Source organism: Pseudomonas sp. ok266 (assembly GCF_900110195.1).
Classification (GTDB): Bacteria; Pseudomonadota; Gammaproteobacteria; order Pseudomonadales; family Pseudomonadaceae; genus Aquipseudomonas; species Aquipseudomonas neuropathica.
The window spans coordinates 1-55,846 of the sequence record NZ_FOCU01000018.1; the positions used below are offsets into that span (position 1 = coordinate 1).

Genomic DNA, 55,846 nt, shown 5'->3' on the forward strand with positions numbered 1-55,846 from the left:
ACGTTCTGCTCATCGGCTCTGCCCTCAATGCCACCGGCAACGAACTCAACAACCGCATGACCGGCAATGACGGCAACAACACACTTGATGGTAAAGCTGGCGCTGACACCATGCTCGGCGGTCTGGGTAACGATACCTATATCGTCGACAACGCCGGCGACACCATCATCGAAACCAGTACTCTGGCTGGCGAAATCGACACCGTACGTTCGTCGGTGAACTGGACGCTGGGAGACAACCTGGAAAATCTGGTACTGACCGGCAGCAGCAACCTGAATGGCATCGGCAACGCCCTGAACAACACGTTGTCTGGCAATGACGGCAACAATTTGCTCAACGGCGGAGCCGGTGCTGACACTCTCATCGGCGGTCAGGGCACCGATACGCTAACTGGGGGTTCAGGTGCAGACACGTTTGTATTCAATGCCTGGAGCGAAACGGGAATTGGCAATCTGCGCGACGTCATCTCCGACTTCAACAGTGCGCAAGGTGACAAGATTGATTTGACGAAGTTTGATGCCAACCTGTTAAGCGACGGCTTCAACGGCTTCTCTTTCATCGGTGCGGCCGACTTCACCGGTGCCGGTCAACTGCGCTTCATCGACCATGTACTGTCGGGGAATGTCAGCGGCAACGCCGGTGCGGACTTCGAAATCCAGCTGGTGGGTGTGAACAGCTTCAGCGCCAACGATCTGGTGGCCTGATGTAACCTCAGCTCCAACCTGCCCGCAGGTCGGACAACCAACAGAAACGCCCCGAGGATTCGGGGCGTTTCTGTTGGTGTCAATATTGCCGAGGACTAGGTCAAGACCCCCAATTCCTTCGCCCGCGCCACTGCCTGCGTACGCCGCTCCACCCCCAGCTTGCTGTTGATATGGCTGGCATGGGTTTTCACTGTATGCAACGAGATGAACAATTGTTCGCTGATTTGCTGATTCGAACAGCCTTGAGCGATCAGGCGTAACACCGACAACTCCCTGCTGCTGAGCTGCTCAGTGCCCCCATGATCGACGACTGGACGCGCCGCTACAGGCGGAAAATGCGCCAGCAATTGTTGCCCTGACAATGTCGCAGAGGCTTGCAAATGCCCACGCAACCAGTCCGCGTGTCCGTTCACCAAGCTATCGAACGGTTGCAATACCCCCCCCGCCGCCGCTTCCAGAGCCTGACCCAATGCCTTGCGGGCTTCTGTCTCTCGACCGCCTGCCAGCAATAGCGCCACCTTCTGCGTCAACGCCATCACACTAAGCAACTGCCGGCCGGTTTGCTGGCCGTTTTCATGCAAGACGTTCAAACGCCCTTCGGCGAGCATCGGTTGGCCCTGATTCAGGTCGAGCAAAGCCTGTTGCAGTTCCACATGCAGCGGCAGTTGTGGATGGAACTCCGGCGGCGCAGCGGCGCGTTCGCCGGTGTAGGTCTGGCCCAACCGCGCCAGCCATGCCTCGGCCAGATCGGTGCGACCCTGCGCCAGCCACAGTTCACATTTGACCAGAGTGATCATCGCCAGATAATAGATCGGCGGCACGTCCCAGATGTGCATCAGGCGTTCGGCTTCGGCGAGTTCGGCAAAAGCCTTGGCGAATTCGCCACTGCTGCCGTCCAGACGAGCGATGACACAATGGCCGATCAATACGCTGATATCGCGACAGGCTCGTGCCTCGCTGATCCCGGCCAACAACCGCACGCGTGCCGCCTGAGGCTGCAAGCGCATGGCCAACAGAAAACCCTCATACAACGTCAGCCGAGCGCGCACCGCGTACAGACGTTGTGGCGACAAACCACGCAGTCGCCCCAGGCCCTGATGGACTTCATCGAGTGCGCGCAGGATTTCGCCACGCGATTGCAACACCCGTGCACGGTCGTAATGGGCCAAAGCTTCGAACAACGGATTGCCGACCCGCTGCGCCAGCTCCAGGGATTCGCGGTTAAGACCGCGTGCGCGCCACAGATCGCCATCGGCAATGGCCAGATTGGACAAGGTCGATAGACACATCAGCCGTTGGCCATAACGTTTGGCCGGCAGGCTTTCCAGGGCCTCGGTGCAATATCTGATCGTCAGCTCACGATGCCCACGCCCTCGAGCGATGATCCCGCTCAACGCCAGCCATTGCGCCAGCATCGACTTTTGCGCAGTAGCGGAAGGCGCCGGCAGGAAGCGGCTCAGGTGACTGGACAACTCCTCGGCGGCATCCAGCTGACAGGCCAGCCCCAGCGCCCAGCTGTACAGCACGATCAAGCGCGGCGTGCTGATCAACAGGCTGTCTGGCAGGTCCATTTTCCAGCGCAGCAACATGCCGACGTTTTGCTCGGCCAGCAGTTGCTCCTCCGAGAGGTTCTGTACCAGATTTGCCGCGACATCCAGGTGACCGGCACGCAACGCCTGCTCCACGGCTTCATCCAGCAGCCCTTGTGCGTTGAACCAGCGACAGGCACGCAGGTGCAGCGTTGCAGTCGGCACCATCGCCTGAGCAATCGGCCGACTGCGCAACAAATCCGAAAATAAATGGTGATAACGATACCAGTGACCGTGCTCGTCCAGCGGCACCAGAAAGACCTGATGGGCCAACAGGAAACGCAGGATCTCGGCGCTGTCGTGGGCTTCGCGAACGGCGTCGCACAACTCGCTGCAAAAGCGTTCCTGGCGGGCGGTGTCGTACAGAAAGGCTTGCACCTCGGCCGGCAGGCAATCGATGACCTCTTCCAGCAGATAGTCGCGGATCAGCCCTTCCCCACCGTTCAACGCCTTCGGTAGCGCCGCATCGCTGCCGGCCTCAGACACCGCGAGCAGCCAGAACCGCAAACCGGCGACCCAGCCTTCGCTGCGCTGGATCAGGTTTTCCAGCGCTTCACCGCGCAGCGAACTGCTGTGGCGATCGAGCAAAGTCAGGGCTTCGTCGTGAGTCAGGCGCAGATCCGCTTCATGTAACTCCAGCAACTGCCGTGACAGACGCAAGCGCGCCAGATGCCAGTCCGGGCGCTGGCGACTGGTGACCATGACCAGCAAGCCATCGGGCAAATGGTTGAGGAAAAACTGCAGGCAGCGATCGAGCACCGGGCCTTGCGCAAGATGGTAATCGTCGAGCACCAACAGCAGTGGCGCGCCGGGATCGAGGTGCAGGGTCAGTTCATCGAGCAAGCCGTCGAGCCATTCTTCGAAGGCAAAGGGCTGATGGCGTTGGCGCATTTTCAGCAGGCCGAGTGCGCGACTGCCCAGTTGCGGAAAGTAGTCCTGCAAGCCTTCGAGCAGACGTTCGAGAAAGCGCCCCGGGTCGCTGTCGCGAGGACTCAGGCCCAGCCAAAGGCTTTGCCAGTGTGCCGGCAGACTCTGACAGAACTCCACCGCCAGCGAGCTCTTGCCAAACCCGGCGGGAGCACTGACCAGCAACAGACGCCCACCGAGCCCGGCCTGCAGGCGCTCGCAAAGGCGTGGTCGCAAGACGTAGCCGTCGGGCAGCGGCGGGCGGAAAAAACGCCCGTCCAGTGCCGCGATGGCAACGCTTGCGGGACCCGGAAGTGGGGACAGATCAGTCATGGCCGGCTCTTGTTCGAATTGCTGTTGGCGGCGTTGCAGATGTCCGCAGACTAGCCTTAAACGAACCGGTTATGAAGGTTGCTGCTACAAATGGCTACAAAAAGGCTACACGCAAAAAAACGCCCCGAACCAGTCGGGGCGTTTTCACGAGGATGCGGCCTCGGTTTTACAGCGGTTTAGCGAACACCATCCTGACGCAGTGCAGCCGGGGTGAAGTCGCTGGTGGTGGCGGTGAAACCGAAGTCATACGCACTCTTCTCTTCGTTCTTCATGCCCAGTGCAAGATAGCGGCCGGACTGCAGGTCGTAGAGGGTTTCCAGGGCATACCACGGCACTTGCTTGTCGTAGTAGTTCTCGGCATGCGCTTCGGCGACGCGCCACAGTTGGCCACGACCGTCGTAGTGATCGATCACGGCGGCTTGCCAGGTGTCTTCGTCGATGTAGAAGTCACGTTTGGCGTAGATGTGACGCTGACCTTCTTTCAGGGTGGCAACCACATGCCAGACGCGGCGCAGCTCGTAACGTGCCAGATCCTGGTTGATGTGACCGGCCTTGATGATGTCGGCGTACTTCAGTTTCGGATCGTCGAGCTTGTAGCTGTCGGAGGCGATGTACATCTCTTTCTTGCCTTCGAGCTTCCAGTCGTAGCGATCCGGAGCACCGTTGAACATGTCGAGGTTGTCGGAGGTACGCAGGCCATCCGCCGCAGTACCCGGACCGTCATAGGACACTTGTGGCGCACGACGCACACGACGCTGGCCGGCGTTATAGACCCACGCCGAACGTGGTTCTTTGACCTGATCGAGAGTTTCGTGCACCAGCAGCACACCACCGGCCAGACGTGCCGGCGCGGTCACTTTCTGCTTGAAGTAGAACAGGATGTTGCCCGGGTTTTTCGGGTCGTAGTCCTTCATCTTGTCGCGGAACACGAACTGATCCTGGAAGTACACCAGGCTGTACGAGCCGTTCGGTTGCGGCGTGGCCTGGGTCACCAGACGAGTCACGCTGCCACCGCGATAGCGGGTGATGTGGTTCCAGATGACTTCCACACCGCTCTTCGGAATCGGGAACGGCACGGCCGTTTCGAAGTTCTCCAGACCGTTGCCGCCGGACACCAGGTTGGTGGTGGTGGCGTTTTTCTTGATCGCGGCGAACACGTCATCTGGCACGGTCGCACCGCGATGGGACGGGTAAACCGGCATCTTGAAGGTGTCCGGATAACGCTTGAACATCGCGTATTGGCCCGGCGCCAGCTTGTCCTTGTACTTGTCGACATCCTTGGCGGTGATGGTAAACAGCGGTTGCTCACTGGCGTAAGGGTTGGACAGGAAGCCACGCGCGTCGACGCTGCCGGCATTCTTCGGCAGCGGCTTCCACGCCGGGATCGAACCGTCGGCGTTACCGGCCATTTCCGCGCCCATCGGCGTCAGACTCTTGCCCAGTTTGTCGGCTTCGGCAGCAGGCACGGCGGCCATGACGCCGGTCGCCAGCAGCGACAGGCCCAGAACACCGGCGTGGAACAGACTCTTTGTTATTTTCATAAATTCGTTCGTCCTGAAATGCAGTGCTTAGAAGTTCACGCCGAAGCTGAGCGCAACAAAGTCGCGGTCATCCACAGTGGTGTACTTGCCGTCGAAGAAGTTGGTGTACGCCAGGCTCGCGGTGTAGGTGTTCTGGTACTCGGCATCGACGCCCAGGCTGACCGCTTTGCGACCTTCCTCGAAGTTGCCGCCAGGGCCTGGCGAGTAACCGCTGACGTCGTGGGACCAGGCCACGTTCGGCTTGAGGTTCACACCGGCGAAGACGTCGTTGTATTCCCAGATGGCGCGACCGCGGTAGCCCCACGACATCGAGGTGGTAAAGCCGTCGTTGTCGCAATTGCGGCTGCGGTTGTTCTGCGGTGAACCCGGCCCGGCACCATTGATGGTGCTGGCGTTGAGAATATTGGCGCAGGTATTCACACCGCCAGTGGCCGGCAACTCACCCGGGCCGTATACCGGATCGCGGCCATAGCGCTTGTCGGAACGGCTTTCCAGCCCACCGACGTAGGTCGCGCCGACTTCGCCGACGAGGGTCAGACGGCTGGCGCCCATGACCTGATCGAAGAAGTGCGTGAACGTGGTCTGGATCTGGGTGATTTCCTTACGCTCGTAACCGTGCAGGTCCTGACCCGGCACGCCATTGAGGATCGAAGCGTTGGTCAGTGCCCCGCCGATCGGACGCACACCGGCGAACAGAATGTCGGTGGAGTTCAGTTGTACCGGCGCGTTCGGCCGGTAGCTGATCTCACCGCTCCACGCCGTACCGGTAGGCAGGGTGGTGGAGAAGCTCAGACCGTAGAGGCGAATGTCTTCAGGGTATTCAATGAAGTAGTTCGAGTTACCCGCGACCAGCAACGGTGCAAGTGCCGCAAACGGCCCCGGCAGCGCGCGCGCGGTGTTGTAGACCGATTGCGGAGCACCGGTGGCGCTGAAGATCGGCGCACGGCTGTGGTAGTTCATGAAGTAGGCGCCGAACTCGGTGTCCAGCGGTTCGTACATGTACTTGAAGGACGCACCCCACTGGCCGCTGTCACGGGCATCGCGGTCCGGACCACGGCGCACCAGAACGCCTTCTTCGTTGACGTTGACACCGTTGGCCGCCAACGGCCCCAGGGCGATGGCCGGGATTTGCGAACGCTTGTTCAGCACGCGCAGGTTGTCGTTGCAACCGTCGGCAACGATGTCTGGCTGCGAGAAGAACGTGCCGCAGTTATCGACGACGGTCTGGTCCCATTCCAGCTGATAGAACGCTTCGGCCGAAAGGTTTTCGGTGAGGCTCTGGGACACGTAGAACATGTTGACCGGGATCAGGCCTTCCTTGATCTCGGCGCCCGGACGACGGAACGCGGAAACGTCGATCGGGTTGATCGAGTTGATGCCGCCACCGATGAAGGTACTTTCACCCCAGCTCACCACCTGCTTGCCCAGACGCACGGAACCTGGCTGATCGGCGATCGCGTAGTTGTGGTAGACGAAGGCGTCGAGGATCTGCCCGCCGGACGACTTGGCGCCCTCTTTACGGCCCGAATCGCTGATGTCCTTGAACTCGCGGCTTTCGTCCTTGAGTTCGAAGTCGTACCAGTATTTGCCACGGACAAACACGCCGGTGTCGCCGTATTTCAGTTCAAGGTCATGGATGCCCTTGAAGATCTTCGAAAAGGTTTCGCCGCTCTTGAAGTTGGCGTGGCCATCGTCAGAAGTCTGCGACAGACCATGGCCGCCGTTGTTGACGCCGATGAGGTTCTTGTTCGGGCTCTGGGTAGACCAACTGGCACCGATCGACAGGGAAGAGTCGAACTGGCCCTCGATTTCACCGACGTTGAAACTGACGCCGAATGCGGGCCCGGCGAGCGAAGAGGCAAGACTGACCGCCAGAGGCAGTTTCGCCCGGCGCCAGAACTGGTTTACTGAGGTCATCGACGCTACTCCATGTGCATTATTGTTATGGCAGTGAGTACTTTTAAAAACGCCTGAAGGACCGGGTGCCAGAGACAACCCGAAATCACTCCAAAGATGCATCGCCCCGTTTTGTGCGTGTGCCCCGTTCTTAAAAATCCTTGAGCGGACTATAGCCAGCAGGTGGTACTGCTTGATCCCTCTAAAGTGTGATTTGCAGCTGCCAACCACTCTGGAACAGTCCTTTCGCCAGTCCGACGCATGTCGGCACGGCAAGGATGGCTGATTTTTTCGATTTCACAAGCCAAGCGCTTGCTTGGTGGGTCTGGCGCGCCGGTTTCGGCGCGCCAGCAGACACTCAAAGTGTCGAGAGGAAGGTGCTGTTGTTGGCCTGCCATTCGGTGATGTCGAGGCGGATGCGCTTCTTGTCGAGCTTGCCGACACTGGTCTTGGGAATTTCGGTAACAAGGGCGATCTGACTCGGAATCGCCCACTTGCTCAGGTGGCCCAATTCCACGAACGGTTTGAGGTGTTCCTTGAGTTCGCGTGCCCCGATCACGTGCCCTTCGCGGATCACCAGCAAGGCAAACGGGCGCTCGCCCCACTGCGGATCGGCGATGCCCACCACTGCTACTTCGCGTACCGCAACGTGACGGCTGATCAGGTCTTCGAGATCCAGCGAAGAGATCCACTCGCCGCCGGTCTTGATCACATCTTTGATGCGGTCGCGGATGTCGATCACGCCCATGCTGTCGAGCGTGGCGACGTCACCGGTATGCAACCAGCCGCCAGCCCAGAGCTCGGCGCCCTTCTGCGGTTCGTTGAAATAGCCTTCGGTGAGCCATGGCGCACGCAGCACCAGTTCGCCCTGGGTCTCGCCGTCGGCCGGGAGAAAGTGACCCTCGGCATCGACAATCGCCGCTTCCACCAGCGGCCCCGGCACACCGGCCTTGATCCGGTAGGTGGTGCGCTCGTCTTCAGTGCCGGCCATCAACTCATCATTGAGGTGCGCACAGGATACAAGCGGCCCGGTTTCCGACATGCCGTACGCAGCGGTGAGCTGAATGCCCCGCGCCTTGGCGGTTTCATACAAGGTGCGATTGAGCGCGCTGCCGCCGATGACAATTTTCCAGCCGCCGAAATCGGTGCCTTGCGCGCCTTTGGCGTTGAGCAGCATTTGCAGGATGGTCGGCACGCAGTGGGAGAAGGTAACCTTCTCCTTGCGCCACAACTCCACCAGAAACTCCGGATCGTAGCGCCCCGGATAAACCTGTTTGAGGCCAAGCATGGTCGCCACGTACGGCAGGCCCCAGGCGTGTACATGGAACATCGGTGTGATCGGCATGTACACGTCGTTGGTGCCGAGCAGGCGCACGCTGTCGATCGAACCCATGATCGTCGACACGCCCATGGTGTGCAGCACCAGTTGCCGATGGGTGAAATACACGCCTTTCGGATTGCCCGTGGTGCCGGTGGTGTAGAACGTGGTGGCGACCGAGTTTTCGTCGAAGTCCTGAAAGTCGTACTGCGGGCTCGCGGCGGCCAGCAGTTGTTCGTACTCGCCGACCAGATTCGGCAGGTCGGCGGTTTTTTCCGGCAAATCAGTCAGCAGCAGGGTTTTCTCGACCGTGCTCAGGTGCGGTGCGATTGCCTGGTAAAGACCGACGAACTCGCTGTTGACCAGCACAAAGCGGTCCTCGGCGTGGTTCATGGTGTAGAGGATCTGTTCCGGCGACAGGCGCACGTTGATGGTATGAATCACCGCGCCAATCATCGGAATCGCAAACATGCATTCCAGGTAACGATGGCTGTCCCAGTCCATCACCGCCACGGTGTCACCGGCCTTCACACCGGCGGCAGTCAGCACATTGGCCAACCGCGCCACGCGCTCGATCAAGGTCGGGTAGCTATAGCGCAACTGGTCACGGTAGATGATCTCGCGGGTTTTCTCGTAACGGGCGCCGGACATCAGCAGCCGTTTGATCAGCAATGGATACTGGTAGGCCCCATCGGCCGGGGGAATGACGCGAGTCTGCAACATAAGAATCCCTTTTCTGACTGCACGGTGTTGGCGTAGAGATTGGTACTCTAGAACCCTTATACGCCAGCCAAATCAGCCAAAGGAATGATTTGCAAAGCCGTACAAATGCTAGCTTTGCGCCAGCATTTGCCGGTTTTCGCTATTTATCAGGCTGTTTGCCCTACAGCCTCCTCGGAAGGCGTCCGTGGGAATACGACTGCTGCAAGGAAGGTCAAAGCGCCGAAACCCGCAAGAATCAAGTACAGGCCTACAAAACCATGGCGCGGTTCGACATAGGAAATCAGCGGAATCGCCGCCGCACTGGCACCGAACGATAAACAGTAACGCAGAGCGAACACCCGTGATTGCCATTGCGGGGCGACGAAGTTGGCGACCATCGCATCGTTGACGGTGACCTGACCAAACACCACGAACATGAACGCTGCGCCGAAGGCGATCACGGCCCAGCCGTCGGCATAGGCCAGCGCAAACAGCAGCGGTGCCTGGCACAGCGTCAGGACAATGAACGGCCATTTCAGGCTGAGTCGATGCAACACCCGACCAATGCTCAACTGCGCAACCGCACCAAAGGCATAGGCCAGACAGACCACCACTCCAAGGGTTTGCGGCGAGGCAAACAGCTCATGCAAACGCTCCTGAAACAGCTTCGGATAGGTCATGGTGGTGGCGTTGAACACCACGCCGCCAGTGGCCGTCGCCAGCGCCAGCACGCCGAACACCATGAGCATGGAAATACGCTGGCCAGCGGCCCCCTTGAGTGGCGTGTGCGCACGCTTCGGAATCGGCTCTTCACGCACGTGCAAGGCGAAGCCAACCCCCAGCACAATCGCCACTGCGCCCGGTATCAGAAACGCCGAGCGCCAGCCGAATTGCGCCACCAGCAAGCCCGTGATCAGCGCCGAAAACGCCACACCCAGATTGCCCCACATACCGTTGATGCCGATTTCCCGGCCGCGATTTTGAGCATAAGCGACCAACATCGCCGTGCCGACCGGGTGATAAATCGCCGCAAAAATACCGATCAGGGTCAGACCGATCACCAGCATGGCCGGGCTGCTGCTCAGGCCAGTGAAAATCGCTGAAGCGCCGATGCCGAAGAAAAACACCAGCATCATCTGCCGCCGACTCCAGTGATCGCCCAGCCAACCAGCGGGTAGCGAACACGCGCCGAAGGCAATGAAGCCGCCCAGTGACAGGCCGATCAGCGTGGCGTAGTCGAGACCGAAGGCCTGCGTCATACCGAGCACGGCGGCGGGAAATATCAGCATGAACATGTGATCGATCACATGGGCGGCGTTGATATAGCGAATGACGTTTCTGGATTGATTCATGGCGGCACGCTTTACGTTGTTGTGTGGCGCTATGCTAAGTTGGCCACAAAGCGCATTCCTGCCAGACAAGTCATCGAATCAGACATGTTGATCAGCCATTTCGAACACGGCCCGGTGAGCGCCTACCCCCGGGATTATCTGGATGGCGCGCACCAGCCGCTGCACCTGCATCGCGAGGCGCAGTTGTTGTATGCGGTCAGCGGGATCATGCGCGTGGTCACGGACTCGGGTGCATGGGTGATTCCGCCTAGTCGCGCGGTGTGGATTCCGCCAGAAGTGGCGCACGAGATTTTCATGAGCGGCGACGTGCAGATGCGCTCGCTGTTCATCGCGCCAGAACTGTCACCCGCCAGCCTGCAACAGTGCTGCGTATTGGCGGTGACGCCGCTGCTGCGCGAGCTGATCCTGCGTGCCGTGCAAGGGCCGCCGCATGCCGACAATCCGCTGATTCAGCAGTTGATGCTGGAAGAACTCGCCGGTCTGGAAAACCTGCCGCTGCACATTCCGATGCCAACCGACCGGCGTCTGCAAAATATCTGTCTGGCACTGCTGCACACCCCCGATCACACCAATACGCTGGAAGACTGGGCGCAGCAGGTCGGCGCCAGCTCACGCACGCTGGCGCGGCTGTTTCAGCAACAAGTGCAGATGAGTTTCAACGCCTGGCGCCAGCAACTGCGCCTGATGGAAGCCCTGCCGCGCCTGCTCGCCGGGGACAGCGTGCAGCGTGTGGCGCAGGACTTGGGTTACGGCAGCGCGCGGGCGTTCAGCGCGATGTTTCGCCGTTTGCTGGGAGAGAATCCCCGCGACTACCTCAACAATCTGAGCAAACTCAGCGAACTGGTGTAAGGCCCTGTGGGAGCGAGCCTGCTCGCGAAAGCGCTCTTTCAGCCACCAATAATGTCGACTGATCCAACGCCTTCGCGAGCAGGCTCGCTCCCACAGGTTCAAGTCGCGGTTCTGAGATCAGTGCATCTCGGTGAACGCGATTTTCACGCCGAGAGCGATCAGCACCGCGCCCATGGTGCGGTCGAACCAGTGGCCCATGCGGGCGAAACCGGCACGCACCCGCTGCTGACTGAACAACATCGCCACCAGACAGAACCAAAACGCAGTCGCGACCGCCAGGTAAATCCCGTAACCGGCCTGCACCGCCAGTGGCGTGTGCGGGTTGATCACCACGGTGAACAGCGACAGGAAGAACAGCGTGGCTTTCGGATTCAGACCATTGGTCACGAAGCCCGACGTGAACGCGCCGCGAGCCGTGCGTACGCCGGCCTCTTTGTGCAAGTCATCGGCCACGGCTTTCGCGGGTTGCGCGCGCAATGCCTTGAAGCCGATGTACAGCAAGTAAGCCGCCGCCGCCCATTTCAACGCGTTGAACAACACGATCGATTGCGACACGATCAGGCCGATACCGAGCAGCGAATAACCAACGTGCAGGAAAATCGCCGTGCCCACGCCCAATGCGGTCCAGGTACCGGCGCGACGACCGTGGGTCACGCTCTCGCGCACCACCACCGCAAAGTCCGGGCCGGGGCTGGCGACAGCCAGCAAATGGATCAGTGCAACGGTCAAGAACTCGGTCCAGTACATGGGGGCTCCTTTCGGCCAAGCGTATCAATTTGTTTCATCTGGTAGGCTCGGCAGATTACGCCCTACGCTCACAGCACGAAAGGTACAGTTGATGACGAACACGCACCGCGCGGTATTCCTTGATCACCCTTCGCTGGATCTCGGCGACCTCGACCTTAGTCCGTTGCGCGAGTGTTTCAGCGATCTGCAGCTGTTCGCCCAAACGTTGCCCGGGCAAGTCGCCGAACGCCTGCAAGGCGCCACCGTAGCGATCACCAACAAGATCCTGATCGACGCCGCCGCCATGGCCGCCAACCCCGACCTGAGGCTGATCCTGATCACCGCCACCGGCACCAACAACGTCGACCTTGCGGCCGCCCGCGCTCACGGCATCACCGTGTGCAACTGTCAGGGTTACGGCACGCCGTCGGTGGCGCAGCACACGATCATGCTGCTGCTCAACCTCGCCACGCGTCTGGCCGATTATCAGAAAGCCGTTGGCGAAGGCCGCTGGCAGCAGGCCAAACAGTTCTGTCTGCTCGACTACCCGATTGTCGAGCTGGAAGGCAAAACCCTCGGCCTGCTTGGACATGGCGAACTCGGTGGCGCGGTAGCGCGGCTGGCCGAAGCGTTCGGCATGCGCGTGTTGCTCGGGCAGATTCCCGGGCGCCCAGCTCGCCCGGATCGTTTGCCGATGGATGAATTGCTGCCGCAAATCGACGCCCTCACCCTGCACTGCCCGCTCAACGAGCACACCCGCCACTTCATCGGTGCTCGCGAGTTGGCGTCGATGAAGCCCGGCGCCTTCGTGGTCAACACCGCGCGTGGCGGTCTGATCGATGAACAGGCGCTGGCCGATGCCTTGCGCAATGGCCACCTCGGCGGCGCGGCTACCGATGTTTTGAGCGTCGAGCCGCCGACCCAAGGCAATCCGTTGCTCGCGGCGGACATCCCACGCCTGATCGTTACGCCACACAACGCCTGGGGCAGCCGCGAGGCTCGGCAGCGCATCGTCGGCCAATTGACCGAAAACGCTCAGGCGTTCTTCAGCGGTAAGGCGCTGCGGGTCGTCAGTTGATAAACTGCGGCACTTTTTTTTGAGGAGCAGTTATGGATCCGCGCAGTGAAGTACTGCTTCGTCAGCCCGAGTTGTTTCAAGGTTCGTTGTTGTTGGCCGGTTTGCCCGCCGATGATTTGCTCGGACGCCTGCCCAACGCATTCGGCTGGTGCTGGCATGCCGGCGACCAGGCCGCACTGGATGCCCGTTTCGAAGGGCGCAGCCATTTCGGCGTGAACATTCCCGAGCGCGAGTTCGACAGCGCCGTGGTGTTCCTGCCCAAGTCCAAAGACCTGACCGATTACATCCTCAATGCCGTGGCCTCGCGTCTGGCCGGGCGTGAAGTATTTCTGGTCGGGGAAAAGCGCAGCGGCATCGAAGGCGCATCCAAGCAGCTCAACCCGTTCGGCAAGCCGCGCAAACTCGACAGCGCGCGGCACTGCCAGCTCTGGCAAGTCACCGTGGCCAACGCCCCTGAAGTGAAATCCCTGGAAAGCCTGGCGCAGACCTATGAATTGCCTTTGGCCGAGGGTCCGCTGAAAGTTATCAGCCTGCCGGGCGTGTTCAGCCACGGTCGCCTGGATCGCGGCAGTGCCCTGCTGCTGGAGCATCTGGACAAACTGCCGAGCGGCCATCTGCTCGACTTCGGCTGCGGTGCCGGGGTTCTGGGCGCTGCGGTCAAGCGTCGCTACCCGCACAATCAGGTGACCCTGCTCGATGTCGATGCCTTCGCCGCCGCCAGCAGCCGCCTGACATTGGCGGCCAACGGTCTGGAAGCTGAAGTGCTGACTGGCGACGGTATCGATGCCGCGCCGATGGGTTTGAGTGCGATTCTGAGCAATCCACCTTTCCATGTCGGCGTGCACACCGATTATTTCGCAACCGAGAACTTGCTGCGAAAAGCGGCCAAACATCTGAAAAATGGCGGCGAACTGCGCTTGGTGGCGAACAGCTTCCTCAAGTATCAACCGCTGATCGAAGAGCATCTGGGCGTCTGTGCAATCAAGGCCGAAGGCAATGGTTTCCGCATCTACCGGGCCAAGCGCGGCTGAAAATTTGTTCTTGCTCAATCGGATTTGCGAAGGCAGAATCCGCTCCGTCCTAGGGGAGTAGTCTCCCACGAGCGCCAAGCTCGTCCGGCATACGTCAACATACTTGATCCTCAGATCATGGCGTATGCGACCCAAGCGTCCGCAGCAGACGGATCGCAGGGTTTGACAAGACCTATGACACGCACACCTTACCCGGGGCGGGAAGGCTGTACGTGTCATAGCCGTGTCGACCCGCCCCTTAGGAAATCCTGATGCTGGACTCGTTACTCGTTCCCACCGCAATCGTTGCCTTGGCCGAAATCGGCGACAAGACGCAACTGCTCGCGCTGATTCTCGCCGCTCGCTTCCGCAAACCCTGGCCGATCATTGCCGGTATTGTCGCCGCGACCCTGGCCAACCACGCAGCAGCCGGTGCGGTCGGCGCCTGGTTTGGCAGCTTCTTCTCGAATGCCACGCTGCACTGGATTCTCGCCGCAAGCTTTACGGCCACGGCGCTGTGGACACTGGTTCCGGACAAAATGGATGACGATGAAACCAGCACCGCACGCAAGTTCGGGCCGTTCTTGACCACGCTGATTGCGTTTTTCCTCGCAGAAATGGGTGACAAGACTCAGGTCGCGACGGTGATGCTCGCCGCGCAATATCCGGAACTGTGGCTGGTGATTATCGGTACGACGGCGGGCATGTTGATTGCCAACGTGCCGGTGGTGCTGGCAGGTAATTTCGCCGCAGACAAACTGCCATTGACCTTGATCCGTCGCCTTGCGGCTTCGGCATTCATGATTCTGGCGATTGTTGCGGTGTACAAGGCGATGCAGAGCAGTGGCTGGGTTTAATCCTCAGTGAAGGATCGTTCCCACGCTCTGCGTGGGAATGCAGCCGGGGACGCTCTGCGTCCCGCTTGGAACGCGGAGCGTCCCTTGAGGCATTCCCACGCAGAGCGTGGGAACGATCACTGACTCAGGATTTAGGAGCTTTTTCGTACAACGGCATGACCTTCGGAATTGCCGCCTGCAACGAGGCAATCCGGCTGGTCGAAGCCGGGTGAGTGCTCATGAACTCCGGCGGCGAACCTTCCGACGCTTTGCTCATTTTGTTCCACAAAGTGATCGCGGCGTTCGGGTTGTACCCGGCGCGTGCGGCCAGTTCCAGACCAATCAGGTCGGCTTCGTTTTCGTTGGCGCGGCTGTTCGGCAGCGTCATCCCGTAGTTGGCCACGGTATCAGCCAGCGCCAGACTGTCCTGCCCCAGGCCGAGCAACGCACCCGCGCCCTGTTTGGCCATTTCAATCCCGTACGCCTTGGACATCGCTTCACGACCGTGCTCGCGCAAGGCGTGGGCGATTTCATGGCCCATAACGGCGGCGATTTCATCGTCGGTGAGTTTCAGGCTGTCGATCAGCCCGGTGTAGAAAATGATCTTGCCGCCAGGCCCGCAGTTGGCGTTGAGCTCATCGCTCTTGATCAGATTGACTTCCCACTGCCATTGCGCCGCATCCGGACGGAAGTTCGGCGCCTGGGCGATCAGACGGTTGGCAATCGCCTGAACCCGCTTGGCCTCGGGACTGGTCTTGTCCAGCACACCTTTGCTGGACGCCTCGCCGACGGTCTTCTGATACGACTGCGCATACATCTGGTCGACCTCTTGCGAGGACAGCATGCTGAACATGTACTGCTTGCGCTCCACACCCACGGCACCGCCGCTGGTGGTGTTGACCGACTGACAACCGGCCAGCAACAGCGCTGCGCTCAGTGCACTTACAACCAATGTCTTGTTCATTCAAAAGCTCCCTGAAAACCTGCGCGTATCCTAGGCGGGTAATTGTATCGACGCCAGATACAACGGACGTGTTGCAGCGACTTTCAGACGTTTCCCACCAGAGCTGTCGCAAAAAATTCACAGCGACCGCCAAGTCCCGTGCAACTGCGTCGCGCACTGATCCATTTGCGACATTGGCTTTCAATTGCTCCGGCTCGCACTCATGGCCCAATGCCCGCTGCCGATACATCAGCGCAGACGTCCTCTTGCGTGCGGAGCTCCCATGAAGTTCAAGTCGATCCAGTTTTCCGTCGCCGCCCTGGCCGGCGCCATCGTCCTCAGCGTGGTCGCCGCGCTGGTGCTGTATGCGCTGTTTTCCGGCGCGCGCACGCAAGAGATGGTGCAACAGCGCACCCAGGCGCAGTTCGAGCAAGTCATCGAACAGCGCCTGACCTCGCTGGCGCAAACCCAGGTCAGCCAGATCCAGCGCGAGCTCGAAGCGCCACTGCTGATTGCCGGTGGCCTGGTGCGGGTCAACGCCCTGCTCGGTACGCCGGGTGCAGATGGTCAGCCGCGCCTCACTGTCAGTCGCGAGCAACTGATCAGCCTGATCAAAGAGAACGTCGAAAAGAACCCGAAAATTCTCGGCACCTACATCGGCTGGGAGAAAAACGCCCTCGATCACAACGACGCGGCCTATATCGGCACCAGCGTGGTCGGGATCGATGCCGCCAACGGGCGCTTCCTGCCGTGGTGGTTCCGCAACGATGACGGCACCCTTGGCCTGGACAAACTGGTCGACGTCGACGACCAGAAAACCCTGTCCACCGGCGTGCGCGCCAGCGAGTACTACTTGTGCTCGAAGGAAACGAAGAAAGCCTGCGTGATCGATCCGGCGCCGTACAAGGTCGGCGACAAGATCGTCATGCTCGCCTCCTTTATCGAACCGATCATGCTTAACGGCGCCTTCCAGGGCATTGTCGGCGCCGACCTGTCGGTGAACTTCATTCAGGAAATGCTCCTCGGCGCCAACCAGAAGCTCTACAGCGGCGCCGGGCAAATGGCCCTGATCGGCGGCAACGGCCGGATCGTCGCCTACACCAAAGACCCGAGCAAATTCGGTGAAAAAGTCAGCGATATCCTCGACGCTGAGCAGACCGCCAACATGGCCAATCTCAAACGCGGCGAAGTGACTTACTCGGTCAACAAGGACAAGGGTCGCATCGAACTGTACCTGCCATTCGGCATCGGCCAGACCGACGCACGCTGGACACTGATGCTGCAATTGCCTTTGAACGCGGTAATGGCGGATCTGCAAAAGCTGCAGGCCGACCTCGATGCGCAACGCAAGTCCGACACCTTCGGCATGGCCATGGTTGGTCTGCTCATCGCCGGCCTCGGCCTGCTAGTGATCTGGCTGGTCGGCCACGGCATCGCCAGACCGCTGAAGCAAATGGTCGCCATGCTCAATGACATCGCTCAAGGTGAAGGTGATCTGACCCGACGTTTGAGCAGTGATCGCAGCGATGAATTGGGCTCGATCGCCAAGGGCTTCAATACCTTTTTGGCCAAGCTGCAGGCGATGATCACGCAGGTGGTGACGTCGGTGCAGAGCGTCAGCGATTCCTCGGAACACACCGCCGACATTGCCATTCGCACCAACATCGGCATTCAAAAACAAATGGCCGAGATCGATCAGGTCGCCACGGCGGTGCAGGAAATGACCGCCACCGCGCAGGACGTCGCGCGTAACGCGACGCAGGCTGCACAAGCGGCCAGTCATGCCGACCAGGCCGCCAGCCAGGGCATGCAGATTGTCCGCGATACGTCCAATTCGATTGGCGTGCTGGCGCTGGAAATCGGCAAGGCAGTAGATGTGGTACAGACCCTGGCCAAGGACAGCGAGAACATCAACGCCATTCTCACCGCCATTCGCGGCATCGCCGAGCAGACCAACCTGCTGGCCCTGAACGCGGCGATTGAAGCAGCGCGTGCCGGCGAGCAGGGTCGTGGTTTTGCCGTGGTCGCCGACGAGGTGCGCAATCTGGCGCAGAAAACCCAGAAAGCCACTGAAGAAATCCAGACCATGATCCAGCAACTGCAACAAGGCACCCGCGATGTGGTGCGGGTCATGGAGGACAGTCAGAACCGCACTGACGAAAGCGTGCAGCATGCGGCGAAAGCGGCTGAAGCGCTGGAAACGATCACCCAGGCGGTTTCGGTGATCAACGACATGAACACGCAGATTGCCAGTGCGGCGGAAGAGCAGAGTGCGGTGGCCGATGACATCAACCGCAATGTGATCAACATCGGGCAAGTGGCCAATGAAGTGGCGGGGGGCGCGGATGAGTCGAGTTCGGCGAGTGCAGATTTGACCAAGCTGGCCGAGCAGCAGCGGCGGCTGATCAATCAGTTCAAGGTCTGAAAAGCGAAAAGCCCCTCATCGGAACGCCGCCCGCCTAACCCTCTCCCAGAGGGAGAGGGGACTGACCGAGTTGTCTCCCGTCATACATCGACCTGAAATAACCAGTCGATTATGGATTCAAAGCAGAGCGTTCAAGTCGGTGTATTACGACAATATCCCCCGGTCGGTCCCCTCTCCCTCTGGGAGAGGGGCTTTTGATCTAAATGCTTTAACCCGGAGTCAGACACTCCGGCCCATTGAGTTTCGGATCATTGATCAGATTCGCCAACACCCGCTCACGCAGCGCCGCCGGTTCACTGGCCAGCAACCCCTGCAACACATGCAACGGCGTCTCCGGATCCAGCCACGCCGCCTGCCCCGCCTCATCGAGAATCAACGGCCGGCGCTGACTCGACGCCGGCTGAGTAATCACCGCCGTACTCAACCACACCTGTTCCTGCACCGGATACGCCTCCCAGATCGCCGCGAAAAACAGCGAAGAACCCTCCCCCGGCGTCAGCCAGAACGGCCGCTTGCGCTGCGTCCCGCGCCATTCGTAAAAACCGTTGGCCGGCAGCAGGCAGCGGCGCAGACGCAAGGCTTCGCGGAACATCGGCTGCTCGGCAACCGTTTCGGCACGGGCATGTGCCGGTGTTTTCGACAGATCGGTCAGCCACGGCGGCGTTAATCCCCAACGGGCGCGGGCCAGGCTACGCTGGCCATCTTCACCGGCACGCAGCATCAACACCGAATCATTGGGGGAAATGTTCCACTGCGCCTGCTGATCGGCGGGAAAACCAGGCAGGGCCGCGAAGTCGCGGTTCCAGCGAAACAGGGCATAACGTCCACACATGGGGCAACACGACTCTGAAGTAAAACGAAGGCCAGCCTAACAGACCAGCGTCCCGGGGAAGCTCTCCGGTTCATCGCCGGGCAGCGGCAGCGCGGCATTGTACGCGGTGATCAGCTCACGGGCGTATTCGGCCTGGTCGTTATCGACGGACAGTCCCAGTAAACCGAAAATCGGCAATTCGCCCGTACCACCGAGCAAATCACGGCCAATCAAGTGCGCCTCGATGCCTTCGCTGGCGAGCATGCCCTTGAGCATTTCGCCTTCCATCAGGTTTTCCGGCTCGTAGATTCGCTGCATACGCGGCCCTCACTCGTTTTCGCTGAAGACTTCCAGAAACCAGTCCTCTCCATGGACCTGCAATACGAACGTGATGGGCCGACAACACACCTGACAGTCCTCGATATAGGTCTGATCGCCGCCGGACAAGTCCACTGTCGTCTCGACCGTTTCCCCACAATAAGGACATTCGTATTCAGCGGTTTCCAGCATCGCGGTCTCCCAAGTGACTTGTGCGTATAATCGCCGGTCTATTTGCAGGGCTATTTTTGTCTGGCTACTTTTTCAGACCGTGCCCCGCGGGTTTTCGATCAAAACCTTTACTTACCCTAGCCGTTTCCAACAAGAGAGCATGATGGGCGAATTCGATGCCATCCGACCTTACGACGACAGCGAAGTACCTGTGGTACTGGCAAGACTGCTCGGCGACAAGGCGTTTCTAGATATCCTCACCCACTTCCGCTTCCCGCGTTTTGCCGGTGCCTTCGGCTGGATGCTCAAACCACTTATAGCCCATCGGCTGCGTCGTGAGTTCGCCGACGTGACGTCGGTGGCGACGTTGCAGGACAAGGTCGAGTCCTACGTCGACCACACCATCGAGCGCGCCACCGACGGCGTGACCTATACCGGTGTCGAGCAATTCAAGTCCGGCAGCGCCTATCTGTTCATCGCCAACCACCGCGATATCGTGATGGACCCGGCCTTCGTCAACTACGCCGTGTACCACGCCGGCCTGCCGACGCCGCGCATTGCGATTGGCGACAACCTGCTGCAGAAGCCGTTTGTCAGCGACCTGATGCGCCTGAACAAGAGTTTCATCGTTCATCGTTCGATCACCGGCCGTCGCGAGAAAATGGCCGCTTATCAACTGTTATCAGCGTACATCAACCACTCGATCCGCAACGATTGCGCGTCGATCTGGATCGCTCAGGCTGAAGGCCGGGCGAAGGACGGCGACGACCGCACCGAGTCGGCGATCCTCAAGATGTTCCACATGAGCCGCAAGGACGAGCCGTTCGGCGAAGTCATCCGCTCGCTGAACGTTACCCCGGTGTCGATCAGCTACGAATATGACCCTTGCGACCAGGCCAAGGCCCGCGAGCTGTACATCCGCGCCACCACCGGCACTTACGCGAAAGCGCCGGGTGAGGATGATGTGAGCATTGCCAAGGGCATCACCGGCTACAAGGGCCGGGTGCACGTGAACTTTGCCGCGCCGATTACCGAGCTGTTCGAAGACACCAAGCAATTGGCGATCGAGATGGACAAGCAGATTCTCGGCGGTTACCGGTTATTCCCGGTGCATTACCTGGCGTATGCACAGTGGGCCGATGCCGATCCGCAGCTGAATGTGCCGAAAGCTGCCGAGGTGTTCCCGGCGGATGAGCTGGCCAAGGCGCAGGAAGAGTGGCAGGAACGGTTGGATGCGTGCCCTGAGGAGCATCGTCCGTATCTGGTGCTGCAATATGCGACGCCGGTGCGTAATCAGTACCGGGTCAAGGCTGGGTTGCCGTTGTAAAGCAACGGCAAGATCAAAAGATCGCCGCCTGCGGCAGCTCCTACAGGGGATTCGTGTAGGAGCTGCCGAAGGCGGCGATCTTTTGCTTTTAATAGCGCGTGCTGATCCAGGAGACGATCAGGGCCAGCCCGAGGCAAGCAAAACCAAAACGATAGAAAAACCGGTTCATGCGCAAGGTCGCCCAATCAAGGATTGGTTCGGCATTCGGTTGCGCCTGGCGCTGAGCGGCAATGCTGGCCATCGCACGTTGTTCACGGCGACGAGTGGCGTGCAGCAGCCAACTCCCCGGAAACGCCAACAACAACGCCAGCAAGTTGATCAACTTGGCGGGATGGGCGGTAAACAGCGTCATCAAGTGCAGCGACATCACAGACCTCTATCTGAACCGGTGTGGCAGACGCCAGATCGACGACTGCGGCGCGGATTCTAACCAAACCTGCCCGTTCAACCCCAGCCTTTGCGACAAATAACCTGACAATCGACCGATGGCTGCCCTGTGTCACGGCTTCGTCATGTGGATACACCAAGATGCGCGCCTCGAAACGCACATGGAACGCGACATGCTTCACGCTGAAAATCAGGATCGTCTGTACCTCATTACGCCTTACGACGAACAGCAAAGTCTCGTCGGCAGCCTTGCCTTCAATGTTCAGGATCGCCATTGGCTGGTGTATTGCGCGCTGGGCGGGCATCAGCATGCGGATTTGCCTGAGACTGATTTGCTGACGGGTGTCAGCGTGCTCGACTTTTATTCTCAGGCGGCCTGAAAAAGCAAAAGCACCCTCACCCTAGCCCTCTCCCCGAGGGAGAGGGAACCGACCGAGTTGTTTTGTCGAGGTACATCGACCTGAAAGTCCGAGGTGAATGTAGATCTCAAGAACAACGCAAATCGACCTGAAACTCCGAGATGAATGCAGATCCCAGGCACAACACAGATCGGCTCCCTTTCCCCCTCGCCCCCCTGGGGGAGAGGGCTGGGGTGAGGGGGTACGATTTCAAGTCCCGCAAAAAAGCCCGGGCTCATCACTGATCCCGGGCTTTTTCACATCCGCCGAAAACTTACTCAGCCAGAACCTGACCCACCGTCGGATCCTTGAACAGACGCGTCAGCGCATCGCTCAATACATCGCTGACCAGTTTGGTATTGGTTTCCTGGTTCGGCGCCATGCCGAAACGCTGGTCCAGCGAAGCGCCGTAACGGCCGCTATAACGGCGGTTGGCGTTCTGCACATCAGAGCGGAAGGTTGCGCCAATGGTCGCTTCGGTCACGTACATGCCTTCTTTCGGCGACTGGTATTTCAGCTCGGCCAGGGTCACGGTCAACTGCGGAGCATTTGGCGCGTTGTTGGTCGGGGTGAAGCCGAGCAGACGCACGGCGGCTTCAGCCTGAGCCTGCAACTTCGGCAGGATCTGCTCGCGCTGCACGGTGATAGCGCTGGTTTCCGGGTACAGGCCGCCACGGGTGCCCAACGTTGGCGACGGACGACCGTCAACCACACGCACGACGACTGGCTGGCCACGGCCGACCGCTGGCAGCTGAGTGGTCAGCTTTGGCTCCGGGCTCAGTTGTTGCGGGCTGTGGGCGCAGCCGGCCAGGGTCAAACCGGCCACAGTGATCAAACCGAACAACAGGCGTTGCAACATGCTCTTCTCTCCAGAATCAGGCACAAACAGGCCGGCAGTATAGCGGTGGGCCAGTGCGGGTAACCAGCGCCCGGCAGCGAATACTGAAATGTCTGACAAACCCGTGGGAAAGCGGTTCCTGTCACAGATTATTCACCCGGCATACACGTTCACGTCACGGCGCATTGGCAACCTTGCAATCAGTCCCCCACAAGGTACTCAATCATGCGTTATCTGATCTCGTTGTTCGCCCCACGTCCGCTGCACCGCAGCTTCGCCCTGCTCGACCGCAATGGCCATTGCCAGGCATTCAAGCAGTGCAGCCTGCAGCCGATGGGCGACGGTTGGGTGGAAATCGAAGAAATCCGCCTCAACTGGTTGCACCAGCCACTGCCCGCCAGCGCCCGCGTCATAGCGTCGCAGCCCCGTGCACGGGTGCAAGCGATGTTGAGCATCTGACCGGATGCCTAATAAAAGTCATTAAACACGAGCAACTGCCCGCATTTCTTCGATACAATCTCCCCCCGATTATAAGGACGTCTCCTGATCGGGCCCCGCAACAGCGTCAATGCGCATGCATCGACACCCAAAATCGCCCACAGAGAGCCGCCCACACAGATCGAGTGAAGTTGGCGCGCTTGCCTGTTCTACCGGCAAAAACCCCGCTTTTCGCGAATCTGCAGAGCTGTCATGACGCTCGGCCACCGCGTTGTTTTGCCTTTGCGGGCAAGGTGCCAGGCCTGGACAGCCCTTTTTTGAGGTTCACGTCTTCAAAAGAGCGTGAAAAAAACGGGTTTTCACAACTTCACAAGAGTGTGGCGAGCAAATGAAAAGTTTTGCGTCTGAACATGCACCATTAGCGTCTGAAACAGCCCAACGACACAGGACCGGGTATACCTCGAATATCGGAGCCTGAAGCCTGTCCGCTACGGATTTGGTTGCACAAAAACGGATGTCTCGACCATAAGTCGAATTGCCAGCTGCGTGCTGAAATGAGTTCATGGAGCTCTTGAAAGCCAAGCCGCATACATCCGTCGAAGTTGCGAAAAATTGCGAAGATTCGGACATGGCGAACCTGACCATGGATAGCCTGGACATCACTGACCTGTCCCGGAACGCCTGGCAGCCATGCCGACAATTTGGTGCTGCAGATTTTGGAGACGCGTTAAATGGCGCATAACGAAGCAGTCGACGTAGTTCTGGTTGGGGCGGGCATCATGAGTGCCACCCTGGCCGTGCTGCTCAAAGAGCTCGACCCCGCGATCAAGCTGGAAGTCGTCGAGCTGATGGATTCCGGTGCTGCCGAGAGTTCCAACCCTTGGAACAACGCCGGCACCGGTCACGCTGGCCTTTGCGAGCTGAACTACACGCCGCAAGCCGCCGATGGCACCGTCGACATCAAGAAAGCCGTGCACATCAACACCCAGTTCGAGGTGTCGAAGCAGTTCTGGTCGTACCTGACCAAGAAAGGCACGTTCGGCTCGTGCAAATCATTCATCAGCCCGGTGCCGCACCTGAGTTTCGTTCAGGGCGACAAAGGCGTTTCCTTCCTCAAGGAACGTTTCGAGGTCCTGCACAAGCATCACGCGTTCTCCGACATGGAGTACACCGAAGACAAGGCCAAGATGGCCGAGTGGATGCCGCTGATGATGCCGGGCCGCTCGCCGGACGAAGTCCTCGCCGCGACCCGCGTGATGAACGGCACCGACGTCAACTTCGGCGCCCTGACCAATCAGTTGCTCAAGCACCTGACCAGCGCTCCCGACACTCAAGTCAAATACTGCAAGCGCGTCACCGGCCTCAAGCGTAACGGCGCTGGCTGGACCGTCAGCATCAAGGACGTCAACAGCGGCAGCAGCCGTGAAGTCGACGCCAGGTTCGTTTTCCTCGGCGCGGGTGGCGCGGCGCTGCCGTTGCTGCAGGCTTCGGGCATCGAGGAAAGCAAAGGCTTCGGCGGCTTCCCGATCAGCGGCCAGTGGCTGCGTTGCGACAACCCGGAAGTGGTCAAGCATCACCAGGCCAAGGTGTACAGCCAGGCCGCGGTGGGTTCGCCACCGATGTCGGTGCCGCACCTGGACACCCGCGTAGTCGACGGCAAGAAGTCCCTGCTGTTCGGGCCATACGCCGGTTTCACCACCAAGTTCCTCAAGCACGGCTCCTTCATGGACCTGCCGCTATCGGTTCGCGCCGGCAACATCGGGCCGATGCTGGCCGTGGCGAAAAACAACATGGACCTGACCAAGTACCTGGTCAGCGAAGTGATGCAATCGATGGAACAGCGTCTGGATTCCCTGCGCCGTTTCTACCCGGAGGCGAAAGCCGAAGACTGGCGCCTGGAAGTGGCCGGCCAACGGGTACAGATCATCAAGAAAGACCCGAAAAAGGGCGGCATCCTGCAGTTCGGTACCGAACTGGTGTCGGCCAAGGACGGCTCCCTCGCCGCCCTGCTCGGCGCTTCGCCAGGCGCTTCGGTGACCGTTTCGATCATGCTGGAACTGATCGAGAAATGCTTCCCGGCCAAGGCCAAGGGTGAGTGGGCTGGCAAACTGGCCGAGATCTTCCCGGCCCGTGAAAAGGTCCTGGAAACCGATGCTGCGCTGTATCGCAAGATCAACACGCAGAACAACATCGCGCTGGAACTGGTTGAAGAAAGCAGCGAGACCCCAAGCTACGCTTGATCTTGCCGTATAAAAAACGCCCCGTACTCAGTGAGTGCGGGGCGTTTTTTTATGCCTGGGAAAAGTCTCAGGTGCGGGACTTTTCGATCAGCTCGATGTATTCCGGGGCATTGCGCTGATCGGCGATCAGCTCAACGAAGGTCTTGCCCTGCTCGTCCTTGCCATCAACGTCGTAACCGGCAGCGACGAAGAAGCCCAGAAACCGCTCGAAATCATCAATGCGCAGGCCACGATAAGCCTTGATCAGTTTGTGCAGCGACGGCGAAGTGGCGTCGACCGGCTCAAAATCGAGGAACAGCTTGATCTGCTCATCGCCGATCTCGTCACCAATCACTTGTTTCTTATCTTTACGCATTGCCGACTCCAGCTCGCAGACATTACACGGGGCGGGCAGTTTACCCCTGCCCGGCCGCCCGGCTCAACGCGATCGCACCGCCCCGGTGTGCAAATCGGCCCAGATGTGGCCGTTGGCGTAACTGAGGAACTGCACGTACACGGTGTCGTTGCGCAGCAGATCGATGATCACGCGGTATTGGGCCTGTGGATAAAACAGTGTGAGGGTTTTGCTCTTGTCGTCATAAACCGGCTTTTTCAGGCTTTTGCTTTCACCGTCGAAATTCACCAGCACCTGAGTAATGGTCGCGCCTTTGTTGAGGGATTTGCCCTTGAGGCGAATCATCAATGGAGACGTGACCGGAATCGGTTGTTGATTGGACTGGCGTTGCGCGCCGACGACCACGGAATAATCAGTGACCTGCAGCAATTGCTGCTGCTCGGGCTCGGCATCGCGCACGGTCAGATCGTCCGGCGGCAGGAATTGACTGTGCATCGGCGCGGCGGAAAGAGGCAGGCTGAAGGTCAGCAACAGGGCGGCAAAGCTGCGGATCAAGAGGCGCATGACAGGCTCCGGAGGGCGGGGCCGAGCACTCTAGCATGGGTATCGCGGATGGATCAGCACACACAAAAACACTGTGGGAGCGAGCTTGCTCGCGAAGGCGGACTGACATTCAAAACAGATGTCGACTGATACACCGCTTTCGCGAGCAAGCTCGCTCCCACATTTAGATCGAGGCGCGGATTACATGCCTTTAACGGCAAAGATCCCGTTGGCGTTGCGCCAGTAGCCTTTGTAGTCCATGCCGTAACCGAAGATGTAGCGGTCGATGCACGGCAGGCCGACGAAATCGGCTTTCAGGTCAGGACGCGCCTTGCGGTCGTGATCCTTGTCGATCAGCACGGCGGTGTGCACTTTGCGCGCACCGGCGTGTTTGCAGAAGTCGATGATCGCGCCGAGGGTGTGACCTTCGTCGAGGATGTCGTCGATGATCAGCACGTCGCGGTCGATGAACGAAACTTCCGGCTTGGCTTTCCAGAACAGGTCGCCGCCGCTGGTTTCGTTGCGATAACGGGTCGCGTGCAGGTAGGAGGCTTCCAGCGGGAACTGCAGATGCGTCAGCAGTTTGCCGGAGAAAATCAGCCCGCCGTTCATCACGCAGAACACTACCGGATTGCTGTCAGCCAGTTGTTCGTTGATTTGTGCACCGACGCGGGCGATGGCGGCCTCGACTTCAGCTTCGGTGTACAGGCAGTCAGCCTCTCGCATGATTTGACGGATATGCTCGAGATCAGCGGACATGGCGCTCTCCAGGGGGGGATGTTTTCGGAAAAGCGGGCAAAGGTACGCATCCATTGAGGCCGAATCAAGCCTTTATGGACTAACGTACAGAATGTCCTATAGGACATCACCCTCGGATAGATTAATCTAGGCCGGTTTTTTTGCCCGCCGCCGGAGTTTTTCCATGCCCATCCTCGAGATCCGCCATCCGCTGATCCGTCATAAACTCGGCCTGATGCGCCGCGCCGATATCAGCACCAAGAACTTCCGTGAGCTCGCTCAGGAAGTCGGCGCCCTGTTGACCTATGAAGCTACAAAAGATTTGCCGCTGGAGTCCTACGATATTGCAGGCTGGTGCGGCACCGTGTCGGTCGAGAAGATCGCCGGCAAGAAGATCACCGTCGTGCCGATCCTGCGCGCCGGCATCGGCATGCTCGAAGGCGTGCTGAGCCTGATCCCGGGTGCCAAGGTTTCCGCTGTGGGCGTTGCCCGCAACGAAGAAACCCTGCAAGCGCACACTTATCTGGAAAAACTGGTTCCGGAAATCGACGAACGGTTGGCGATGATCATCGACCCGATGCTCGCTACCGGTAGCTCGATGGTGGCGACCATTGATCTGTTGAAGAAAGCCGGCTGCAAAGACATCCGCGCGATGGTGCTGGTTGCCGCGCCGGAAGGTATTGCCGCCGTAGAAAAGGCTCACCCGGACGTGACCATCTACACCGCGTCCATCGATGAGCGCTTGAACGAGCACGGTTACATCATCCCAGGGCTTGGCGACGCCGGTGACAAGATCTTCGGCACCAAGCAGAAGGACGCGTGACCATGCAGCAAGAGTTCAACGATCCGCTCTGGCGCACGGTGCTGTCCGGCGCCCAGATGCTGTTCGTGGCTTTCGGCGCCTTGGTGCTGATGCCGCTGATCACGGGCCTGGACCCGAACGTGGCACTGTTTACCGCGGGTCTGGGGACGATCCTGTTCCAGATCGTCACCGGGCGTCAGGTGCCGGTGTTTCTGGCGTCGAGCTTCGCTTTCATCACCCCGATCATTCTCGCCAAGGGCCAGTTCGGCCTCGCCGCGACCATGGGCGGTGTGATGGCAGCCGGCTTCGTCTACACCTTCCTCGGCCTGGCCGTGAAGATCAAAGGCACCGGATTTATCGACCGTTTGCTGCCACCGGTGGTGATTGGTCCGGTGATCATTTCCATCGGCCTGGCCATGGCGCCGATTGCCGCGAACATGGCGATGGGCAAGGCTGGCGATGGTTCTGAACTGATCCATTACCAGACCGCGATGCTGATCTCGATGCCGGCATTGCTGACCACGTTGATCGTGGCGGTGTTCGGTAAAGGCATCTTCCGTCTGGTGCCGATCATCTCCGGTGTGCTGGTCGGTTTTGCGATGGCGTTCTATTTCGGTGTCGTTGATACCGCGAAGATTGCCGCAGCGCCATGGTTTGCGATTCCGCACTTCACCGCACCGGAGTTCAACTGGCAGGCGATTCTGTTCATCGTTCCAGTGGCGCTGGCTCCGGCCATTGAACACATCGGCGGCGTGATTGCGGTGGGTAGCGTGACCGGTCGCGATTACCTGAAGAAGCCGGGCCTGCATCGCACCCTGCTCGGCGACGGCATTGCCACCACCGCCGCCGGTCTGTTCGGCGGTCCGCCAAACACCACCTACGCCGAAGTGACGGGCGCAGTGATGCTGACCAAGAACTACAACCCGAAAATCATGACCTGGGCGGCGATCTTCGCTATCAGCCTGGCGTTCATTGGCAAGTTCGGCGCGCTGCTGCAGAGCATTCCGGTGCCGGTGATGGGCGGGATTCTGTGCTTGCTGTTCGGCTCGATCGCGGCGGTGGGGATGAACACCCTGATTCGTCACAAGATCGATCTTGGCGAAGCGCGTAATCTGGTGATCGTGTCGGTGACGCTGGTGTTCGGCATTGGCGGTGTGCTGGTCGGCACCGGGACTGGTCCGGACGACTTCGGCCTCAAAGGCATCGCGTTGTGCGCGGTGGTGGCGATTGCGCTGAACCTGATTCTGCCGGGCAATGATGGCTGGAAGAAAAAGAAGGCGGATGAGCCGCTGATCTAAGCCTTTAGATCGTCGCTGCCTGAAAGATAGCTTTCGCGAGCAGGCTCGCTCCCACATTGGAAATGCATTCAAATGTGGGAGCGAGCCTGCTCCGGGCGGCGTTCCGACGAAGCTTTTGGCTTTTAGAGCGCCAGCGGCGCTCTTTCGCAGAGGGTTGCCAACGCCTTAGCCCATTGCCGGTCGTCATTCAGGCACGGCACCAGCACCAATTCCTCGCCCCCTGCTTCGCGGAACTGTTCTTTGCCGCGATCACCAATCTCTTCCAGCGTCTCGATGCAATCGGCGACAAACGCCGGGCACATCACCAGTATTTTCTTCACGCCGCTTTTCGCCAGTTCATCCAGCCGTGCCTCGGTGTAGGGTTCGATCCACTTGGCCCGCCCCAGACGCGACTGAAACGACACCGACCATTTGCCATCCGGCAGGCCCATGCGCTCAGCGAACAACGCCGCAGTACGCAGGCATTGCGCGCGATAACAGGTCGCCAATACCGCAGGCGAGGCGTTCTTGCAGCAGTCTTCATTCTTGAAGCAATGATTGCCGGTCGGATCGAGTTTAGTCAGATGCCGCTCAGGCAGACCGTGGAAGCTCAGCAGCAAGTGATCGTAATCCTGCTGCAGATGCGGCCGGGCGCTTTCAACCAGCGCATCCAGATATTCCGGCTGATCGTAGAACGGCTGCAGCACCGACAGTTGCACGTCGAGTTTCTTTTCGCGGATCACCCGCTTGGCTTCTTCGATCACTGTGGTCGTGGTGCTGTCGGCGAACTGTGGATACAGCGGTGCCAGCGTGATGCGCTTGTGCCCCGCCGCCACCAGTTTCAGCAGGCAGGTTTCAATCGACGGCTCACCATAACGCATCGCCAGTTCCACAGGGCCGTGATTCCACTGTGCGGTCATCTGCTGTTGCAGACGACGGCTAAGCACCACCAGCGGTGAGCCCTCCTCCCACCAGATCGAGGCGTAAGCGTGGGCCGATTGTTCCGGGCGCTTGACCAGGATCAGCGACACCAGCAGACGCCGCACCGGCCACGGCAGGTCGATCACGTACGGGTCCATCAGGAATTGATTGAGGTAGCGGCGCACATCGGCCACTGAGGTTGAGGCCGGGGAACCCAGGTTGACCAGAAGCAAGGCGTGATCGGTCATGCAACGTCCTATTTCAGAGGCGGCTGGAGAGATCGTCCAGGGCCGCACGTAAATCCGTGAACTGGAAAGTGAAACCCGCTTCCAGCAAGCGTGCCGGCATAGCCTTCTGGCCGCCGAGCAACAGCAATGACATCTCACCGAGGCCGACCTTCAGCGCCAGGGTCGGCATCGGCATGAACGCCGGGCGGTGCAACACGCTGCCCAGCGTCTTGGCGAATTCGCGATTGCGCACAGGTTTCGGCGCGCACGCATTATAAGGACCACTGGCCTGATCACGATGCAGAAGAAAATCAATCAGGGCGATTTGATCGTTGATATGAATCCACGGCATCCACTGTCGGCCATTGCCCAAAGGCCCGCCGAGCCCGAGTTTGAATGGCAGCAACAGCCGCGACAAAAAGCCGCCCTCGGCCGACAGCACCAGACCGGTTCGCACCAGCACCACACGGATGCCTTGCCCCTCGGCACGTTGCGCGGTTTCTTCCCAAGCGATACACAACTGGCTGGCGAAATCGTCGATCACCGGCGGCGAATCTTCAGTCAATTCGCGCTCACCGCCATCGCCATACCAGCCAATGGCTGATCCGGAGATCAGCAACGCTGGTTTCTGCGCGCGCGTGTCGAGCCAGGTCAACAGGGTTTCCGTGAGCGTGATACGGCTGCTCCACAGCAACGCTTTGCGTCGATGGGTCCACGGCCGATCGGCAATCGGCGCACCGGCCAGATTGATGATCGCGTCCACAGGCTCATCGCCAAGGTCTTGCAGACGCGCAATACCCCGCACCTGCGCACCACAGATTTTCGCGACTTTCTCCGGTTTGCGGCTCCACACCGTCAAGCGATGCCCCTGCTCCAACCAGTGTCGGCAGAGCGCACGTCCGATCAAACCAGTACCGCCGGTCAGCAATATGTGCATGACATCTTCCTCGCGTGGCGTTTAACCCGGATCACTAGTCTATTTTTATAAGCAGGGATCTTTTCTATCGGGCAGGCTCTATTGTTTAACCATAGGCCAAGCTGTCAGATCGAGAACGCTAGAAGTTATACCAAAAAACAAAATTGTACAGGTTTCATCCACGGCGTAGTCTGTACAGAAAGGTAAACGAGGCCCCTATGACTGTACCTATCGCAATCATTGGCACCGGCATCGCCGGACTTTCCGCCGCCCAGGCTCTGACAGAGACCGGGCATACCGTGCAATTGTTCGATAAAAGTCGCGGCAGCGGCGGGCGCATGTCGAGCAAGCGCAGCGACGCTGGCTCGCTGGACATGGGCGCGCAATATTTCACCGCGCGTGATCGGCGCTTCGTCACCGAAGTGCAGCGTTGGCAAAGCCTGGGCTGGGTCGCCGAGTGGACACCGCAGCTCTACACGTATCAGGGCGGGCAACTGAATCTGTCGCCGGACGAGCAGACGCGCTGGGTCGGTACACCGCGCATGAGCGCCATCACTCGTGGACTGCTCGATGGCCTGGAAGTGCACTTTGCCTGTCGCATCACCGAGGTCTTTCGCGGTGAAGAGCACTGGCACTTGCAGGACGCCGAAGGCTTCACCCATGGCCCGTTCAGTCACGTGGTGATCGCCACGCCGGCCCCTCAAGCGACAGCCTTACTGGCCGCTGCCCCGAAACTTGCCGGGGCCGCCGCCGGGGTGAAAATGGACCCGACCTGGGCTGTCGCCCTCGCCTTCGATACACCGCTGGATACGCCCCTTGAAGGCTGCTTCGTGCAGGACAGTCCGCTCGACTGGCTGGCACGCAACCGCAGCAAACCCGGACGTGACAACACACTCGACACCTGGGTGCTGCATGCGAGCAGCGCATGGAGCCGGCAGCACATCGACCTGCCCAAGGAAGCTGTGATCGAGCAACTGCACGGTGCTTTTGCCGAATTGCTGCACAGCGCCATGCCCGCGCCAACCTTCAGCCTCGCCCACCGCTGGCTCTACGCACGTCCGGCGACGGGCCACGAATGGGGCACCCTGGCCGATGCCGATCTGGGTTTGTATGCCTGCGGCGACTGGTGCCTGTCGGGCCGTGTCGAAGGCGCTTGGCTCAGTGGCCAGGAAGCTGCGCGACGCTTGCACGAACACCTGCAATGAACCGCATCAATCCGCGTAAATTGCTGCTGTCGAAATGGACAGCAGCCCACCCGCAGAATCGTGAAAAACACTTTCTGGTGACCGAGCTGTTTCGCGACGAGGAAGGCACGGTGCTGGAGGTTGAGTTACAAGCGGTGTTGACCCAACGTGCTGAGCGACTCGATTGGCAGACACTACAAAACAACGCTGAATGGCTGCAGGGCTGGAAGTAAATAGCGTCCCTGTGGGAGCGAACTTGCTCGCGAAGGCGGTGTTTCAATCAATGAATTTGTTGAATGTTAATCCGTATTCGCGAGCAAGCTCGCTCCCACAGTGAACCGCGCTCAACAGAAAAAAGTTATACAAACCATTTGACTTGTACACCCATGAATCTATGCTGAGCAAAGTTGTACAGAGATCAACCTCTGTACAGGTATGGATTCGAGGTGCCCATGTCTGACTCTTGCGCAGCCAAACCCAAAATCGCCATCAGCGCCTGCCTGCTGGGCGCAGAGGTGCGCTACAACGGTGGACACAAGGAATCCCGCCTGTGCAGCCGCACCCTCACCGAGCATTTCGATTTCGTCCCGGTGTGTCCGGAAGTCGCGATCGGTATGGGCATCCCGCGCGAGCCGATCCGCCTTGTCGGCGAGGCCGAGCATCCGCAAGCGGTCGGCACGGTAAACCCGTCGATCAACGTCACTCAGCCATTGGCCGAGTACGGCACAAAAATGGCCGCCGAGCTGAATGACATCTGCGGCTACATCTTCATGCAGCAGTCGCCGTCCTGCGGCCTCGAGCGGGTCAAGGTCTACCACACCAACGGCGCCCCGGTGAACGGCGGCGGGCGCGGGATTTACGCCCAGGCGTTCTGCGCACAGCACCCGGATCTGCCCGTAGAAGAAGCCGGTCGCCTCAACGATCCGGTACTGCGTGAGAACTTCATCACCCGTGTGTTCGCTTACAGCGAATGGCAACAGGTCCTCGCCAATGGCCTGAGCCGTCGCGCCCTCACCGAATTCCATTCGCGCTACAAATACTTGCTGATGGCGCACAACCCACTGCAATACAAAACGCTGGGCAAGTTGTTGGGCAATATGGCCGACACCGATCCCGCCGAACTCGGCCCGCGCTATTTCAGCGAACTGATGGCCGCCCTGAAGAAATGTGCCACGCGCGGCACTCACAGCAATGTCCTGCTGCACATCAGCGGTTATCTGAAGCAGGCGATCAGCGCCGAAGACAAACAGGAAATGCAACACGTCATCGGCCAATACCGCCAGGGCATCGTGCCGCTGGTGGTGCCGTTGACGTTGCTCAAGCATCACTTTCGCCTCCATCCGGATTCGTACATCGCGCAACAGGTTTACCTGCAACCGCACCCGGAAAACCTCAGCCTGCGAAACGCAATCTAATGAACGACAAAATGGATACCAGCGCCCAGGAAGACCTTGGCGCGGATTTTAAGAAAGCTCTCGACGAGGGCTGGCTGCCGATTCGCGAAGTCGCGCGACAGACCGGCGTCAACGCGATCACTTTGCGCGCGTGGGAACGCCGCTACGGGCTGGTCGTGCCGCAACGCACGCCCAAGGGCCACCGACTGTATTCGGCCGAACACGTGCAGCAGATTCTGACCATCCTCACCTGGCTCAACCGTGGTGTTGCCGTCAGTCAGGTCAAACCGCTGCTCGACGCACCACAAGCGTTCAGCGAATCGGTGGAAAACGACTGGCAGCGTTTGCGCCAGACATTGCTGGCGGCCGTCACGCAGCTCAATGAACGCAGCCTCGACGACAGCGTCAATCAGGCCATGGCGCTCTACCCGCCACGCACGCTGTGCGAGCAATTGCTGATGCCGCTGCTGGCGGAACTGGAGCAGCGCTGGCAAGGCCAGTTCGGCGCGCAGATGGAGCGGGTGTTCTTTTATTCGTGGCTACGCAGCAAATTCGGCACACGCATCTACCATAACAATCGTCAGCTGCATGGCGCCCCGCTGTTGTTGATCAATCATTCCGACCTGCCACTGGAACCTCATCTGTGGCTGTGCGCGTGGCTGATCAGCAGCGCCGATTGTCCGGTGCAAGTGTTTGACTGGCCGCTGCCGGCCACCGAACTGGCGCTGGCAGTTGAACACCTGCAGGCCCGTGGCGTACTGCTGTATTCCAGCAAAGCCATGAACCTTGCGCAGTTGCCCAAGCTGCTGAACGGAGTCAGTTGCCCAAAAATGCTGGTCGGACCAACGGTATGCATCCACCACGCCGAGTTGTCCGTAAAAACCTCCGAGATGGCTGATGTGTTCCTGGCGGAAGACGCGCTTCTTGCGCACCAGGAACTCGTTCAGCGCGGGCTGATTTAATGGACGCCGTGAGTGCCGACATGCAATTGATCTGGATGCGCAGCGACTTGCGCCAACATGACAACACCGCCCTCGCGGCCGCCGCAGCGCGCGGCCCGACGGTCGCCGTGTACCTGTTGAGTCCGCAGCAGTGGCTGGAACATGACGATGCGCCGTGCAAGGTCGACTTCTGGTTGCGCAACCTCGATGAGCTGAGCAAAAGCTTCGCCGCGTTGAATATTCCGTTGCTGATCCGTACTGCCGCGCATTGGGATCAAGCCCCAGCGGAACTGCTCAAGCTCTGTCGGCAACTGAAAATCGAAGCCGTCCACGTCAACGAAGAATATGGTGTCCATGAAAGCCGTCGCGATGCGGCGGTGGCGGACACGCTGCAGGCCGAGGGCATCACGTTTCACAGCTACCTCGATCAGTTGCTGTTCAAACCCGGCAGCGTGCTGACCAAGACCGAGAGTTACTTCAAGGTGTTCAGCCAGTTCCGCAAAGTCTGTTATGAACGCTTGCACCGCTCGATGCCTGCGTTGGTCAAGGCCCCTGGCAAACAGGCAAAACTTGCCATCGACAGCGACCCGATTCCCGACTCCGTCAAAGGCTTCGCCACACCGAGCCAAACCCTGCGCGATCTGTGGCCGGCCGGCGAACAGGAAGCCCGGCGCCGTCTCGATACCTTCACCGACGCGCAGATCGACTATTACCAAAGCGAACGCGACTTCCCGGCCAAGCCCGGCACCAGTCAGCTCTCGGCATACCTCGCTGCCGGGGTGATTTCGCCGCGCCAATGCCTGCACGCCGCCCTGCAAAGCAATCAGGGCGAATTCGAAAGCGGCAAGGTCGGTGCGGTTACCTGGATCAACGAGCTGCTGTGGCGCGAATTCTACAAACACATTCTGGTCGGCTATCCACGGGTCTCGCGGCACCGCGCGTTTCGCCCGGAAACCGAAGCGCTGGCCTGGCGTGATGCGCCGGACGATCTCGCCGCGTGGCAAGAGGCGCGCACCGGTCTGCCGATCATCGACGCGGCCATGCGCCAATTGCTCGAAACCGGCTGGATGCACAATCGCCTGCGCATGATCGTGGCGATGTTCCTGACCAAAAACCTGCTGATCGACTGGCGCGAAGGCGAGCGTTTTTTCATGCGTCACCTGATTGATGGCGACTTGGCGGCGAACAACGGCGGCTGGCAATGGAGCTCGTCGACGGGCACCGATTCGGCGCCGTACTTCCGCATCTTCAACCCGTTGAGCCAGTCGGAAAAATTCGACAGCGAAGGCCTGTTCATCAAGCACTGGCTACCGGAACTGGCGGCTCTCAACAAGAAAGAAGTGCACAACCCAGCCGACGTCGGTGGTTTGTTCGGCGCGGCTGACTACCCGTCGCCGATCGTCAACCTCAGCACTTCGCGCCAGCGCGCATTGGCCGCCTTCAAGAACCTGCCTTCGCGTACGTCTACCGGAGGCGATGATGAGTGAATTCCTGCGCCGCTTCGCCCGGCAATTTTCAGCGTTGAACAAAGACAACCTGCAAAACCTCGGCGAGCTGTACAGCGATGACATTCATTTCACCGACCCGCTGCACGAGGTGCAAGGGTTGGCGCAATTGCGCGACTACTTTGGCGAGCTGTACGCCAACGTCAGCGAACTGCGTTTCGATTTTCATGGTTTTGACCAGATCGGCGACTGCGAAGGCTACCTGCGTTGGGTCATGAGTTATCGCCATCCGCGCCTGGCGGGTGGCCGTGTGATTCGTGTCAGCGGCTGCTCGCATCTGCTGTGGCACGACAAGGTTTATCGCCATCGGGATTATTTCGATGCCGGGGCGCTGCTGTATGAACATTTACCAGTATTGGGCCGGGTCATTGCCTGGCTGAAAAGGAGAATGGGATGAGTCGTACACCTCCACGGCGCTATTGGTTGACCGGGGCCAGCAGTGGCATCGGCGCGGCGCTGGCTGAAGAGATCCTGAAAACCGGTGCGCACCTGGCGGTCAGTTCCCGTCAGATCGCCCCGCTCAAGGTCTTGTCGCAACGCTATCCGGGGCAAGTTCTGGTGGTGCCGGGGGACCTGACCAACAGCCAGACGGTGCGCGAAATCGGCGAGCAGATCGCCACGGATTGGGGTTCACTGGATTCAGTGATTCTCAACGCCGGCACCTGCGAGTACGTCGATGCCAAGCAGTTCGACGCCTCGATCATCGAGCATGTGGTGCGCACCAACCTGCTCGCCAGCAGCTACTGCATCGAGGCCGCCTTGCCGCTGTTGCGCAAAGGCACCGCGCCGCATCTGATCGGCGTGGCCAGTTCGGTCACCTACCTGCCGCTGCCACGGGCCGAAGCCTACGGTGCCTCGAAGGCCGGATTGCGTTACCTGTTCGAATCGCTGCGCATCGATCTGGCCGACGAAGGCATTGAAGTCACAGTGGTCAGCCCGGGTTTTGTCGAAACACCGCTGACCGCCAAAAACGATTTCCCCATGCCGTTGAGCTGGCCTGTGGATAAAGCCGCGCGGCACATCTTCGCCAAGCTCAAAGATCGGCCATTGGAAATCGCCTTCCCGGCACTGTTCATGGCCGCGCTGTGGCCGCTGTCGAAACTGCCGGCACGCGTGCAACTGGCCATCGGCAAGCGCATGGTGCGCAAGTCGCCTCCGCTGACGGATCCGACATGAAAATTGCCATCGTCGGCAGCGGCATCGCCGGGCTTACCTGCGCCTACCTGCTCAATCGCCGCCATGAAGTCACGGTGTTCGAGGCGGGCGACTGGGTCGGTGGCCACACGCACACCGTGCCGGTGACCGTCGATGGCCGTCAATATGCCGTGGACACCGGTTTCATCGTGTTCAATGACTGGACCTACCCGAACTTTATCCGCCTCCTCGGCCAGCTTGGCGTGGCGTTCAAACCGACGGAAATGAGTTTCTCGGTGACCGACCCGGACACCGGCCTGGAATACAACGGCAACAACCTCAACAGCCTCTTCGCCCAGCGCAGCAATCTGTTGTCACCGGGGTTCTGGGGCATGTTGCGCGACATCCTGCGCTTCAACAAAGAAGCCCAGCGCGACCTCGTCGAACTGCGCATTGCCGCCGACACCACCCTCGACGAATACCTCAAGGCCGGCGGCTACGGCGAACGTTTCATCCTGCATTACATCGTGCCGATGGGCTCGGCAATCTGGTCTATGCCGATGGCGGAAATGCTCAACTTCCCCCTGCAGTTTTTTGTGCGGTTCTTCAAGAATCACGGGCTGTTGTCAGTCAGTGATCGGCCGCAATGGCAAGTCATCGAAGGCGGCTCGAGTGCTTACATCGCGCCACTGACGGCCGCGTTCAAGGACAGGATTCGGCTCAATTGTCCGGTCACCCGCGTCGATCGTGATGTGCATGGCGTAGTTATCCACAGCCCGGCAGGCCTTGAGCATTTCGACCGGGTGGTGTTCGCCTGTCACAGTGATCAGGCGCTGAAACTGCTGGCGGTGCCCAGCGATGCCGAACGCGCGATCCTCGGTGCGCTGCCCTATGCCGACAACGAAGTGGTGCTGCACACCGACACCCGTTTGCTGCCGACGCGCAAACTGGCCTGGGCCAGTTGGAACTATCGGCTCAGCGGCGCCGGCCATACCCACGCCGCCGTCACCTACGACATGAACATTCTGCAGGGCATTCAGAGCGATACCACGTTCTGCGTCAGCCTCAATCAGAGTGCCGGTATCAACCCCGACAAAGTGCTCGCCCGCTACACCTACGCCCACCCGCAGTTCAGCCTCGCGGCCGTGACCGCGCAGCAGCGCTGGGGCGAACTGGATGGCGCGCAACACACACATTATTGCGGCGCCTATTGGGCCAACGGTTTCCATGAGGACGGTGTCGTCAGCGCCTTGCGCGTTGCCGCCGCGTTCGGGGAAAGCTTATGAACAGTGCCCTGTATAGCGGCTGGATCGGCCATCGGCGTTTTTCGCCGCGCCGCCATGAATTCCGTTACCGGATCGGCTTGCTCTACCTCGATCTCAGCGAACAGGACGCGGTGCTTGCACTGTCGCCGCTGGCCGGGCGCAGCCGCTTTGCGCCGTTTTCATTTAGCGAGACTGACTACCTGAAGACCTTTACCGGCCGTGGCATACGCCTGATCGATGCCGTGCGTCAGCAGGTCGGCATCGCCATCGGCCACGAACCGCAAGGCTCGATCTGCCTGCTGACCCAGGCGCGCAGTTGGGGGCTGTCGTTCAACCCGGTGAGTTTCTTTTACTGCCATGAGGCGGACGGGCAACTGGCGGCGATCGTCTGTGAAGTCACCAACACACCATGGGGCGAGCGCTATCACTATGTGTTGCCGGCGCGCCCGCCGGTCAATCTGCAGGATTTCCATCAGCATTTTGCCGTGGCCAAAGCCTTTCACGTTTCGCCGTTCCTGCCGCGCGATCTCGAATACCGCATGAGTTTCAGTCCCGCCGCGCAAAACCTCGGTGTGCACATGGCCGACTGGCAAGGCGAGCACAAACTGTTCGACGCCACCCTCAATCTGCAACGCGAAAGCCTCGACCGGCGCAGCCTGCATCGTTACCTGCGGCGCTTTCCGTGGATGACCGCGAAAACCGCCCTGGCCATTTACTGGCAAGCGCTGCGACTGCTGCTCAAACGCGCACCGATTTTTGCTCATCAGACTGCCGACGGCAGTTTTCAAACCGCCACTGTGCCTCCCAAGGAGCACCGCCATGAAATCCTCTAGTCTGTCGGTCAGTCGGCTCAGCACCAACGGTTTGACCGGGTCGCTGCTGCGCCGTGGCGTGCTGCGCCAATTGGCTCAGTTGAAAAACGGCCAACTGCTGGTGGTCGAGGACGGCGAACGCCTGATGTTCGGTACCCCGGGCAGTGCTTTGCTCGGGGAAATCCATGTGCTCGATCCGGCCGTCTGGGGCATGGTTGCCGGGAACGGTTCGATTGGTGCCGGCGAGGCTTTTATCCACGGCTACTGGAGTTCGCCGGATCTGACGGCCGTGGTCCGCGTGTTCGTCAGCAACCTCGACGTGCTCGATGCCATGGAGGGTGGTCTGGCCCGCCTCAGCCGGCCGTTGGTGCAAGGTCTGCACTGGCTCAACCGCAACACGCGCAAGGGCTCGCAGAAGAACATCGCCGCGCACTACGACCTTGGCAATGATCTGTTCGAGCAGTTTCTCGACCCGACCATGATGTATTCGGCGGCGCAGTTCCTGACCCCGGAAGACAGCCTCGAACAGGCACAACTGAACAAACTGGAGCGGATCTGTCAGAAACTCGCGCTGCAACCCAGCGACCATTTGCTGGAGATCGGCACCGGCTGGGGCAGTATGGCGCTGTATGCCGCGCAACATTACGGCTGCCGCGTAACCACCACGACCCTGTCGAAAGAGCAGTACGCGTTTACCGCGCAACGCATCGAACAACTGGGTTTGCAGGATCGCGTCACGCTGTTGCTCAAGGACTACCGCGACCTGACCGGCGAATACGACAAACTGGTGTCGATCGAGATGATCGAAGCCGTCGGCCACCGCTTCCTGCCGACCTACTTCAAACAGTGCGCGCAGTTGCTCAAGAGCAACGGCCTGATGTTGATCCAGGCGATCACCATCCGCGAGCAGCGTTACGAACAGGCCAAGCGCGGCGTCGATTTCATCCAGCGCTACATCTTCCCCGGCGGCGCCCTGCCCTGCGTGCAGAAAATGCTCGAAGTGGTCGGCCGCGACACCGACATGAACCTGCTGCACATGGAAGATTTCGGCCTGCACTACGCCCGCACCCTGCGCCTGTGGCACGAGAACTTCCGCCGCGCCCATGGCCGCTTGAGCGAACTGGGCTATGACGATTATTTCCTGCGGCTGTGGGAGTTTTACCTGTGTTACTGCGAGGGCGGTTTCCTCGAACGCACCATCGGCACCGCGCAGTTGCTATTGGCCAAACCCGCCGCAATGACTGCGCCGCTGCTCGGACGCTTCGATGCTTGAGCGTGTCGCCAATGCCGTACTGTTCCAGATCGGCTGGCTGACCTGCGTGCTCGGCGGCAACAGCCTGTGGTTGCTGGTCGCGCTGGCGGTGCTGGTGATCCATCTGTGCTGGATCAGCAGTTGGGCGGCTGAGGGGCGTTTGATCCTCAGCGTGGTGATTGTCGGCACCGCTGTCGACAGTGTGTTGCGTGGTGCCGGGGTGTTCGCGTTTCAGGATCAGTCGCCGCTAATTCCGTTGTGGCTGATGTTGCTCTGGGCATTGTTGGCGACCACCTTGCGCCATTGCCTGGCCTGGAGCGCGCGGCCCTGGTGGCTGGCGAGCTTACTCGGCGCTGTCGGCGGCGCGCTGTCGTATTACGCTGGCGGGCGCCTGGCCGGGGTGCAATTTCCCTATGGCGAACTGCCGACACTGATCGGCATCGGCCTGCTCTGGGCGTTGTTGTTTCCGTTGCTGCATGGGATGGCTCGGCGGCTGGCGCACTGAGCGTCTGTCAGACCGTTCACACGCGTACCGGTCACTGCCTTACACTGCCGACCATGAAGACCATTCCCCACCAACAAATCACTGAACCGGCGGTCACTTGCTCGACCTGCGCGGCGTGTTGTTGCCAGCTCGAAGTGATGCTGATCACCGACACTGGCGTGCCTGATCGCTTTATCGATACCGATGAGTGGGGCGGCGAAGTGATGCTGCGTCTGGATGACGGCTGGTGCGCGGCGCTGGATCGCGACACGATGATGTGCACGATCTATGAGAAACGCCCGCTGATTTGCCGCGAGTTCGAGATGGGCGCGCCGGAGTGCATTGAAGAACGCAAAGGCATCACGACTGCCTACCGCTGATCACAAGAACACCCCAAAACAAATGTAGGAGTGAGCCTACTCGCGATAGCGGTGTGTCAGTCAATATATGTGTGACTGACACACCGCTATCGCGAGCAGGCTCACTCCTACAGGGGTTATGCGCTCGGCTTAGAGCGGCATCGTGTAATGCAGCGAGTAACTTTCTACCCCGTCGTTGTCGCTGGCCAGACCGGCGTTGGAATAGTGCGTCGCACGAATCCCGACTTCATGCCCGCCATTGAAACGCAGACCAAAACCGAAGCGGTCTTCGAACTGGAAAGAGCCGCCGAGATTGTTGGATTCGTACTTGGTATTGGAGAAAGCCGCGACACCAATCCCCGCCTCCACATACGGTTTGACCGATTGACCGGCAAACTCGTAAACAAATACCGGCGAGAACGACAGACTGTTGTTACTGGAGGTCTTGTCGCCTTCCCAGTAGGTGTAAGCCCCGCTCCAGTAACCGGTCAGACGACCGACGTCACTTTGCAGCCAGCTCTTGTCCCAGTCGAAATTCATGCCCAGGCGGTACGTCATGGTCGAGTCGCTGGTGGCCCCCACCGCAAACTCAACACCGGCCGCTTGTGCAGTAAAACTTTGCCCCATCAGTGCGGCCGCAATCGCGGCCAAGCAGAATAGTCGCTTCACGTTGAAACTTCCTTTTCCGGAACGATCGTTTGGTTTTCTAGATAACTCATCGCTATAGAAGCTAGCGCCTGCTCAGAAGTTCAGCTGAAGTTTTAGTTATTTCACAATTTTTTTACAAGCTGAAGTTTTGCACTTCGTCGGCACTCTGCCCCAGTAACGGCAGGATGTTTTTCAAGTACGCAGGATCGGCGCTGGTCCAGAACCTGACCGGTTGGTTCGGTCCGACAGCGAGCAAATCGCGCTCCGCCAAAAGCCGCTGAAGTTGCCGCGCCACAGCAGCGCCCGTATCGATCAGACTAATGTCCGCGGGGATCATCGACTTGAGCATCGGCTTGAGAAAGGGATAGTGGGTGCAGCCCAAAATGATCGTGTCGCAACCGCTGGCCAACAGTGGCTCGACATACCCTTGCAGCAACTGGCGCAACTCGGCGCTGTGCAGATCGCCGCTTTCAATCAGCTCGACCAGACCGGGACATGGCTGAGTAATCACGCGCACGTCGGTGGCAAAGCGATCAAGCAGTGCGGCGAACTTGGCGCTCTGCAACGTGCCGGTGGTGGCGAGCACGCCGACCACTCCGCTGCGGGTCGCGGCAGCGGCAGGTTTGACCGCAGGCTCCATGCCGACAAGCGGCCAGTCAGGGAAATCACGGCGTAGATCGGCGACACCCGCGACCGTCGCGGTATTACACGCGATGACCAAGGCCTTGGCGCCTTGCTCGCGGAAAAACCCGGCCATCACGCTGCAACGCTGACGGATGAATTCCGGGGTTTTCTCACCGTAGGGAATGTGCCCGCAATCGGCGACATAGAGCAACGTTTCATTGGGCAGCGAACGCTGGATTTCCGCCAGCACCGACAAGCCGCCGACACCGGAGTCGAACACGCCGATCGGCGCTTCACGCATGGCGCGGACCACAGACGCTGCAGCCTGGGTCACGCTTGACGCGCAACTCACGGAAACGCGAACCGAGGGCATCGATCAACAGCAAACGGCCCACCAGCGGCTCACCGAAACCGACCAAGACCTTCAAGGCTTCCAGTGCTTGCAAGCTGCCGACCAGACCGACCAGCGGCCCGACCACACCGGCTTCGCTGCAAGTCAGTTCAGCTTCGCTGCCGTGCCCGTATAAACAGTGGTAACACGGACTCTCGGCACGACGCGGGTCGAACACCGACAACTGCCCTTCCAGCCGAATCGCCGCGCCGCTGACCAAAGGTTTGCACGCCGCCACACACGCAGCATTGACCGCTTCGCGGGTGGAAAAATTATCGGAACAGTCGAGCACCAGATCCACCGCCGCCACGGCAGCAGCGAGAGAATCCTCGTCCAGCGCCTGGCGATGAGCGATCAGTTGAATCTCGGGATTGATCGCGCCCAGACGCTTGAGCGCCGAGTCGACCTTGCTCATGCCGACGCTGTCGGTGTCATGAATGATCTGTCGTTGCAGGTTGGTCAGATCGACCGTGTCGAAATCCGCCAGGTGCAGCTCACCGACACCCGCCGCCGCGAGATACAACGCCACCGGAGCGCCGAGACCGCCGAGGCCGACGATCAACACGCGACTGTCCTTGAGCTTCAGTTGCCCATCGATGTCGATGTGTTGCAGCAGAATCTGCCGGCTATAGCGCAGCAATTCCTGATCATTCAGCACGGCAGGCGCCCCAGACTGATGCGTTGATGACCGCCCAGATCGGTGCGGCTGTGGACCTCTTCAAAACCGCGCGTGAGCAGCAGATCGCGCACGGCTTCGGCTTGATCATAGCCGTGTTCGAGCATCAGCCAGCCAGCGGCCTCCAGATGTTCCGGGGCCTGCGCAACGATCAAACGCAGATCGTCGAGCCCGTCTTCACCGGCGACCAATGCACTGGTCGGCTCGAAGCGCACATCGCCTTCGACCAGATGCGGATCGGCCGCGGCAATGTACGGCGGGTTACTGATGATCAATTGAAAACGCTGGCCCTCCAGCGCACTGAACCAGTGGCTGCTCAACACGGTGGCGTTGTTCAAGTGCAGACGCTGACGATTGCGTTCGGCAAGTGCCACAGCTTCCAGCACACGATCTACGGCAGTGACTTTCCACGCTGGGCGTTCGCTGGCCAAGGCCAACGCAATTGCGCCACTGCCAGTGCCGAGATCGAGCACTTTAGCGGGCGTTGCGGGCAGCAATTCCAGTGCGGCTTCCACCAGCAGTTCGGTATCCGGACGCGGGATCAGCGTGTGCGGCGCGACTTCAAGATCGAGTTTCCAGAAGCCCTGCTGCCCGAGAATATAAGCCACCGGCTCACCGCTACGGCGGCGTTGCAAGTACTCGGCAAAAGTCAGTGCTGCTTCACTCGGCACGATGCGCTCGGGCCAGGTGTGCAGAAAACTGCGCGATTTGCCCAGTGCAGCGGCGAGAAGCAACTCGGCATCCAGACGCGCAGTCGGTGAATCCGGCAATTCAGCGGCACGCAACAGGCTGGCAATGATGGTCATTTATTCACCTATCGCTGCGAGTTGGTCAGCCTGGTATTCGGCCAGCAATGGCTCGATCACCGCTTCAACGCCACCGGCAAGAATTTCGTCAAGGGAATACAGGGTCAGGTTGACGCGATGGTCGGTGACCCGGCCCTGAGCAAAGTTGTAGGTACGAATTCGCTCGGAACGGTCGCCCGAGCCAACCAGCAATTTACGCTCGCTGGCGATCGCGTTGGCCGCCGCTGCGGTTTGCTGATCGTTGAGTTTGGCCGACAGCCAGGCCATCGCCCGAGCGCGGTTCTTGTGCTGGGAACGTTCTTCCTGACACTCGACGACGGTGCCGGTCGGTATGTGCGTGATGCGGATCGCCGAGTCGGTGGTGTTAACGTGCTGACCGCCGGCCCCGGAGGAGCGGAACGTATCGACGCGCAAATCCGCCGGGTTGATCTCGATGGCTTCGCGTTCGTCCGGCTCGGGCAATACCGCCACGGTGCAGGCCGAGGTGTGGATACGGCCCTGGGATTCGGTAGCAGGCACGCGCTGTACGCGGTGCGCACCGGATTCAAATTTCAGCTTGCCGTAAACGTTGTCGCCTTCGATGCGGGCGATGACTTCTTTATAGCCACCGTGTTCGCCTTCGTTTTCCGACAGGATCTCGACACGCCAGCCGCGACGCTCGGCGTAACGCGAGTACATGCGGAACAGGTCGCCGGAGAAGATCGCCGCCTCGTCGCCACCGGTGCCGGCACGGATTTCGAGAAAGACGTTACGGCCGTCATTGGGATCCTTGGGCAGCAACATGCGTTGCAGGTCGGCTTCCAGGGTGATCAGCAATTCCTTGGCTTCGCGGACTTCTTCCACGGCCATTTCACGCATGTCCGGGTCGCTGTCCTTGAGCAGTGCCTGCGCGCCTTCAAGATCGCTTTGTACGCTGAGCAGCTTTTTATAGCCTTGTACCACCGGCTCAAGTTCGGCGTATTCCTTGGAATAAGCACGGAATTTGGCCTGATCGGCAATGACTTCGCCGTCGCCGAGCAGCGCGGTCAGTTCCTCGAAACGGTCCTGGAGGACATCCAGCTTGTTGAGCAGTGACGCTTTCATTGCGGTTTTTTATCCGAAAAGCTATCCGGTGAGCCCTCAAGGGCAAAGAGTTCCTGGGCCATGGCCAGCGCATCGAGGCGGCCTTCGGCAGAAAGCTTTTTCAGCTGCACGCTAGGCGCATGCAACAGTTTATTGGTCAGGCCACGGGCCAGTTGCCCGAGCACGTCTTCGGCGTTGCCGCCATTGGCCAGCAGGCGCAGGGCTTTTTGCAGCTCCTCGTCACGCAGGCGTTCGCTCTGTTGACGATAGGCCTTGAGCACATCGACCGCCGCCAGCTCACGCAGGCGCACCATGAAATCGTCAGCGCCGACCGAGACCATCTCTTCGGCGGCTTGTGCCGCGCCTTGGCGGCTCTTGAGGTTTTCGGCGACCACTTCGTGGAGATCGTCAACGCTGTAGAGGTAAACGTCGTCCAACTCGCCGACTTCCGGCTCGATATCCCGGGGAACGGCGATGTCGACCATAAAGATCGGTTTGTGCTTGCGCAGTTTCAATGCGCTTTCCACCGCGCCCTTGCCAAGAATCGGCAACTGACTGGCGGTTGAACTGATGACGATATCGCTGCGCACCAGTTCGGCCGGGATGTCCGAGAGCAACACCGCGTGAGCACCGAACTGCTCGGCCAGCAGACTGGCCCGTTCCAGTGTGCGGTTAGCGACGACGATGCGCTTGACGCCCAGCTCGTGCAAATGGCGGGCGACCAAAGTGATGGTCTCGCCGGCGCCGATCAACAGAGCCTGACTGCGCTGCAAATCACTGAAAATCTGCTTGGCCAGGCTGACGGCGGCAAACGCCACCGATACCGGGTTTTCACCGATGGCGGTGTCGGTGCGCACCTGTTTGGCGGCATTGAACGTCGCCTGAAACAGCCGCCCCAGCAGCGGCCCGATGGTGCCGGCCTCGCGGGCCACGGCGTAGGCCGATTTCATCTGGCCAAGAATCTGCGGCTCGCCCAGCACCAGCGAGTCGAGCCCGGAGGCGACGCGCATCATGTGACGAACTGCCGCATCATCTTCATGCACATAAGCACTCGCGCGCAGCTCATCGAGGCTTAAATGGTGATAGTCGGCCAGCCAGCGCAGCACGATATCGGCCGAAAGCTGATCCTGTTCTATATAAAGCTCACTGCGATTGCAGGTGGAGAGGATCGCAGCTTCGCGGCTGTCGGTCAGTCGGCAGAGCTGCTGCAAGGCCTCCACCAGCTGTTCAGGAGTAAAAGCCACGCGCTCGCGGACGTCTACTGACGCAGTCTTGTGGTTGATACCGAGTGCAAGGAAGGCCATTCAAGGTCGCTGATGGTGACGTGAAGCCGGCAATTGTCCTACTTCGAAAGATTCAGAACAACTACCGCTGACTATTGTCCCAATCGTCAGCCCCTATAATGGGCACAATTGAGTCTCGGTTATGTTTGGCCGAAGGCTTGTGTCATGATGATCCGACCGCAGGTTAGTCGTCCTCTTCCTATATGAATAGATCTTCCGCGTTGCTCCTCGCTTTTGTCTTCCTCAGCGGCTGCCAGGCCTTGGCGCCCGTTTCGCCGGACGGTACGCCGTCGGTCGAAGACACCACGCCTGCGCCTGAAAAGCCCAAGGTTTACAGCTCGTTCAGCGAGGAAACCGTTTTCAGCCTGTTGAGCGCCGAACTCGCCGGCCAGCGCAATCGTTTCGACATTGCCCTGGATAACTACGTGACCCAGGCCATCAACACCCAGGATCCGGGCGTCTCCGAGCGTGCGTTCCGTATCGCCGAATATCTGGGCGCTGATCAACCGGCCCTCGATACCGCGCTGATCTGGGCGAAAAACGCCCCGGACGACCTCGAAGCGCAACGCGCCGCCGCCGTGCAACTGGCGCGCGCCGGGCGTTATGACGACTCGATGGTCTATATGGAGAAAGTCCTGCAGGGCAAGGGCGATACCCATTTCGACTTCCTCGCGCTGTCGGCCGCCGATACCGATCAGGAAACCCGTAACGGCCTGATGAAAAGTTTCGACCGTTTGTTGCAGCGCCATCCGAACAACAGCCAGCTGATTTTCGGCAAGGCCCTGCTCCTGCAACAGGACGGTGACAACAAAGCAGCTCTGGCATTGCTCGAAGACCACCCGCCGGAAGAAGGCGAGATCGCCCCGATTCTGCTGCGCGCGCGCCTGCTGCAATTGCTGAACCGTGGCGACGAAGCGCTGCCCCTGCTGCAAAAAAGCATCAAGAAGTACCCGGACGACAAGCGCCTGCGCCTGACTTACGCGCGCATGCTGGTTGAGCAAGACCGCATGGACGACGCCAAGGCCGAGTTTTCCAGTCTGGTTCAGCAATACCCGGAAGACGACGAACTGCGTTACTCGCTGGCTCTGGTCTGCCTGGAAGCCAAGGCCTGGGACGAGGCCAAGGGTTATCTGGAAGATTTGATCGCCCGCGAAAGTCACGTCGATTCGGCGCACCTGAACCTCGGTCGCATCGCTGAAGAGCGCAACGACCCGCAAGGCGCCCTTATCGAATACGCCCAGGTTGGCCCGGGCAATGATTATCTGCCGGCGCAATTGCGTCAGGCCGATATTCTGATGAACAACGGCAAGACCGCTGAAGCGCAGAGCAAACTCGCCGCCCAGCGCGACGAGCAACCGGATTACGCGATTCAGCTCTATCTGATCGAATCGGAAACCCTGTCGGCCAACAAACAGGACGACAAGGCCTGGAAAGTCTTGCAACACGCCTTGCAGCAATACCCGGACGACCTGAATCTGCTCTACACCCGGGCGATGCTCGCGGAAAAACGCAATGACCTGGCGCAAATGGAAAAAGACCTGCGCCTGATCATCAAGCGCGATCCGGACAACGCCATGGCACTTAACGCGCTCGGCTACACCTTGTCCGACCGCACCACTCGCTACGCTGAAGCGAAAGCGCTGATCGAACAGGCGCACCAGATCAATCCGGAAGACCCAGCCGTACTCGACAGCCTCGGCTGGGTGAATTACCGCATGGGCAATCTGGATGACGCCGAGAAATATCTGCGTCAGGCGCTGGAGCGCTTCCCTGATCACGAAGTCGCTGCGCACCTCGGTGAAGTCTTGTGGACCAAGGGCAACCAGCGTGAAGCCAAACAAATCTGGGGCAAATTCCTCAAGGATCAGCCCGACAGCACCATTCTGCGCAGCACCATCAAGCGCCTGACCGGATCCGAGACTCTTTAACCCATGTTTTTGCGCCACGTTATTGTTTTCAGCTTCATCGCCCTGCTCGCCGGCTGCTCGGGTTTTGGTACCCGCGAATCGGTCGAGGGCCACGGCAGTCCGGCTCAATGGGCCGCTAACAAACAACAGCTGACCGGCCTTGATGGCTGGCAGATCGACGGCAAGATTGGCATCCGCGCACCGAAAGATTCCGGTAGCGGCACGCTGTTCTGGCTGCAACGTCAGGATTACTACGACATTCGTTTGTCCGGCCCACTGGGTCGTGGCGCCGCACGCCTGACCGGGCGTCCGGGCAAAGTGTCGCTGGAAGTCGCCAATCAGGGGCGCTACGAATCGCAGTCCCCGGAAGCCTTGCTCGAAGAACAGCTTGGCTGGAAACTGCCGGTGTCGAATCTGGCCTGGTGGGTGCGTGGCCTGCCGGCTCCGGACAGCAAAAGTCGCCTGAATCTGGACGCCAACAGCCGTCTGGCCAACCTGGAACAGGATGGCTGGAAAGTCGAATACACCGCCTACACCGAACAAAACGGTTACTGGTTGCCCGAGCGCATCAAACTGCACGGCACTGACCTCGACGTGACGCTGGTGATCAAGACCTGGCAACCGCGCAAGTTGGGGCAGTAACCCATGACCGCAGCACGCCTGACCCTGCCGTCGCCGGCCAAACTCAACCTGATGCTGCACATTCTCGGTCGCCGTGAAGACGGTTATCACGAATTGCAGACGCTGTTTCAGTTTGTCGATTACGGCGATGAAATCACTTTTGCCGTGCGCGATGACGGCGTGATTCAGTTGCACACCGAGTTCGCCGGCGTGCCGCATGACAGCAACCTGATCGTGCGTGCAGCAAAAATGCTCCAGCAACAGTCAGGTTGCTCGCTCGGTATCGATATCTGGATTGATAAAGTCCTGCCCATGGGCGGCGGGATTGGTGGCGGCAGTTCGAATGCGGCGACGACTTTGCTCGGCCTGAATCATTTGTGGCAGTTGGGTTGGGATGAAGATCACCTGGCCGCACTGGGCCTTTCGCTGGGGGCCGACGTACCGGTTTTCGTCCGTGGCCATGCGGCGTTTGCCGAGGGCGTGGGCGAGAAACTCACCCCCGTGGATCCCGAAGAACCGTGGTATCTGGTGCTCGTGCCGCAAGTCTCTGTAAGTACGGCAGAAATTTTTTCCGATCCTTTGTTGACACGTAACACGCCGCCCATTAAAGTGCGCCCCGTTCCCGAGGGAAACAGTCGAAATGACTGCTTGCCGGTGGTTGCAAGGCGTTATCCAGAAGTACGTAACGCATTGGATTTGTTAGGTAAATTTACCGAAGCAAAGCTCACCGGAACTGGAAGTTGTGTGTTTGGGGGCTTCCCAAGCAAAGCTGAAGCTGATAAAGTCTCGGCCCTTCTGACAGAGACCCTTACAGGGTTTGTAGCCAAAGGCAGCAACGTTTCGATGTTGCACCGCAAGCTGCAAAGTCTGCTCTAAAGGAACCAAGTGCACGGCACTTGATGCAACAGATACAGGGGCGTCGCCAAGCGGTAAGGCAGCAGGTTTTGATCCTGCCATGCGTTGGTTCGAATCCAGCCGCCCCTGCCATTTTCTATACTCATCCAGGTTACCCTCAGCCTCTAGGTACTGCGCGTGTCCAAGATGATGGTCTTTACGGGGAATGCTAACCCCGATCTGGCTCGGCGTGTTGTACGTCAGCTGCATATCCCTCTCGGTGACATCTCTGTCGGTAAGTTCTCCGACGGCGAAATTACTGCCGAGATCAATGAAAACGTTCGCGGTAAAGACGTTTTCATTATTCAGCCGACTTGCGCCCCGACCAACGACAACCTGATGGAACTGGTAGTGATGGCTGATGCCTTCCGCCGCTCCTCGGCTACTCGTATCACTGCTGTTATTCCTTATTTTGGTTATGCCCGTCAGGATCGCCGTCCGCGTTCCGCACGTGTGGCTATCAGCGCGAAAGTCGTTGCTGACATGCTTACCGTAGTCGGCATTGACCGTGTTCTCACGGTTGATCTGCATGCTGACCAGATTCAGGGTTTCTTCGATATTCCGGTAGATAACATCTACGGCTCCCCGGTTCTGGTGGATGACATTGAAGATCAGCGCTTCGAAAACCTGATGATCGTATCCCCGGACATTGGTGGCGTCGTGCGTGCACGTGCCGTTGCCAAATCCCTGGGCGTGGATCTCGGGATCATCGACAAACGCCGTGAGAAAGCCAATCACTCTGAAGTGATGCATATCATCGGTGATGTCGAAGGGCGTACCTGCATTCTGGTCGATGACATGGTCGATACCGCCGGCACTCTGTGCCACGCGGCCAAGGCCCTGAAAGAGCATGGCGCAGCCAAGGTCTTTGCCTACTGCACACACCCTGTGCTGTCGGGTCGGGCCATCGAGAATATCGAAAATTCCGTGCTGGACGAGCTGGTGGTGACTAACACCATCCCGCTGTCCGCTGCAGCACAAGCCTGTGCACGTATCCGTCAACTGGATATCGCACCGGTTGTTGCCGAAGCGGTTCGCCGCATCAGCAATGAAGAATCGATCAGCGCGATGTTCCGTTAAGGGCCCTGCCCTTCTCGAAATGTCTCGTTGACGAAAAGCGCCCCGCCCCGGCATTCCTGCCGGGGCGGGGCTTTTTTGCCCATACCGTGTTCGGCGCTGGTCGCAAACGCCACTCGGTCATGGCTATTTTGGAGATACAAAATGAACGATTTTACTCTGAATGCTGAAGTGCGTTCCGACCTGGGGAAAGGTGCGAGCCGCCGCCTGCGTCGTCTCGCCGCTCTGGTTCCAGCTGTTGTTTACGGTGGCGAAAAAGCCCCTGAATCCATCAGCATGCTGGCCAAAGAAGTTGCCAAACTGCTCGAAAACGAAGCTGCCTACAGCCACGTTATCGAACTGAACGTTGGCGGCAAAAAGCAGAACGTCATCATCAAAGCTCTGCAACGTCACCCATCCAAGGGTCACGTTCTGCACGCTGACTTCGTACGCGTCGTAGCCGGTCAGAAACTGACCGCTATCGTGCCTGTGCACTTTGTTGGTGAAGAAGCTCCGATCAAGAAAGGCGGCGAGATCTCGCACGTCCTGAACGAAATCGAAGTAACTTGCCTGCCGAAAGATCTGCCTGAGTTCATCGAAGTCGACCTGTCGGCTCTGGAAATCGGCGCAATCGTCCACCTGTCCGACATCAAAGCCCCTAAAGGCGTTGAGTTCGTTGCACTGGCTCACGGTGACGACAAAGCTGTTGCAAACGTACACGCTCCACGCGTTGCTCCAGAAGCTACCGAAGAAGGCGCAGCAGAGTAATTCACTCTGTTTAGCCTGAGTGAGCAAGTAACATCGCGGACTGGAACGTAGCGAGAAAGCGGGCGAGAACGCGGAGTTTACATCCATGGTAAATGAGCATTTTTCGTCCACTTTCGCCGCTTTGCCTGATCACGGCGATGTTACTCACCACTCAAAGGAAGGGCCCCTATCGTGACTGCCATCAAACTGATCGTTGGCCTGGGAAATCCAGGCGCCGAATACGACCAGACCCGGCATAACGCAGGGGCCCTTTTTGTTGAGCGCATCGCCCACGCACAGAATGTGAATCTTGTGGCCGATCGCAAATATTTCGGCCTGACCGGGCGCTATTCGCATCAGGGTCAGGATGTTCGTCTGCTGATTCCCACCACCTACATGAACCGCAGCGGCCAGGCCGTGGCGGCACTCGCCGGTTTCTTCCGCATCAAGCCTGAAGAAATTCTGGTGGCGCATGACGAACTCGACTTGCCTCCGGGCGTTGCCAAGCTCAAGCAGGGCGGCGGCCATGGCGGTCACAACGGGTTGCGCGACATCATTGCGCAACTGGGCAATCAGAATACGTTCTACCGCCTGCGGCTTGGCATTGGCCACCCGGGCGTCGCCAGTATGGTTTCAAATTTCGTCCTGGGTCGTGCGCCACGCGCCGAACAGGAAAAACTCGATGCCAGCATCGACTTTGCCCTCGGCGTGCTGCCGGATATCCTCGCCGGTGAATGGAACCGCGCGATGAAAAACCTGCACAGCCAGAAGGCCTGACTCTACTCCGAGGGGAAACACCATGGGATTCAATTGCGGCATCGTCGGCCTGCCTAACGTCGGCAAGTCCACCCTGTTCAACGCCCTGACCAAATCCGGTATCGCGGCCGAGAACTTCCCCTTCTGCACCATCGAGCCGAACAGCGGCATCGTGCCGATGCCGGATCCGCGCCTGGAAGCACTGGCGGCCATCGTCAATCCGAAGCGCATCCTGCCGACCACCATGGAATTCGTCGACATCGCAGGCCTGGTTGCCGGCGCCTCGAAAGGTGAAGGCCTGGGCAACAAGTTCCTGGCCAACATCCGTGAAACCGACGCAATCGCTCACGTCGTGCGCTGCTTCGAAGACGAAAACGTGATCCACGTGTCCAACAGCGTCGACCCGAAGCGCGACATCGAAATCATCGACCTGGAACTGATCTTCGCCGACCTCGACAGCTGCGAGAAGCAACTGCAAAAAGTCGCGCGTAACGCCAAGGGCGGTGACAAGGACGCCGTGGTTCAGAAGGCTCTGCTGGAGCAACTGATCGCGCACTTCACCGAAGCCAAGCCGGCACGCAGCCTGATGAAGAACATGAGCGCTGACGAAAAGGCAGTGATCAAGGGTTTCCACCTGCTGACCACCAAACCGGTCATGTACATTGCCAACGTCGCTGAAGACGGTTTCGAGAACAACCCGCACCTGGACGTGGTTCGTGCCATTGCCGAAGAAGAAGGCGCCATGGTCGTTCCGGTCTGCAACAAGATCGAAGCGGAAATCGCCGAACTGGATGACGGCGAAGAGAAGGACATGTTCCTCGAGGCCCTGGGCCTGGAAGAGCCTGGCCTGAACCGCGTGATCCGCGCCGGTTACGAAATGCTGCACCTGCAGACCTACTTCACCGCCGGTGTCGAAGAAGTCCGCGCCTGGACCGTCAAAGTCGGTGCCACCGCACCTCAAGCTGCTGGCGTGATCCACACCGACTTCGAGAAGGGCTTCATCCGCGCCGAAGTGATCGCCTACAACGACTTCATCCAGTACAAGGGCGAAGCCGGTACCAAAGAGGCCGGTAAATGGCGTCTGGAAGGCAAGGATTACATCGTCAAAGACGGCGACGTGATGCACTTCCGCTTCAACGTGTAAGCGTTACGCCCAAGAAAAAGCCGCGTTTGATACGCGGCTTTTTTGTGCCTGCGATTTATGGCCCAGCACATTTCCCCTGTGGGAGCGAGCTTGCTCGCGAAAGCGGTGTGTCAGGTAAACATTCGTCGCCTGACACGCCCTCTTCGCGAGCAAGCTCGCTCCCACAGTTGGGAATGGTGTGGCGTCAGGCCTTTTTGGTACGCGGCAAGAAGATTGCCAACACGCCAAACAACGGCAAGAACGAACAGAGGAAATACACGTACTCAATCCCGTGAATATCCGCCAGGTGCCCCAGCAGCGCCGCGCCAATCCCGCCAAAACCAAACATCAAACCGAAGAACACCCCGGCAATCATCCCGACATTGCCCGGCACTAGTTCCTGCGCGTACACCACAATCGCCGAGAACGCTGAAGCCAGAATGAAGCCGATCACCACGCTGAGGACGCTGGTCCAGAACAGATCAACGTGAGGCATGAGCAGCGTGAACGGTGCCACGCCGAGGATCGAGAACCAGATCACCGCCTTACGCCCGATCTTGTCGCCGATCGGCCCGCCAAAGAACGTGCCCGCCGCCACCGCACCGAGGAACAGGAACAGGTGCAACTGCGAACTGGCCACCGACAGGTCGAACTTCTCGATCAGGTAAAAGGTGAAATAGCTGGTCAGGCTGGCCATGTAGAAATACTTGGAGAACACCAACAACCCCAGCACCACCAACGCACTGGTCACCCTGCCCTTCGACAGCCCGTGAGTCGCTGCCTGACCGGCCTTGAGCTTGAACAGGTTCAAGTGATGAGCGTACCAGCGACTGATGCGGTACAGCACGAATAACGCAAACACCGCGAACAGGCCGAACCACGCCACGTTGGCCTGACCGAACGGAATGATGATCGCCGCCGCCAGCAACGGACCGAACGCGGAACCGGCGTTACCGCCGACCTGGAAGGTCGATTGCGCCAGACCAAAGCGTCCGCCCGAGGCGAGTCGTGCGATCCGCGAGGCTTCGGGGTGGAACGTCGAGGAACCGATACCGATGAGCGCCGCCGCCAGCAGAATTAACGGGAAACTGCCGACCATCGACATCATCACGATGCCAATCAACGTGCAAATCGAGCCCGCCGGCAACAGCCAGGGTTTCGGATGCCGATCGGTGTGATAACCGACCCACGGCTGCAACAAAGATGCGGTCAGCTGAAAGGTCAGAGTAATCAGGCCGACCTGAGTAAAGGTCAGGCCGTAATTGGCCTTGAGCATCGGGTAGATCGACGGCAGCACCGACTGGATCAGGTCGTTGATCAAATGCGCCAGCGCCACCGCGCCGATGATACGCATCACCAATGGGCTGCTTTGCGGAGCAGCGGGCGCCGAGGCAGCGGCGGTCTGAACGTTGCTGATAGCCATGAAAGTTTCCGGACAGCAGATGGGTGCACGCAGGCAGGTGCGTCAATGTGCCATTTTTCGGTGCGCCAGCGCCATCCCCTTAGCCAGCTAACTAACTGACTGGTCGTCGACTGCAAAGTGATAGCGCAACGCCATGGTCTGAATCTTGCCTTGTTTCATCCCTTGAACGCGGGCGCCTTACAAAGGCGACCGACAATGGGAAGTTTCGCTACAGAGCCGGCCTACAGAGCGGGCGAGAGTGAACTTTCGAGGCCTTTTAGCAGGGCACAACATCAACGTCGCACGACCGCGATGCACGCCATTGGTGCGTGGTGTCCAGAGGAGTCATGGGGCATGCAGGCTTTCCTTTCACCGGGGATCAAATTGCTGGGGCGGTTTGGCTTCGCAGGTAAATTCCAGTTGTTGTTTCTGCTGTTCATTCTGCCGTTGGCCGGCAGCCTGTTGATGATCGGCCAGGACTATCGCGACAAACTCAATCTGATTTCCGGCGAACGTGCCGGCGTGCGTCAGTTGCTCGCGCTGGATGCGCTGGACAACCTGCTCGCCGCCCAACGTGACCGCGCCGCGCGCTGGCGCGCCACGGAAACCAATCGCCAACCGACGCC

55 protein-coding genes, 1 tRNA gene, 2 pseudogenes and 1 riboswitch (1 of these 59 cut by a window edge) are annotated in these 55,846 nt (G+C 59.5%); of the genes and pseudogenes, 34 read left to right on the top strand and 24 right to left on the bottom strand.

Annotated features, from left to right (window positions below; translation table 11 throughout):
* A pseudogene (locus BMY54_RS27535) lies at positions 1-704 on the top strand (calcium-binding protein); the annotation flags it as partial.
* A gap of 95 nt (positions 705-799) precedes the next feature.
* Here BMY54_RS27535 and BMY54_RS27540 read toward each other — a convergent pair.
* The 5 genes from BMY54_RS27540 to BMY54_RS27560 all read right to left on the bottom strand — a co-directional run bounded on the left by BMY54_RS27540 (position 800) and on the right by BMY54_RS27560 (position 10,341).
* The gene (locus BMY54_RS27540) at positions 800-3,532 is read right to left on the bottom strand and encodes a winged helix-turn-helix domain-containing protein (protein WP_093441269.1); all 2,733 of its coding nucleotides are present in this window, start codon (positions 3,530-3,532) and stop codon (positions 800-802) included.
* Between the two features lie 176 nt (positions 3,533-3,708).
* On the bottom strand, positions 3,709-5,073 hold the full coding sequence (locus BMY54_RS27545) for a DUF1329 domain-containing protein (protein WP_093441275.1): 1,365 nt from the start codon (positions 5,071-5,073) through the stop codon (positions 3,709-3,711).
* 27 nt (positions 5,074-5,100) lie between these two features.
* On the bottom strand, positions 5,101-6,990 hold the full coding sequence (locus tag BMY54_RS27550) for a DUF1302 domain-containing protein (protein ID WP_016985157.1): 1,890 nt from the start codon (positions 6,988-6,990) through the stop codon (positions 5,101-5,103).
* A gap of 337 nt (positions 6,991-7,327) precedes the next feature.
* Positions 7,328-9,010 (bottom strand): fatty acid--CoA ligase, encoded by a 1,683-nt coding sequence (locus tag BMY54_RS27555; protein ID WP_093441279.1) that lies wholly within the window; start codon positions 9,008-9,010, stop codon positions 7,328-7,330.
* A 146-nt stretch (positions 9,011-9,156) separates the two neighbouring features.
* The gene (locus tag BMY54_RS27560; RefSeq protein WP_093441284.1) at positions 9,157-10,341 is read right to left on the bottom strand and encodes an MFS transporter; all 1,185 of its coding nucleotides are present in this window, start codon (positions 10,339-10,341) and stop codon (positions 9,157-9,159) included.
* Positions 10,342-10,425: 84 nt separating this feature from the next.
* Between BMY54_RS27560 and BMY54_RS27565 the strand changes: the two genes are divergently transcribed.
* Complete coding sequence (locus BMY54_RS27565) at positions 10,426-11,190, top strand: AraC family transcriptional regulator (RefSeq protein ID WP_093441289.1); 765 nt, start codon at positions 10,426-10,428, stop codon at positions 11,188-11,190.
* A 117-nt stretch (positions 11,191-11,307) separates the two neighbouring features.
* On the opposite strand, the gene BMY54_RS27570 is transcribed toward BMY54_RS27565, so the two are convergent.
* Entirely contained in the window at positions 11,308-11,937 is a 630-nt protein-coding gene (locus BMY54_RS27570) for a LysE family translocator (protein ID WP_093441294.1), read from the bottom strand.
* A 91-nt stretch (positions 11,938-12,028) separates the two neighbouring features.
* On the opposite strand from BMY54_RS27570, the gene BMY54_RS27575 reads away from it, so the two are divergent.
* The 3 genes from BMY54_RS27575 to BMY54_RS27585 all read left to right on the top strand — a co-directional run bounded on the left by BMY54_RS27575 (position 12,029) and on the right by BMY54_RS27585 (position 14,861).
* Entirely contained in the window at positions 12,029-12,994 is a 966-nt protein-coding gene (locus tag BMY54_RS27575; RefSeq protein ID WP_093441298.1) for a 2-hydroxyacid dehydrogenase, read from the top strand.
* Positions 12,995-13,026: 32 nt separating this feature from the next.
* Positions 13,027-14,025: a class I SAM-dependent methyltransferase gene (locus tag BMY54_RS27580; RefSeq protein WP_093441302.1), complete on the top strand. Its 999-nt coding sequence runs from the start codon at positions 13,027-13,029 to the stop codon at positions 14,023-14,025.
* Positions 14,026-14,065: 40 nt separating this feature from the next.
* Positions 14,066-14,188, top strand: a riboswitch (yybP-ykoY riboswitch).
* Between the two features lie 88 nt (positions 14,189-14,276).
* Positions 14,277-14,861 (top strand): TMEM165/GDT1 family protein, encoded by a 585-nt coding sequence (locus tag BMY54_RS27585; protein ID WP_077574495.1) that lies wholly within the window; start codon positions 14,277-14,279, stop codon positions 14,859-14,861.
* A gap of 124 nt (positions 14,862-14,985) precedes the next feature.
* On the opposite strand, the gene BMY54_RS27590 is transcribed toward BMY54_RS27585, so the two are convergent.
* Entirely contained in the window at positions 14,986-15,804 is an 819-nt protein-coding gene (locus BMY54_RS27590; RefSeq protein WP_093441307.1) for a M48 family metallopeptidase, read from the bottom strand.
* A 1,351-nt stretch (positions 15,805-17,155) separates the two neighbouring features.
* Between BMY54_RS27590 and BMY54_RS31420 the strand changes: the two are divergent.
* Positions 17,156-17,353, top strand: a pseudogene (locus BMY54_RS31420) (HAMP domain-containing protein); the annotation flags it as partial.
* 111 nt (positions 17,354-17,464) lie between these two features.
* A complete protein-coding gene (locus BMY54_RS31425) occupies positions 17,465-18,208 on the top strand; it encodes a methyl-accepting chemotaxis protein (protein ID WP_371748317.1) in 744 nt (247 codons plus the stop codon).
* 208 nt (positions 18,209-18,416) lie between these two features.
* Here BMY54_RS31425 and BMY54_RS27600 read toward each other — a convergent pair whose 3' ends face one another.
* Genes BMY54_RS27600 through BMY54_RS27610 form a run of 3 tightly spaced genes read right to left on the bottom strand, consistent with a single transcriptional unit; the run spans position 18,417 to position 19,529 of the window.
* A complete protein-coding gene (locus tag BMY54_RS27600; protein ID WP_093441316.1) occupies positions 18,417-19,040 on the bottom strand; it encodes an SOS response-associated peptidase in 624 nt (207 codons plus the stop codon).
* Positions 19,041-19,076: 36 nt separating this feature from the next.
* Complete coding sequence (locus tag BMY54_RS27605; RefSeq protein WP_007912819.1) at positions 19,077-19,337, bottom strand: putative signal transducing protein; 261 nt, start codon at positions 19,335-19,337, stop codon at positions 19,077-19,079.
* Positions 19,338-19,346: 9 nt separating this feature from the next.
* Positions 19,347-19,529 (bottom strand): CPXCG motif-containing cysteine-rich protein, encoded by a 183-nt coding sequence (locus BMY54_RS27610; RefSeq protein ID WP_093441321.1) that lies wholly within the window; start codon positions 19,527-19,529, stop codon positions 19,347-19,349.
* Positions 19,530-19,671: 142 nt separating this feature from the next.
* Here BMY54_RS27610 and BMY54_RS27615 point away from each other — a divergent pair, with 142 nt between their 5' ends.
* Complete coding sequence (locus BMY54_RS27615; RefSeq protein ID WP_175559676.1) at positions 19,672-20,835, top strand: 1-acyl-sn-glycerol-3-phosphate acyltransferase; 1,164 nt, start codon at positions 19,672-19,674, stop codon at positions 20,833-20,835.
* Positions 20,836-20,923: 88 nt separating this feature from the next.
* Here BMY54_RS27615 and BMY54_RS27620 read toward each other — a convergent pair whose 3' ends face one another.
* Entirely contained in the window at positions 20,924-21,202 is a 279-nt protein-coding gene (locus tag BMY54_RS27620) for a hypothetical protein (protein WP_093441332.1), read from the bottom strand.
* Positions 21,203-21,395: 193 nt separating this feature from the next.
* Between BMY54_RS27620 and BMY54_RS27625 the strand changes: the two genes are divergently transcribed.
* The gene (locus BMY54_RS27625) at positions 21,396-21,602 is read left to right on the top strand and encodes a hypothetical protein (RefSeq protein WP_008083982.1); all 207 of its coding nucleotides are present in this window, start codon (positions 21,396-21,398) and stop codon (positions 21,600-21,602) included.
* A 292-nt stretch (positions 21,603-21,894) separates the two neighbouring features.
* On the opposite strand, the gene BMY54_RS27630 is transcribed toward BMY54_RS27625, so the two are convergent.
* Positions 21,895-22,479: a YajG family lipoprotein gene (locus BMY54_RS27630; protein WP_007912832.1), complete on the bottom strand. Its 585-nt coding sequence runs from the start codon at positions 22,477-22,479 to the stop codon at positions 21,895-21,897.
* Positions 22,480-22,683: 204 nt separating this feature from the next.
* Here BMY54_RS27630 and BMY54_RS27635 point away from each other — a divergent pair, with 204 nt between their 5' ends.
* Positions 22,684-22,917 (top strand): hypothetical protein, encoded by a 234-nt coding sequence (locus BMY54_RS27635; protein WP_007912834.1) that lies wholly within the window; start codon positions 22,684-22,686, stop codon positions 22,915-22,917.
* A gap of 710 nt (positions 22,918-23,627) precedes the next feature.
* Positions 23,628-25,136 carry a malate dehydrogenase (quinone) gene (gene mqo, locus BMY54_RS27645; RefSeq protein ID WP_093441341.1) on the top strand — a complete coding sequence of 503 codons (1,509 nt, stop codon included), beginning with the start codon at positions 23,628-23,630 and terminating at the stop codon, positions 25,134-25,136.
* Between the two features lie 67 nt (positions 25,137-25,203).
* Here mqo and BMY54_RS27650 read toward each other — a convergent pair whose 3' ends face one another.
* The 3 genes from BMY54_RS27650 to BMY54_RS27660 all read right to left on the bottom strand — a co-directional run bounded on the left by BMY54_RS27650 (position 25,204) and on the right by BMY54_RS27660 (position 26,772).
* Positions 25,204-25,491, bottom strand: coding sequence for a PA4642 family protein (locus BMY54_RS27650; protein WP_093441345.1), 288 nt, complete (start codon positions 25,489-25,491; stop codon positions 25,204-25,206).
* A 63-nt stretch (positions 25,492-25,554) separates the two neighbouring features.
* On the bottom strand, positions 25,555-26,034 hold the full coding sequence (locus BMY54_RS27655) for a hypothetical protein (protein WP_093441350.1): 480 nt from the start codon (positions 26,032-26,034) through the stop codon (positions 25,555-25,557).
* Between the two features lie 180 nt (positions 26,035-26,214).
* Complete coding sequence (locus BMY54_RS27660) at positions 26,215-26,772, bottom strand: hypoxanthine-guanine phosphoribosyltransferase (protein ID WP_008086142.1); 558 nt, start codon at positions 26,770-26,772, stop codon at positions 26,215-26,217.
* A 163-nt stretch (positions 26,773-26,935) separates the two neighbouring features.
* Between BMY54_RS27660 and upp the strand changes: the two genes are divergently transcribed.
* Positions 26,936-27,574 (top strand): uracil phosphoribosyltransferase, encoded by a 639-nt coding sequence (gene upp, locus BMY54_RS27665; protein WP_007912842.1) that lies wholly within the window; start codon positions 26,936-26,938, stop codon positions 27,572-27,574.
* 2 nt (positions 27,575-27,576) lie between these two features.
* The gene (locus BMY54_RS27670) at positions 27,577-28,851 is read left to right on the top strand and encodes a uracil-xanthine permease family protein (RefSeq protein ID WP_093441355.1); all 1,275 of its coding nucleotides are present in this window, start codon (positions 27,577-27,579) and stop codon (positions 28,849-28,851) included.
* Between the two features lie 122 nt (positions 28,852-28,973).
* On the opposite strand, the gene hemH is transcribed toward BMY54_RS27670, so the two are convergent.
* Both hemH and BMY54_RS27680 read right to left on the bottom strand, forming a co-directional pair.
* Positions 28,974-29,999, bottom strand: coding sequence for a ferrochelatase (gene hemH, locus BMY54_RS27675; RefSeq protein ID WP_093441360.1), 1,026 nt, complete (start codon positions 29,997-29,999; stop codon positions 28,974-28,976).
* A 13-nt stretch (positions 30,000-30,012) separates the two neighbouring features.
* Positions 30,013-30,915, bottom strand: a complete 903-nt coding sequence (locus BMY54_RS27680) for a TIGR01777 family oxidoreductase (protein WP_093441365.1) — start codon at positions 30,913-30,915, stop codon at positions 30,013-30,015.
* A gap of 197 nt (positions 30,916-31,112) precedes the next feature.
* Here BMY54_RS27680 and BMY54_RS27685 point away from each other — a divergent pair, with 197 nt between their 5' ends.
* From BMY54_RS27685 to BMY54_RS27740, 12 genes are all read left to right on the top strand, one after another.
* Positions 31,113-32,099, top strand: coding sequence for an NAD(P)/FAD-dependent oxidoreductase (locus BMY54_RS27685; RefSeq protein WP_093441369.1), 987 nt, complete (start codon positions 31,113-31,115; stop codon positions 32,097-32,099).
* Positions 32,096-32,311, top strand: coding sequence for a TIGR02450 family Trp-rich protein (locus BMY54_RS27690; RefSeq protein ID WP_093441373.1), 216 nt, complete (start codon positions 32,096-32,098; stop codon positions 32,309-32,311). The genes BMY54_RS27685 and BMY54_RS27690 overlap by 4 nt, the downstream gene beginning before the upstream one ends.
* A gap of 219 nt (positions 32,312-32,530) precedes the next feature.
* Positions 32,531-33,493 (top strand): YbgA family protein, encoded by a 963-nt coding sequence (locus BMY54_RS27695; RefSeq protein ID WP_093441378.1) that lies wholly within the window; start codon positions 32,531-32,533, stop codon positions 33,491-33,493.
* Positions 33,493-34,434, top strand: a complete 942-nt coding sequence (locus BMY54_RS27700) for a MerR family transcriptional regulator (protein WP_093441383.1) — start codon at positions 33,493-33,495, stop codon at positions 34,432-34,434. Before BMY54_RS27695 ends, BMY54_RS27700 begins: the two co-directional genes overlap by 1 nt.
* A 20-nt stretch (positions 34,435-34,454) precedes the next feature.
* Positions 34,455-35,900, top strand: coding sequence for a deoxyribodipyrimidine photo-lyase (phrB, locus tag BMY54_RS27705; protein ID WP_175559677.1), 1,446 nt, complete (start codon positions 34,455-34,457; stop codon positions 35,898-35,900).
* A complete protein-coding gene (locus BMY54_RS27710) occupies positions 35,893-36,315 on the top strand; it encodes a nuclear transport factor 2 family protein (RefSeq protein ID WP_093441392.1) in 423 nt (140 codons plus the stop codon). Before phrB ends, BMY54_RS27710 begins: the two co-directional genes overlap by 8 nt.
* Positions 36,312-37,094 (top strand): SDR family NAD(P)-dependent oxidoreductase, encoded by a 783-nt coding sequence (locus BMY54_RS27715; RefSeq protein ID WP_093441397.1) that lies wholly within the window; start codon positions 36,312-36,314, stop codon positions 37,092-37,094. The genes BMY54_RS27710 and BMY54_RS27715 overlap by 4 nt, the downstream gene beginning before the upstream one ends.
* Positions 37,091-38,338: an NAD(P)/FAD-dependent oxidoreductase gene (locus tag BMY54_RS27720; protein WP_093441402.1), complete on the top strand. Its 1,248-nt coding sequence runs from the start codon at positions 37,091-37,093 to the stop codon at positions 38,336-38,338. Before BMY54_RS27715 ends, BMY54_RS27720 begins: the two co-directional genes overlap by 4 nt.
* Entirely contained in the window at positions 38,335-39,150 is an 816-nt protein-coding gene (locus BMY54_RS27725; RefSeq protein ID WP_093441406.1) for a DUF1365 domain-containing protein, read from the top strand. The genes BMY54_RS27720 and BMY54_RS27725 overlap by 4 nt, the downstream gene beginning before the upstream one ends.
* On the top strand, positions 39,137-40,402 hold the full coding sequence (locus tag BMY54_RS27730; protein WP_093441411.1) for an SAM-dependent methyltransferase: 1,266 nt from the start codon (positions 39,137-39,139) through the stop codon (positions 40,400-40,402). Before BMY54_RS27725 ends, BMY54_RS27730 begins: the two co-directional genes overlap by 14 nt.
* The gene (locus BMY54_RS27735; protein ID WP_093441415.1) at positions 40,395-40,886 is read left to right on the top strand and encodes a DUF2878 domain-containing protein; all 492 of its coding nucleotides are present in this window, start codon (positions 40,395-40,397) and stop codon (positions 40,884-40,886) included. The genes BMY54_RS27730 and BMY54_RS27735 overlap by 8 nt, the downstream gene beginning before the upstream one ends.
* 53 nt (positions 40,887-40,939) lie before the next feature.
* Entirely contained in the window at positions 40,940-41,245 is a 306-nt protein-coding gene (locus BMY54_RS27740) for a YkgJ family cysteine cluster protein (protein ID WP_077574517.1), read from the top strand.
* A gap of 129 nt (positions 41,246-41,374) precedes the next feature.
* Here BMY54_RS27740 and BMY54_RS27745 read toward each other — a convergent pair whose 3' ends face one another.
* The 6 genes from BMY54_RS27745 to hemA form a co-directional block, all read right to left on the bottom strand.
* Entirely contained in the window at positions 41,375-41,893 is a 519-nt protein-coding gene (locus BMY54_RS27745; RefSeq protein WP_093441419.1) for an acyloxyacyl hydrolase, read from the bottom strand.
* Between the two features lie 112 nt (positions 41,894-42,005).
* Positions 42,006-42,797, bottom strand: a complete 792-nt coding sequence (gene murI / locus BMY54_RS27750) for a glutamate racemase (protein ID WP_093441566.1) — start codon at positions 42,795-42,797, stop codon at positions 42,006-42,008.
* Entirely contained in the window at positions 42,790-43,545 is a 756-nt protein-coding gene (locus BMY54_RS27755; RefSeq protein WP_093441424.1) for a molybdopterin-synthase adenylyltransferase MoeB, read from the bottom strand. The genes murI and BMY54_RS27755 overlap by 8 nt, the downstream gene beginning before the upstream one ends.
* Entirely contained in the window at positions 43,539-44,369 is an 831-nt protein-coding gene (gene prmC / locus BMY54_RS27760; protein ID WP_093441428.1) for a peptide chain release factor N(5)-glutamine methyltransferase, read from the bottom strand. The genes BMY54_RS27755 and prmC overlap by 7 nt, the downstream gene beginning before the upstream one ends.
* On the bottom strand, positions 44,370-45,452 hold the full coding sequence (gene prfA, locus BMY54_RS27765) for a peptide chain release factor 1 (protein ID WP_077574521.1): 1,083 nt from the start codon (positions 45,450-45,452) through the stop codon (positions 44,370-44,372). It lies immediately after the preceding gene.
* A complete protein-coding gene (hemA, locus tag BMY54_RS27770) occupies positions 45,449-46,735 on the bottom strand; it encodes a glutamyl-tRNA reductase (protein ID WP_007951716.1) in 1,287 nt (428 codons plus the stop codon). Before hemA ends, prfA begins: the two co-directional genes overlap by 4 nt.
* Positions 46,736-46,917: 182 nt before the next feature.
* Between hemA and BMY54_RS27775 the strand changes: the two genes are divergently transcribed.
* From BMY54_RS27775 to ychF, 8 genes are all read left to right on the top strand, one after another.
* Positions 46,918-48,642 (top strand): tetratricopeptide repeat protein, encoded by a 1,725-nt coding sequence (locus tag BMY54_RS27775; RefSeq protein ID WP_093441433.1) that lies wholly within the window; start codon positions 46,918-46,920, stop codon positions 48,640-48,642.
* 3 nt (positions 48,643-48,645) lie between these two features.
* Positions 48,646-49,263: a lipoprotein insertase outer membrane protein LolB gene (gene lolB, locus BMY54_RS27780; protein ID WP_038360912.1), complete on the top strand. Its 618-nt coding sequence runs from the start codon at positions 48,646-48,648 to the stop codon at positions 49,261-49,263.
* Positions 49,264-49,266: 3 nt separating this feature from the next.
* The gene (gene ispE, locus BMY54_RS27785) at positions 49,267-50,118 is read left to right on the top strand and encodes a 4-(cytidine 5'-diphospho)-2-C-methyl-D-erythritol kinase (protein ID WP_093441437.1); all 852 of its coding nucleotides are present in this window, start codon (positions 49,267-49,269) and stop codon (positions 50,116-50,118) included.
* 36 nt (positions 50,119-50,154) lie between these two features.
* Positions 50,155-50,229 (top strand) — tRNA-Gln (locus tag BMY54_RS27790).
* Positions 50,230-50,274: 45 nt separating this feature from the next.
* A complete protein-coding gene (locus BMY54_RS27795; RefSeq protein ID WP_003171603.1) occupies positions 50,275-51,216 on the top strand; it encodes a ribose-phosphate pyrophosphokinase in 942 nt (313 codons plus the stop codon).
* A gap of 141 nt (positions 51,217-51,357) precedes the next feature.
* A complete protein-coding gene (locus BMY54_RS27800) occupies positions 51,358-51,960 on the top strand; it encodes a 50S ribosomal protein L25/general stress protein Ctc (protein ID WP_093441442.1) in 603 nt (200 codons plus the stop codon).
* Positions 51,961-52,131: 171 nt separating this feature from the next.
* Positions 52,132-52,716 carry an aminoacyl-tRNA hydrolase gene (gene pth, locus BMY54_RS27805; RefSeq protein ID WP_008079560.1) on the top strand — a complete coding sequence of 195 codons (585 nt, stop codon included), beginning with the start codon at positions 52,132-52,134 and terminating at the stop codon, positions 52,714-52,716.
* 22 nt (positions 52,717-52,738) lie between these two features.
* Entirely contained in the window at positions 52,739-53,839 is a 1,101-nt protein-coding gene (ychF, locus tag BMY54_RS27810; protein WP_007912904.1) for a redox-regulated ATPase YchF, read from the top strand.
* Positions 53,840-54,023: 184 nt separating this feature from the next.
* Here ychF and BMY54_RS27815 read toward each other — a convergent pair whose 3' ends face one another.
* Entirely contained in the window at positions 54,024-55,241 is a 1,218-nt protein-coding gene (locus BMY54_RS27815) for an MFS transporter (protein ID WP_093441447.1), read from the bottom strand.
* A gap of 333 nt (positions 55,242-55,574) precedes the next feature.
* On the opposite strand from BMY54_RS27815, the gene BMY54_RS27820 reads away from it, so the two are divergent.
* Positions 55,575-55,846, top strand: the 5' portion of a protein-coding gene (locus BMY54_RS27820; protein WP_093441452.1) for a methyl-accepting chemotaxis protein. Its footprint extends 1,786 nt past the window's final position; only the first 272 of its 2,058 coding nucleotides appear in the window; the start codon lies at positions 55,575-55,577; its stop codon lies off the right edge, out of view.

Bases quoted from the DNA above. Each gene is read 5' to 3' on its own strand.
- BMY54_RS27715 (WP_093441397.1), top strand. From the start codon at position 36,312: ATGAGTCGTACACCTCCACGGCGCTATTGGTTGACCGGGGCCAGCAGT.
- murI (WP_093441566.1), bottom strand. From the start codon at position 42,797: ATGCGTGAAGCGCCGATCGGCGTGTTCGACTCCGGTGTCGGCGGCTTG.
- BMY54_RS27800 (WP_093441442.1), top strand. From the start codon at position 51,358: ATGAACGATTTTACTCTGAATGCTGAAGTGCGTTCCGACCTGGGGAAA.
- BMY54_RS27600 (WP_093441316.1), bottom strand. From the start codon at position 19,040: ATGTGTGGACGTTATGCCCTGTTTCGCTGGAACCGCGACTTCGCGGCC.
- BMY54_RS27550 (WP_016985157.1), bottom strand. From the start codon at position 6,990: ATGACCTCAGTAAACCAGTTCTGGCGCCGGGCGAAACTGCCTCTGGCG.
- BMY54_RS27560 (WP_093441284.1), bottom strand. From the start codon at position 10,341: ATGAATCAATCCAGAAACGTCATTCGCTATATCAACGCCGCCCATGTG.
- ispE (WP_093441437.1), top strand. From the start codon at position 49,267: ATGACCGCAGCACGCCTGACCCTGCCGTCGCCGGCCAAACTCAACCTG.
- BMY54_RS27670 (WP_093441355.1), top strand. From the start codon at position 27,577: ATGCAGCAAGAGTTCAACGATCCGCTCTGGCGCACGGTGCTGTCCGGC.
- lolB (WP_038360912.1), top strand. From the start codon at position 48,646: ATGTTTTTGCGCCACGTTATTGTTTTCAGCTTCATCGCCCTGCTCGCC.
- BMY54_RS27735 (WP_093441415.1), top strand. From the start codon at position 40,395: ATGCTTGAGCGTGTCGCCAATGCCGTACTGTTCCAGATCGGCTGGCTG.
- BMY54_RS27815 (WP_093441447.1), bottom strand. From the start codon at position 55,241: ATGGCTATCAGCAACGTTCAGACCGCCGCTGCCTCGGCGCCCGCTGCT.
- hemA (WP_007951716.1), bottom strand. From the start codon at position 46,735: ATGGCCTTCCTTGCACTCGGTATCAACCACAAGACTGCGTCAGTAGAC.
- phrB (WP_175559677.1), top strand. From the start codon at position 34,455: ATGCAATTGATCTGGATGCGCAGCGACTTGCGCCAACATGACAACACC.
- prmC (WP_093441428.1), bottom strand. From the start codon at position 44,369: ATGACCATCATTGCCAGCCTGTTGCGTGCCGCTGAATTGCCGGATTCA.
- BMY54_RS27625 (WP_008083982.1), top strand. From the start codon at position 21,396: ATGCTTCACGCTGAAAATCAGGATCGTCTGTACCTCATTACGCCTTAC.
- ychF (WP_007912904.1), top strand. From the start codon at position 52,739: ATGGGATTCAATTGCGGCATCGTCGGCCTGCCTAACGTCGGCAAGTCC.
- mqo (WP_093441341.1), top strand. From the start codon at position 23,628: ATGGCGCATAACGAAGCAGTCGACGTAGTTCTGGTTGGGGCGGGCATC.
- BMY54_RS27685 (WP_093441369.1), top strand. From the start codon at position 31,113: ATGACTGTACCTATCGCAATCATTGGCACCGGCATCGCCGGACTTTCC.
- BMY54_RS27610 (WP_093441321.1), bottom strand. From the start codon at position 19,529: ATGCTGGAAACCGCTGAATACGAATGTCCTTATTGTGGGGAAACGGTC.
- BMY54_RS27650 (WP_093441345.1), bottom strand. From the start codon at position 25,491: ATGCGTAAAGATAAGAAACAAGTGATTGGTGACGAGATCGGCGATGAG.
- BMY54_RS27565 (WP_093441289.1), top strand. From the start codon at position 10,426: ATGTTGATCAGCCATTTCGAACACGGCCCGGTGAGCGCCTACCCCCGG.
- BMY54_RS31425 (WP_371748317.1), top strand. From the start codon at position 17,465: ATGGCCGAGATCGATCAGGTCGCCACGGCGGTGCAGGAAATGACCGCC.
- prfA (WP_077574521.1), bottom strand. From the start codon at position 45,452: ATGAAAGCGTCACTGCTCAACAAGCTGGATGTCCTCCAGGACCGTTTC.
- BMY54_RS27620 (WP_093441332.1), bottom strand. From the start codon at position 21,202: ATGTCGCTGCACTTGATGACGCTGTTTACCGCCCATCCCGCCAAGTTG.
- BMY54_RS27570 (WP_093441294.1), bottom strand. From the start codon at position 11,937: ATGTACTGGACCGAGTTCTTGACCGTTGCACTGATCCATTTGCTGGCT.
- BMY54_RS27545 (WP_093441275.1), bottom strand. From the start codon at position 5,073: ATGAAAATAACAAAGAGTCTGTTCCACGCCGGTGTTCTGGGCCTGTCG.
- BMY54_RS27660 (WP_008086142.1), bottom strand. From the start codon at position 26,772: ATGTCCGCTGATCTCGAGCATATCCGTCAAATCATGCGAGAGGCTGAC.
- BMY54_RS27720 (WP_093441402.1), top strand. From the start codon at position 37,091: ATGAAAATTGCCATCGTCGGCAGCGGCATCGCCGGGCTTACCTGCGCC.
- BMY54_RS27690 (WP_093441373.1), top strand. From the start codon at position 32,096: ATGAACCGCATCAATCCGCGTAAATTGCTGCTGTCGAAATGGACAGCA.
- BMY54_RS27580 (WP_093441302.1), top strand. From the start codon at position 13,027: ATGGATCCGCGCAGTGAAGTACTGCTTCGTCAGCCCGAGTTGTTTCAA.
- BMY54_RS27630 (WP_007912832.1), bottom strand. From the start codon at position 22,479: ATGTTGCAACGCCTGTTGTTCGGTTTGATCACTGTGGCCGGTTTGACC.
- BMY54_RS27725 (WP_093441406.1), top strand. From the start codon at position 38,335: ATGAACAGTGCCCTGTATAGCGGCTGGATCGGCCATCGGCGTTTTTCG.
- BMY54_RS27740 (WP_077574517.1), top strand. From the start codon at position 40,940: ATGAAGACCATTCCCCACCAACAAATCACTGAACCGGCGGTCACTTGC.
- upp (WP_007912842.1), top strand. From the start codon at position 26,936: ATGCCCATCCTCGAGATCCGCCATCCGCTGATCCGTCATAAACTCGGC.
- BMY54_RS27730 (WP_093441411.1), top strand. From the start codon at position 39,137: ATGAAATCCTCTAGTCTGTCGGTCAGTCGGCTCAGCACCAACGGTTTG.
- hemH (WP_093441360.1), bottom strand. From the start codon at position 29,999: ATGACCGATCACGCCTTGCTTCTGGTCAACCTGGGTTCCCCGGCCTCA.
- BMY54_RS27695 (WP_093441378.1), top strand. From the start codon at position 32,531: ATGTCTGACTCTTGCGCAGCCAAACCCAAAATCGCCATCAGCGCCTGC.
- BMY54_RS27775 (WP_093441433.1), top strand. From the start codon at position 46,918: ATGAATAGATCTTCCGCGTTGCTCCTCGCTTTTGTCTTCCTCAGCGGC.
- BMY54_RS27635 (WP_007912834.1), top strand. From the start codon at position 22,684: ATGCGTTATCTGATCTCGTTGTTCGCCCCACGTCCGCTGCACCGCAGC.
- BMY54_RS27605 (WP_007912819.1), bottom strand. From the start codon at position 19,337: ATGCAGCGAATCTACGAGCCGGAAAACCTGATGGAAGGCGAAATGCTC.
- BMY54_RS27655 (WP_093441350.1), bottom strand. From the start codon at position 26,034: ATGCGCCTCTTGATCCGCAGCTTTGCCGCCCTGTTGCTGACCTTCAGC.
- BMY54_RS27555 (WP_093441279.1), bottom strand. From the start codon at position 9,010: ATGTTGCAGACTCGCGTCATTCCCCCGGCCGATGGGGCCTACCAGTAT.
- BMY54_RS27615 (WP_175559676.1), top strand. From the start codon at position 19,672: ATGGGCGAATTCGATGCCATCCGACCTTACGACGACAGCGAAGTACCT.
- BMY54_RS27590 (WP_093441307.1), bottom strand. From the start codon at position 15,804: ATGAACAAGACATTGGTTGTAAGTGCACTGAGCGCAGCGCTGTTGCTG.
- BMY54_RS27680 (WP_093441365.1), bottom strand. From the start codon at position 30,915: ATGCACATATTGCTGACCGGCGGTACTGGTTTGATCGGACGTGCGCTC.
- BMY54_RS27585 (WP_077574495.1), top strand. From the start codon at position 14,277: ATGCTGGACTCGTTACTCGTTCCCACCGCAATCGTTGCCTTGGCCGAA.
- BMY54_RS27700 (WP_093441383.1), top strand. From the start codon at position 33,493: ATGAACGACAAAATGGATACCAGCGCCCAGGAAGACCTTGGCGCGGAT.
- BMY54_RS27710 (WP_093441392.1), top strand. From the start codon at position 35,893: ATGAGTGAATTCCTGCGCCGCTTCGCCCGGCAATTTTCAGCGTTGAAC.
- BMY54_RS27540 (WP_093441269.1), bottom strand. From the start codon at position 3,532: ATGACTGATCTGTCCCCACTTCCGGGTCCCGCAAGCGTTGCCATCGCG.
- BMY54_RS27575 (WP_093441298.1), top strand. From the start codon at position 12,029: ATGACGAACACGCACCGCGCGGTATTCCTTGATCACCCTTCGCTGGAT.